The following is a 55,392-nucleotide window of genomic DNA, read 5'->3' as shown; positions in this document are numbered from 1 at the left end:
CTGCTCGTCCTCACCCAACACGAACAACACACCCGCGACACCGCCCAGCCCACCCCAGCCTGACAACTACCACACCCCGCCAACCCACCATGACCAGCACAAACCAGGATGAAAAACCCCCAATGTGGCATTGGTTGCGCTGAACGCACCCAATGTGGCATTGGTTGCATGCGACGCACCCAATGTGGCGTTCGTTGCATGCGATACCCGTCGGGGCACGAGGTGGCCCAGTGGCCTTCCCGCTCCGCAGAAGTCCGTGAGGGTCGCCTGGAGGGAATCAGATTCCCTCAAGGCGACCCTCACGGACCTCCGCGTCCGCGCCGGGGCGAGGGGCAGTCCGGTCGACAAGCGCGAGACGACCCCGCCTCGATGCGCCACGCCCCAGCCACATAGCGTGAACCCGTGGCCGAAGACGGTGGGGGAAAGCGAATCCTGGGCGCCCATTGGGCTTTCGCCGCGTTCTTCTTCGGAGTAGCCGGCTACTACCTCGTCACCCTCCTCACCGCCGCCGCGTTCAACCGGCACGTCGGCGACGACGACCCGGTCGAGGCGTACGCGGGACCGTTGCTGCTGCTGGCGTTCCTGCCGAACCTGGTCCTCGGCCTCGGCCCGGCGACCGCCTCGCTGCGGTACGGCTCCGGCCTCGAACGCGACTTCGGGCTCCGCACCCGGGGCCGCGACCTCCGCATCGGCCTCGCCTGCGGCCTGCTCGCGCTCGTCGTCGGCTTCGTGCTGAACGCCGCCGAAATCGCGGTCTTCGGCGGCGACGAGGTGTCCGACAGCCCGCTCACCGACCTGCCCGACGTGTCCGGCGGCAGCCCGGTCTGGCTGATCGCGACCGCGCTGGTCCTGGTGGTCGCCGTCCCGCTCACCGAGGAACTGCTGGTGCGCGGGGCGCTGTGGAACGCCCTGCTGCACTACCGGATCCCGCCGTGGGTGGTGCTCGTGCTCACCTCGTTGGTGTTCGCGCTGCTGCACGGCGAGACCACGCGCACGATCGCGCTGTTCGGCCAGGGTCTCGTCCTCGGGCTGGCGCGGCATTTTTCCGGCCGGACCTCGGCGAGCGTGCTCGCGCACGCGGCGAACAACCTGCCGCCCGCCGTCCTTCTCTTCACCGGGCATTGAGGGAAACCGGTGACCGGCCGAGTACTGTGCGAAACCATTTCGGCCGCTAGGCTCGACCGGTGAGCAGAGCGAGCACGGGGAGGCGGGCGTGACCACATCACAGCCCCGTGAACCTTTCTCCCGCGCGCTCTCCCCGGAGGACTTGGTGGCCGAACCGACCGCGTTCCCGGCGCATCGCTGGGGATTCGGGGCGTTCCTGCTGGTCGAGGCGGTGCTGCTGGCGTCGGCCGCGTTCATCGGCGCGCTGGCCGGCCCCACGGCTCCGGGCAAGCCGCTCCCGATCGGCACGGTGCTGCTCGGCACGATGCTGCCCACCATGATCGCCGCGGGCGTCGCGGTGCTGGTCACCGTCGTGCGCGGCAACGGCCCGAAGCTCGACCTGCGGCTCGAATGGCGCTGGGCGGACGTCTGGACCGGGCTCAAATTCGGCATGCTCGGCCTCGTGCTCACCTCGCTGAGCGCCTACGTGTGGACCCAGCTGGTCGGCGCCGCGGACGCGACGTCGGCGATCAGCGCGCTGGTCGACGACCGCAAGATGTCCGTGCCCGCCGCCGCGGTGATGTTCGGCTACCTGTGGCTGCTCGGGCCGATCTGCGAGGAGATCATCTACCGCGGCCTGCTCTGGGGCGCGGTCGAGCGGCTGCAGTGGCGCAGCGAGCGCTGGGGCCGGGTCGCCGCGTTCCTGCTGTCCACCGCGGTCTTCGCGGCCAGCCACCTGGAACCGCTGCGCACCACGCTGCTGCTGGTGATCTCCATCCCGATCGGGCTGGCCCGGCTGTCCACCGGACGGCTGGCGGGCAGCATCGTCGCGCACGCGGTCAACAACTTCCTGCCCGCCGTCGCGATCCTGCTCGGCGCGCTCGGCCTCGCGTCCTTCTGAGGCCCCTGCGCAGGCACAACGACGGCATCTGGCAGAATGTTCGCTTGCCCGCTTCCGCCGGACCCTCTCGCCGTGTGGAAGCTCCTGACCTCCGGGCGCCGCGAGCCTGTCCCCACGGGTTCTGCGCGCGCCCTGCACCACACAGCACTGAGGAGTACCCACACCCGTGGCCGTCAAGATCAAGCTGCAGCGCCTCGGCAAGATCCGTGCGCCGTACTACCGCATCATCATCGCCGACGCGCGCACCCGCCGGGACGGCAAGGCCATCGAGACGATCGGCAAGTACCACCCCAAGGAAGAGCCGAGCTTCATCGAGGTCGACACCGAGCGGGCGCAGTACTGGCTGGGCGTCGGCGCGCAGCCGACCGAGCCGGTCCAGCGCATCCTCGAGATCACCGGCGACTGGCAGAAGTTCAAGGGCCTGCCGGGAGCCGAGGGCACCCTGAAGGTGGCCGAGCCGAAGCCGTCCAAGCAGGACCTGTTCAACGCGGCGCTGGCCGCGGCGGGCGAGGAGCCCTCCACCGAGGCCGTCACGCCGAAGAAGAAGTCGGCCCCGAAGAAGGCCGAAGCCGACAAGGCCGAGGCTGCCGAGGGCGAGAAGTCCGAGTGAGCTTCCTCGCCGACTCCCTCGAGCACCTGGTGCGCGGGATCGTCGACAACCCGGACGAGGTCCGGGTCGAGCTGCTGACCACGCGTCGTGGCCGCACGCTCGAGGTGCACGTCCACCCCGACGATCTCGGCAAGGTGATCGGCCGGGGCGGGCGCACCGCGACCGCTCTGCGCACCGTGATGGGCGGCATCGGCGGCCGAGGCGTCCGCGTGGACGTCGTCGACACCGATCGCTGACCCGGATTCTCGGAAACGGTCAGGTATGGACGTCGTAGTCGGCCGTATCGCGAAGGCGCACGGCATCCGCGGCGAGCTCGCGGTCGACGTGCGCACGGATTCGCCGCAGGAGCGGTTCGCGATCGGTGCGGTCGTCACGACGAAGCTGCGCGACGGCAGCACGAGAGAACTCACCATCGCAGCCGCCCGCGAACACAGCGGGCGGCTGCTGGTGCGTTTCGAGGAAGTGCTCACGCGCGACGTCGCGGAAACCCTCCGCGGCGCCCTGCTGCTGGCGGACACCGCCACGCTGCCGCCCACCGGCGACCCGGACGAGTTCTACGACCACGAGCTGGCCGGGCTTCGCGCCGAACTTGCCGACGGGACGGCCGTGGGCAAGGTCGTCGAGGTGGTCCACTCGCCGGCCGGGGAATTGCTCGAACTCGATCATGACGGACGCTCGGTCTTGGTACCTTTCGTCCGCGCCATCGTTCCGGTGGTGGACGTCGCGGGGGGCCGGGTCGTGCTCGATCCGCCCGAAGGCCTCCTCGGCGCTGACTGAGGGGGAGTTCGTGAAGTTCTGGACGAAGGCTGTCTTCGCAGCCGTTTTGGCCACCGCTTTCGCCGCGCCGCCCGCGCAGGCCGCTTCGCCGGTGTACGGCGACTTCTCGATGATGTTCCAGCGCAGCGCCGGACAGTACGCGCCGCCGGGGGAGAAGGCGTTCCAGTGGGCGTGGTCGCCGCAGTCGGCCACCGAATCGCAGATCACCTGGGGCGACCCGGTCACGTGGCCGCCCGCGACCGCCGAGCACTTCGTCCGCTCGGGCGACTGGGTGCTGATCGACGGCTGGGACGGCAACGGCACGTACTACACGGAGCGCGTCACCGAAGAACTCGCGTGCACCGGTTCCACCTGCACGCCGATCCCGTCCGACGGCGGCCGCCAGCACTACGTGCGCTGGACGGTGCCATCCACCGACTACCGGCTCGTCGCGCGCGGCACGATCACCGAGAAGAGCTCGGGCAAGGTCGTCCACTTCGAGCACCTGCAGACGTGGGGCGCGCCCGCTCCGTGCTCGAACGCCCGCTTCGGGGCGCGCACCTGCGTCACGCAGACCGAGACGTGGTCGGACGACAACGGGCTGCCCGCCGGGTCGCCGATCCGCAAGACCCTGCACCGCAGCATCAAGATCGCGAAGGGGCTGGGCATGGCCTTCGCGATCGACCAGGACGTCCCGAGCCCGTGGCACGCCCAGGCCGCCGAGTACTGGAACTGGTAACCGCTTGCGCATCGACGTCGTCACCATTTTCCCCGAGTACCTCGACCCGCTGCGCGCGGCGCTGCTGGGCCGGGCGATCGACCGCGGCCTCATCGAGGTCGGCGTGCACGACCTGCGCGACTGGACCCACGACGTGCACCGCGCGGTGGACGACGCGCCGTACGGCGGCGGCCCCGGCATGGTCATGAAGCCGCAGATCTGGGGCCCCGCGCTGGACGACGTGTGCGGCGAGGGGACCCGGCTCGTGGTCCCGACCCCGGCGGGCAAGCCGTTCACCCAGGAGCTGGCGCATTCCTACGCCGAGGAAAAGCACCTGGTGTTCGCCTGCGGCCGCTACGAGGGCATCGACCAGCGGGTGGTCGACGACGCGGCCCGCCGGATGCCGGTGGACGAGGTCTCCATCGGCGACTACGTGCTGGTCGGCGGCGAGGCCGCGGTGCTGGTGATCGTCGAGGCCGTGGTCCGGCTGCTGCCGGGCGTGCTCGGCAACGCGCGCTCGGCGGCCGAGGACTCGTTCTCCGACGGCTTGCTCGAAGGCCCCAGCTACACCCGCCCGGAAGTATGGCGCGACCTGGCGGTTCCGGACGTGCTGCGCTCGGGCAACCACGCGCTCATCGACCGCTGGCGGCGCGACCAGGCGCTGGCTCGCACCGCCCAGCGGCGGCCGGATCTCCTGGACCGGCTGCCCGAGGGCAGCCTGGACAAGCGGGACCGCGAGGTCCTCGAAGGGCTGGACGACCAGCCCGGATAGGCCCCGTGCGAGGTCTCCGGGGGCCTCTGCCATAATGGATTAGTTGGCGTGACGCGTGGTGCTTCACATGCGCTCACAGCGGCTGTTCAGTCGCGATGCCAACCGTGAATGCCATCAGCCCCGGGCTAGTCGCAGTGATCCGCTGCGCGCTCGAGCTGTACGTAAGCCACACGAATACGAGGACGGACCACCGATGAACACCCTGGACGCGCTGGACGCGCAGTCACTGCGTTCCGACATCCCGGACTTCCGCCCCGGCGACACGCTCAAGGTGCACGTCCGCGTCATCGAGGGCAACCGCGAGCGCAACCAGGTCTTCCAGGGCGTCGTGATCCGCCGTCAGGGCGGCGGCATCCGGGAGACCTTCACCGTGCGCAAGGTTTCGTTCGGCGTGGGCGTCGAGCGCACCTTCCCGGTGCACTCGCCGAACCTGGCCGAGGTCGAGGTCTTCAAGCGCGGCGACGTCCGCCGGGCGAAGCTGTACTACCTGCGCGAGCTGCGCGGCAAGAAGGCCAAGATCAAGGAGCGCCGCGAGAACCGCGAGACCACCTCCGCCTCCTGAGTGACGAGCCGGTTACCGGTAGCCTGGCGACGTGGTCGAACCTGTGTCGCGGAACGCCGATGAGGACGGCCCCGAACGCCCGGAGGAGGACCAGGAACGGTCCGGCGGGCGTCGGGGGTCGCACCGGCGGGGCAAGTCCTCGAAAAAGCGGTCGTTCTGGAAGGAACTGCCGATCCTGATCGTGATCGCCCTGGTGCTCACGATCCTGATCCAGGCGTTCCTCGCCAAGGTCTACATGATCCCGTCGGGATCCATGGAGTCCACGCTGCACGGCTGCCCGAGCTGCACCGGCGACCGGATCCTGGTCGACCGCGTCACCTACGACTTCACCGACCCCTCCCCGGGGGACGTGATCGTGTTCAAGGGCCCGCCCGCGTGGACCGAGAACGAGATCGCGCCGCAGGAGTCGAGCAACATCGTCGTGCGCGCGCTGCGCGGTCTCGGTTCGCTGGTCGGCTTCGCGCCGCCGGACGAGCGGGACTTCGTCAAGCGCGTCATCGCCACCGGCGGCCAGACCGTCCAGTGCTGCGACGACCGCAACCGGGTGATCGTGGACGGCAAGGCCCTCGACGAGCCCTACATCCACTGGGAAGACGACAACCACCGCGTGCAGGAGTCGTTCGCCCCGGTGAAGGTCCCGCAGGGCGCGCTCTGGGTGATGGGCGACAACCGCAACAACTCCGCCGACTCGCGTTATCAGGGCGGCGGCGGGCCCAACGGCGCGGTTCCGGTCGACGACGTCATCGGCAAGGCCCGCATCATCGTGCTGCCGCCGAGCCGCTGGGGCGGGATCTCGGACCACAATCCGCAGCAGAACGCCCAGCCGGTCGCGCTCGGCGCGCCCGCGTGGCAGCAAGGGCTGCCGCTCGGCATCGGTTTCGCCACCGCGGTGCCGACGCTCTTCGTCGGACGCCGGTTGAAGGCACGCCTCCGCAAGGCGGCTGGCCGGAGACGCTGAGCGGTGCGCTCCGTCGTCCGCGACTCCCGGGTGGTGTTTCGGTGACTCTCCCTCCTCCCCGCACTCCGGCGGAACCGCTGCGCCCGCCCCGTGCCGTGGTGCGCGGCGAGCTGTTCTGGGGTCTGCAAGGCGCACTCGAACGACGCGGCCTAGGCCCGGTCGCCGGCGTGGACGAAGCCGGCGCCGGAGCCTGCGCGGGCCCGCTCGTGGTGGCTTCGTGCGTGCTCCGTCCCGGCGACGGCGCGCGCCTGCCCGAGCTGACCGATTCGAAGATGCTCACGGCGAAGGCCCGGGACCGGGTTTACGACCGGGTCCTGCAGCGCGCCCTCGACTACTCGGTGATCGTCATCCCCTCCGAGCAGGTGGACCTGCTCGGCATCCGGGTGATGAACCTGGAAGGCATGCGCCGCGCCGTCGCCGGACTGCGCACGCATCCCGGGTACGTCCTCACCGACGGCTTCCCGGTTCCCGGCATTCCCGCGCCGAATGTCGCGGTGATCAAGGGAGACCGCAGCGTCGCGAGCATCGCGGCGGCGTCGGTCCTGGCGAAGGTGACGAGGGACCGGATCATGGCCGGCCTGCACGAAGAGTTGCCGGCGTACGGCTTCGACGTGCACAAGGGCTACAGCACCTCGGACCATCTGGCTGCGCTGAGTGAGCACGGCCCGAGCCCGGCGCACCGCTGGTCCTACACGAATGTCGCCACTGTCGCCCTCGCACACGGACTCACTGCCCCGCATCCGGTCGTGCTCACCTACGCTGCACTGGAGAATGCCCTGGAAAAAGCGGGCGGGCCGGTCCGTGCCCCGGGCCGCTCGGTGGGTAAGAATGAACGCTCCGCCGCCGGAGCAGGACGAATGCGAGGAGGGGCGCGGATTTCATGAGCGCAGAGGATCTCGAGAAGTACGAGACCGAGATGGAGCTCTCGCTGTACCGCGAGTACCGCGACATAGTGGGCCAGTTCTCGTACGTGGTGGAGACCGAGCGGCGGTTCTACCTGGCCAACGCGGTGGACGTCCAGGTCCGCGACGGCGGGGGCGAGGTGTACTTCGAGGTGCGGATGTCGGACGCCTGGGTGTGGGACATGTACCGCCCCGCCCGGTTCGTGAAGCACGTCCGGGTCATCACCTTCAAGGACGTCAACGTCGAAGAACTGGACAAGCCCGACCTGCGGCTCCCCGAGGACGGCCCGTTCTCGGGCTGACCCCCGCTTTTCTCTCACCACGAGGCCACCCGGCACCTGCCCGGGTGGCCTTCGTCGTTCCCTGCCCTCACGCACACCGCACCGACAATCCGCCGGTTTTCTCGCCCGGAGACCAGCGCTTGATCCACAACCCCCGGCTTATCCACAGTTGCTCGGAATCCCCCTGGCGCTGCGTTTGATCACACTGCGATCGTGAAAGCACACGCACCGTGATCGACGGTGCTCACGCTGTCCGAGGGGGACACCATGAACGACGGCCCGCACCCCGGCGCTGCCTGGCGACGGACGTTCGGCCGCTGGGGCGAGGACCTCGCCGCCCGGCATCTGCAGGCCGCCGGCATGGTCCTGCTCAGCCGGAACTGGCACTGCCGCGAGGGCGAGCTGGATTTAGTCCTGTCCGAGGGCGACCGGGTGATCTTCTGCGAGGTCAAAACCCGCTCCAGCACCGAATACGGCACTCCCGCCGAATCCGTCACGCAGGACAAGATCGACCGCGTGCACCGCGCCGCGATGCGCTGGCTCAAGGAACATCGAGTCGGCTGGTGCCGCATCCGCTACGACGTCGTGACCGTCTACGCCCCCGACGGCGAAGAGCCGGTCGTGCGGCACCTGGTGGGTGCTTTCTGATGCCCCACGCCAAAACCTGGTCCGTCGCGTTGCTCGGCATCGAAGGCCGCGTAGTGGAAATCGAAGCCGATCTGGGCGGCGGCCTGAGCCGAGTCACCCTGGTCGGCCTGCCCGACGCCGGCCTCCGCGAGGCGAAAGACCGAGTCCGCTCCGCAGTCCGCAACTCCGGCGAATCCTGGCCCGACGGCAAGATCACGCTGGCCCTGTCTCCCGCCAACCTGCCCAAAATGGGCTCCGGCTACGACCTGGGCATCGCCGCCGCCGTCCTAGCCGCCATCGGTGCCGTCCCAGCCCGAAAGCTCCTGCACACAATCCTGCTGGGCGAACTGGCCTTGGACGGCCGAATCCGCCCCGTACGCGGCGTCCTCCCCGGCCTGCTCGCAGCCAAAGCCGCCGGCCACGAACGCGCCGTCGTGCCCACCGAGTCGTTGGTAGAAGCCGCCCTGGTAGACGGCCTGGAAGTCTCCGGAGTAACCCGCCTGGCAGAACTCATCGCCTGGCTCAAAGACGAAGCCGACCTGGAACCACCCGCCGCTCCCGCAGCCGCCGCCCCAGTAGAAGTCCCCGACCTGGCCGACGTAGTAGGCCAACCAGAAGCCAGATGGGCCCTGGAAGTCGCCGCAGCAGGCGGCCACCACCTCCTGCTCACCGGCCCGCCCGGCGTAGGCAAAAGCATGCTGGCCAGGCGTCTCCCAGGCCTGCTGCCCGACCTCTCCCCAGCCGAGTCCCTGGAAGTAACCGCCATCCACTCAGTAGACGGCTCCCTCTCCAAGTCATCGCCCCTGGTGACAGTCCCGCCCTTCGTCGCCCCACACCACTCGATCAGCCCACCAGCCCTAATCGGCGGCGGCACCGGCTTAGCAGCTCCCGGTGCCATCAGCCGAGCCCACCGAGGCGTGCTTTTCCTAGACGAGGCCTGCGAATTCGGCAACCAACGCCTCGACTCGCTCCGCACCGTCATGGAAGAAGGCGAAGTCCGCATTGCCCGCGCGAAAGGCGTCGTCCGCTACCCCGCCCAGTTCCAACTGGTGCTGGCCACCAACCCCTGCCCCTGCGCCCCACCGCGAGAAACCGACTGCACCTGCTCAGTACCCACCCGCCGCCGCTACCTGTCGCGCCTTTCGGGCCCTCTCCTGGACCGAGTAGACCTCCGCGTCCGCCTACGCCCCCTCACCGCGATCTCCGCCCACCAATCCACCACCCCAGAACCGTCCTCGACCGTCCGAGCCCGCGTCCTGGCCGCCCGCGAAAGAGCCAAACACCGCTGGCACGAACACGGCTGGCAGTCCAACACCGAAGTCCCGGGCCCGATCCTGCGTCGAGATTTCGCCCTGCCACCCCCCGCCACCGCAGTCCTGGATCGAGCCCTGGACCGAGGTTTGCTGACCGCCCGAGGAGCCGACAGATGCCTCCGCATCGCCTGGACGCTGGCCGACCTGGCCGCCTTGTCCCAACCCGACACCGACCACGTCACCGCGGCCCTGGACTTCCGAGAACGCAAAACCGGCTGATCCACCCCGCACACCGAGCCCGCCCGACGGCGAACGCCCCGAAATCAACCCCCGTACCCGCGCATCGATGTCCGGACCAGATGTCCCAACCCCCAGACCGGCAATTCTGTGTCCCAAGCCCAAGCCCAAGCCCAAGCCCAAGCCCAAGCCCAAGCCCAAGCCCAAGCCCAAGCCCAAGCCCAAGCCCAAGCCCAAGCCCAAGCCCAAGCCCAAGCCCAAGCCCAAGCCCAAGCCCAAGCCCAAGCCCAAGCCCAAGCCCAAGCCCAAGCCCAAGCCCAAGCCCAAGCCCAAGCCCAAGCCCAAGCCCAAGCCCAAGCCCAAGCCCAAGCCCAAGCCCAAGCCCAAGCCCAAGCCCAAGCCCAAGCCCAAGCCCAAGCCCAAGCCCAAGCCCAAGCCCAAGCCCAAGCCCAAGCCCAAGCCCAAGCCCAAGCCCAAGCCCAAGCCCAAGCCCCGAATCGGCAAACCCGCCGGTCCGGAATCCCAACGAAAGGAAAGCACCATGTCCCACCGAGCCATCCCCTCCTCGTCCCAGCGCACCCGGCACCGCAGGCCGAAGACGCCGCAGCACAAGATCGTCCGGCATCTGCATCCGGTCCGGCACCGGGAAGTCCGCCCCGAGCACGATCCGGTCCGGGTCCGAGAACGGTTAGCGCTGCACCGCCACCTCGCCGTCGTCCGCCCCGAAAACCCCGGCAGCCGAAGAGGTGCGGCGTGAGCATCGCCGTTGAGGACCAGACTGCGGCGACCGACTCCGAACGCCTCGCCCGCGCGTATCTGCTCGGCGTCGCGGAACCACCGGCACCGCATCTGCTGGAGTTCGTCGGCGAACAAGGGCCGGTCGCGGCCGCCGAGCGCGTCCGGGCCGGGGACTGTCCCGAGAAGGTTCTCCGCGAAACGGCCGCGCGGCGGGAATCCACGATCGCGGAACAAGATCTCGAGGCAGCCGCCAAAGCCGGTGCCCGGCTCGTGGTTCCCGAAGACCACGAATGGCCCGCGTGGCCACTGCTGTCGCTAGCGGTAGCAACCGGAAACGGTGTGAAGCACGTGGCGGCGCCGCTCGGGCTCTGGGTGCGCGGCGACGCGAGCCTGGCCGAAGTCGCGGACCGCGCGGTGGCGGTCGTCGGCGCTCGGATGGCCACGGACTACGGCCTGCACAACGCCGTCGAGATCGGCCACGCCTTGGCAACCCGCCAAGTACCGGTCTTCTCCGGTGCCGCCCTGGGCATCGACGCCGCCGCCCACCGAGGCGCGCTCAGCGGCGGCGGGGTCACGGTCGCGCTCCTCGGTTGCGCAGTCGACTATTCCTATCCGGTTGGGAACAGCGGCTTGTTGGACCGCATCGTCGCCGAGGGTGGCGCGATCGTCAGCGAGTACGCGCCGAAGACCCCGCCCGCACGCCATCGATTTCTGGTGCGAAATCGCCTTATCGCAGGTCTTACCGATGGAACAGTCGTTGTGGAGGCCGGAATCCGTAGCGGTGCGCGCAATACCGCCACCATCGCGGGTGCGCTCGGCAAGGTCGTGATGGCGTTGCCGGGATCAGTGCATTCGGGCAGTTCGGCCGGTTGCCACGCACTGATCCGGGACTGCAAGGCCACGTTGGTCACTTCGGTTGACGAGGTGCTCGAAACCGTGGGCAGGTTCGGCACCGCTGCTCCCGCGGCCGAGTCGAGTCGGCGGCCCACGGACAATCTCGGTCCGGAGGCGTCGCGGGTTTACGACGCGCTGCTTCCCCGGGCTGGCCGGGCTCCGGAGGAGGTCGCGGAAAGCGCTGGCGTGCCGGTTTCCCGAGTTCGCGCCTTGTTGCCCGCACTGGAAGTCGACGGCTTCGCGGTGCGCGGCGAGACCGGCTGGCGGCAGATAGTCCGAACGGCCAACCGATGATGGGCGTGGCGATGCTTGACCAATGGCGATGGTTCGCGCAGCGTAATCGTCATGCCGTCAGCGAGTGCACGCAAGGACGCGGTCCCGCGTCCCGGTGGACACCGGAAACGCCCGCCACGACCCGATCTTCGTGCACTTCGCGCCGAATTGCCGGAGTCCGCCGAATCGGTGGTGGCCGGTTACGAACGGCATCTGTCGCTGGAGCGCGGGCTGTCGCCGCACACCGTGCGCGCGTACGTCGGCGATGTCGTTTCGCTGCTGGCGTTCCTGACCGTGGGGGAGGGCGACCGTCCCGCGCGGCGCTTTGAGGACTTGGACGTCACGCAGCTGCGCGCGTGGCTCGCGGGGCAGCGCTCGGACGGCGCCGGGCGCACCACCCTTGCGCGCCGCGCCGCGGCCGCGCGCACCTTCACGGCTTGGGCGCACCGCACCGGTTTGCTGAAGTCGGACCCGGGCGGCCGGCTGGCCGCGCCGCGCACGCACCGGACCTTGCCGGGGGTACTCCGCGCCGAGCAAGCCGACGCGCTCATGGACGTCTCCGCGAAAGGGGCAGCCGAACGGGATCCGGTCGCTCTGCGTGACCGCGCGTTGGTCGAAATGCTGTACGCAACCGGCATTCGGGTGTCGGAGTTGTGCGGACTGGACGTCGGCAGCGTGGACTTTTCCCGCCGCGTGGTTTCGGTGGTGGGCAAGGGGGACAAGGAGCGGACGGTTCCGTTCGGCGTCCCGGCGGCTGAGGCGCTGACGGCGTGGCTGGAGGACGGACGGCCTGCGCTGGCTGGGGAAACGCCGCCAGCGGCGCTTTTCCTGGGCGTTCGCGGCAAGCGTCTCGACCCGCGCGCGGCGCGCCGGGTGGTGCACGAGGCGGTGGCCGCGGTGCCGGGCGCAACGGACATGGGGCCGCACGGGCTAAGGCATTCCGCCGCGACGCATCTGCTCGAAGGAGGTGCCGATCTCAGGAGCGTTCAGGAACTGCTTGGTCACGCTACGCTGGCCACGACCCAGCTCTACACTCATGTGACCGTCGATCGGCTGAAGGCGATCCATGACCGAGCACACCCGCGGGCCTGACGCGGCCGGCGGAGGCTCGGCCGGGGACGGCAGGGCCGAACCGTCGGCGCACGCGCATCCGCACGAGCACGGAGACAACACTGAGCAGCACGCCGAGAACGACCGTGCAATGACTTCCACATCGCAGGTCACGGAAGCCGGGGCGGCACGCCCCGGCGTGCAGGACGCCGTCAGCGGGGACGGTCGTCCTGGTCAGGACGTCGACGCGGGGATTCAGGCGCTGTGGCAGCAGTTCGCCGACAAACCGGACCAGACGTCGCGCGACCGGCTGGTGCTGCACTACGCACCGCTGGTGAAGTACGTCGCGGGCCGGGTCGGCACCGGTCTGCCGACGCACGTAGACGTCGGCGACCTTGTGCAGTCAGGCATTTTCGGTCTGGTCGACGCGATCGAGAAGTTCGACCCGGAACGCGGCCTGCGCTTCGAGACGTATGCGATGCAACGCATCCGCGGCGCCATCCTGGACGACCTGCGCTCCCAGGACTGGGTCCCTCGCGCGGTGCGCAGCAAGGCGAAGGAAACGGCCCGCGCCCTGGAACGCCTCGGCGCCCGCCTGCACCGAACCCCGACCGACGCCGAACTCGCCGGCGAAATGGGCATCAGCCTCGACGACCTGCGCGACTTCTACGGCCAGCTCCGCCTCACCAGCGTGGTGGCGCTGGAAGACCTTGTCGCCGCGGGGAAAGACGCCGGTTCGCTGGTCGACACCCTCCCCGACGACGGCGCGGTCGACCCGGTGGCCGTCCTCGTGGACCAGGACAACCGCCGCCAGCTCGCCGAAGCCATCGCGCAGCTGACCGACCGGGACAAGATCGTCGTCAGCCTCTACTACTTCGAAAGCCTGACCCTCGCGGAAATCGGCAAGGTCCTGGGAGTCACGGAATCGCGCGTGAGCCAGCTGCACACCCGCGCGGTGATGCGGCTGCGCGCCAAGCTGATGGAGCAGCCCAGCGGCTGACCTCCGGATCCGCAACCGGCGCAACGATTGCCTTGTTCGCAAGGCTTGTCCGATGCTCAGGCACGGTCGGTGCGGACCGCAGGCTGACCAGGCGGCGGACCACTGTCGACACGGCGGCGGACCACGGTCGATGTGTCGATGGTTTGAGCCTAGTGACCTCCTTCGGATCGATCGGCCGGTAGCGGCGGCTGCCTTGGCGTCACGGGCCTTCCGCCCACGGCTTGAGGCGTACCCGGCTGGGAGTGCCGACCAAGGCGAGCGGGTCGATGTATTCCGTGCCGCGGCGGGCTCCCCAGTGCAGGCAGGTGGCGGTCGGGCAACCGGGGTGGCCGGGGACGGCGGTTCCCAACGGCTGGCCGCGGTAGATCTGGTCTCCTGCGGCGACTGTCGGGGTGATCGGGAGGTAGGTCGTGTGGAGGCCGCCGTCGTGGTCGACGGCGACTACTCCTTGTCCCGCGACCTGACCGGCGAAGACCACCACTCCCATGTCCGCGGCCAGCACCTGTTGTCCGGTGGCGGCTTCCAGGTCTACGCCTCGGTGACCGGGGCCGAACGGGGTCGCGGGCGGTTCGAAGTTGCGGGTGACGTGCGGGCGGGGCGTCAGGGGCCAGGCCAGCCGTCCGGGTTCTTCCTGAATGGGCTGGAGGGGTGCGGCGTCGGCTCGGGAGTGGAGCAGGGCTGCTGAGCCCGCGGACAGGGTCAAGACCGTCGCGAGGATCAGCCACGTTCGGGTGACTTTGCGGCTGCGCGGGGCGAACATCGGGAGTTCGCCGCCTGCTCCGGCCAGACGCAGGGGTGGGTGACCCCAGCTGAAATCGCAGGGCAGGGAGATTCGGATGTTCGGCAAAAGGGCCGCGGGTCTTGGACGGGTAGGGCGGAGGAGCCTGCGGGAGGCGAAGAGGGCGTACCGGGTGACGGTGCTCGCGGCGGACCTCGCGCGGGTCCACGTGCGGCGGAGCGCGGTGCGGATTCTGGGCGGCTTGGCGGGCGGTCGTCGGTGGCGGCCGCCGCGCGGGAGCGGACCCGTTGAGGTCGGGGGCGGGATGGCGTCGTCCGGGCTCAGGAGGGCAGCACCTGCCGATGGGTGCTGAGTGAGCAGGGCCGCGGTTGCCAGGACCACCGGATGAGGCGAATCCGGCACCCTCGCTGCCGAGGCCGACACCGCTGGCTCCGACCCCAACCCGGCCGATTCCGATCCCTCTGATCCCGGCCCCGCCGACTCGGCCGCCACCGCAGTCGATGACGGCGACGACGGCAGTGGCACTGACGACGCTGGCGACGGCGTCGCAGGCGGCCGATCGAGCGGCGACGGATTCGGCGAGGGGCCGGATTGGCTGCTCGCTTCTCTGTCCGGACGAGGCACAGGGGAGGGCATTGACCTGGCCGCACGCGGTGTCGAGGGCGCACGCGACGGGGAAGCCGAGGAGGAGTTGGCGGGACAAGCAGGAGCGTCGGCCACAGAATTCGGTGCCGAGGGTTCACGCACGGGGGATGCCGTGCGGGGTTCAGCGGGGGCAGCGGCGGGATTGGGCAGAGAGCTCGACGTCGAGGGTGCAGGAACCGAGGGCGCAAGAACCGGGGAATCCTCAGGAGAATCGGCAGTGCGGGAAGCAACGGCGGCAACGGGAAAAGATCGCGTAGTGGTCATGTCCCCATCCTCGGGCGCCGGCCGACCGGAACCCGCTGTTCAGCGGGGGTTGTCCACAGGTGGGCGCGGTTGTGGACAACTCCGGGCCGGGCGAAGGCTGCCCGCAGGGGCGGGCCTGGTGGCAGGGGGTAGAATCAATTCCGCAGTCCACTCGCTGGGCTGACTTCGCGTGCACGTGCGCGCGTCCCCGGACGGGCCGCTTCTGGCGGGAACCCGGACGGAGGGGCGCACGGTGTCCGGCGGTCCCTGGGGTTTCGCACAGCCGAACCCACGGGTCCGGGCATCGGCTGCGGCACCAGGGCCCACGACCTCCCGGTCGGGGGCGACTAACCGGAACAGCGCCTCCGCGGGCGGAACGAACACCGGCAGCGGGAGCGCGCGACTACAGAAAAGGTGTGATTCCGGCAATGGCCGTCGTCACCATGAAGCAGCTGCTCGACAGCGGCGTGCACTTCGGGCACCAGACCCGTCGGTGGAACCCGAAGATGAAGCGCTACATCTTCACCGAGCGCAACGGCATCTACATCATCGACCTGCAGCAGACGCTGACGTACATCGACCGTGCGTTCGAGTTCATCAAGGAAACCGTCGCGCACGGCGGCACCATCATGTTCGTCGGCACGAAGAAGCAGGCTCAGGAAGCGATCGCCAACGAGGCCGCGCGCGTGGGCATGCCCTACGTGAACCAGCGCTGGCTCGGCGGCATGCTGACCAACTTCCAGACCGTCCACAAGCGCCTTCTCCGCCTGAAGGAGCTCGAGGCCCAGGAGCAGACCGGCGGTTTCACCGGCCTGACCAAGCGCGAGATCCTCACGCTGACCCGCGAGAAGGACAAGCTCGAGAAGACCCTGGGCGGCATCCGGGACATGGCCAAGGTGCCGTCCGCGGTGTGGATCGTCGACACCAAGAAGGAGCACATCGCCGTCGGCGAGGCTCGCAAGCTCAACATCCCGGTCGTCGCCATCCTCGACACCAACTGCGACCCGGACGAGGTCGACTACCCGATCCCGGGCAACGACGACGCGATCCGTTCCGCCGCGCTGCTGACGAAGGTCGTCGCCGAGGCCGCCGCGGCCGGGCTGATGGCCCGTTCCGGCCGCAACGGCGCCTCGGCCGACGCGAAGCCGGAGACCGGTGCTTCGGACGAGCCGCTGGCCGAGTGGGAGAAGGAGCTCCTCGCGGGCTCGGAGACCGCCGCCGCCGACGCGACCGAGGCCGCTGCCGCCACCGAGACGGCCGCCGCGACCGAGACCGCCGCGACCGAAACCGCGGAAGCGACCGGCGAGCAGGCTCCGGCCAACTCCTGATCCACCCCGTCCGGGCGGTCCGCGCAGGGCCGCCCGGACGGCGCTCACCGCACACGTACCTGAAACGGACGGATTCAACACGATGGCGAACTACACCGCCGCTGACGTGAAGCGCCTGCGCGAGATGACCGGCGCGGGCATGATGGACTGCAAGAAGGCCCTCGAGGAGAACGACGGCGACTTCGAGAAGGCTGTCGAGTTCCTGCGCATCAAGGGTGCCAAGGACGTCGGCAAGCGCGCCGAGCGCGCCACCGCCGAGGGCCTGGTCGCCGGCGACGGCGGCGTCATGATCGAGCTCGACTCCGAGACCGACTTCGTCGCCAAGAACGACGACTTCCAGCAGCTCGCGGCGAAGATCGTCGAGACCGCGAAGGCGCTGAAGTCCAGCGACGTCGAGGCACTGAAGGCCGCCGACCTGGACGGCAAGCCGGTCAACGAGGTCGTGCAGGAGCTGTCGGCCCGCATCGGCGAGAAGCTCGAGCTGCGCCGCGTGGTGTCGTTCGAGGGCAAGACCGCGACCTACCTGCACCGCCGCGGCTCCGACCTCCCGCCCGCCGTCGGCGTGCTGGTCGAGTTCACCGGTGACGACGTCGACGCCGCTCGCGGCGCCGCCATGCAGGTCGCCGCGCTGCGCGCGAAGTACCTGACCCGCGAGGAGGTGCCGGCCGAGATCATCGAGAACGAGCGCCGCATCGCCGAGCAGACCGCCCGCGAGGAAGGCAAGCCCGAGCAGGCGCTGCCGAAGATCATCGAGGGCAAGGTCAACGCGTACTACAAGGACAACGTGCTGCTCGAGCAGCCGTCGGTCAAGGACAACAAGAAGACCGTCAAGGCCCTGCTCGACGAGGCGGGCGTGACCCTGACCCGGTTCGCCCGGTTCGAGGTCGGCCAGGCCTGAGCGAGGCACTGGGACTAGGTTCTGGCACTGTGCCCCGTCTCCGCGCATCGGGGACGGGGCACAGTCGGGTCTACCGAGGGGCAGGAGGCGACAGACATGGGTGAGGACCGGGTCGAGGGCGGGTACCGCCGGGTGCTGCTGAAACTGGGCGGCGAGATGTTCGGCGGCGGCGCGGTGGGCGTCGACCCCGACGTCGTGCACTCCGTCGCCCAGCAGATCGCCGACGTCGCGCGCACCGGGGTGCAGATCGCGGTGGTGATCGGCGGCGGCAACTATTTCCGCGGCGCGGAGCTGTCGCAGCGCGGCATGGACCGCGACCGCGCCGACTACATGGCGATGCTCGGCACCGTGATGAACTGCCTCGCGCTGCAGGACTTCCTCGAAAAGGAAGGCCTCCCGACCCGCGTGCAGACCGCGATCACGATGGGCCAGGTCGCCGAGCCCTACATTCCGCGCCGCGCGGAACGGCATCTCGAGAAGGGCCGCGTCGTCATCTTCGGCGCCGGCGTCGGCATGCCGTACTTCTCCACCGACACCGCCGCCGCGCAGCGCGCGCTCGAACTCGGCTGCGAAGCCGTGCTGATGGCCAAGGCCGTGGACGGCGTCTACACCGCCGACCCGAAGACCGACCCGGACGCGAAGATGTTCACCGACATCACGCACCGCGAGGTGCTCGAGCGCGGTCTCAAGGTCGCCGACGCCACCGCGTTCAGCCTCTGCATGGACAACAAGATGCCGATCATCGTGTTCAACCTGCTCACCGAGGGCAACATCGCCCGCGCGGTGGGCGGTGAGAGGATCGGCACGCTGGTCTCGACCCCCGCCGACGAGGCGTCCGCCTAGACCTGCTGGGATCAAGCTCAGGTCCGACAACACAACACCGGGAGTAGCCGTGATCGACGAGACCCTCCTCGACGCCGAGGAGAAGATGGAAAAAGCGGTGTCCGTCGCGAAGGAAGACCTCACGTCGGTGCGCACCGGGCGGGCCCACCCGTCGATGTTCTCCCGCATCGTCGTCGAGTACTACGGTGCGCCGACCCCGCTGAACCAGCTGGCCAGCGTCAACGTGCCGGAGGCCCGGATGGCGTTGATCAAGCCTTACGACCAGACGCAGCTGAACGCCATCGAGAAGGCGATCCGCGAGTCCGACCTCGGCGTCAACCCGAGCAACGACGGCAACGTCATCCGCATCGTCATCCCGCAGCTCACCGAGGAGCGGCGCAAGGAGATGGTGAAGGTCGCGAAGGGCAAGGGCGAGGACGCCCGCGTCTCGATCCGCAGCGTCCGCCGCAAGGCCAAGGAAGAACTCGACCGCATCGCCAAGGACGGCGAAGCGGGCGAGGACGAGGTCGCGCGCGCGGAGAAGGAACTGCAGAACCTCACCGACACCTACGTGCACCAGGTCGACGAGCTGGTGAAACACAAGGAAGCCGAGCTGCTCGAGGTCTGATGAGCCAGGTGAGCGAGGAACGCGACGAGCGGGTGAGCGACACCCCGCCACTGGGCCCGGCCGCCGAGCCGGACCCGGTTTCGCGGCTGGAACCGGCTTCGGAAACCCCTGCTGGGCAGCGGAAATCGGATTCCGCGACGAATGCGCGCGCGGAATCCGGTGCTGCGGCGGGGAATCCCGGGGAATCCGGGGGCGAGTCGGCGAAGGGTGCGAAGGGCGTTCCCGCGGGTGGCCTGGCGAAGGGCGCGAAGGCTGCGCCCCAGGGCGGGTCGGCAAAGGGCTCGAAAGACACCACTGAGGGCGGGTTGGCCGAAGGCGCGAAAGCTGCGTTCAAGGGCGGATCAGCGAAAAGTGCGGCCGAAGGCGAGCCCGGGGGCAAACCGGAGCGCGGCGCGAAGACCGGCCCGGTGAACGGCGGGAAAGTCAGCGACGAAGCGAAGGCCGAACCGGAGAAGAAAGCCTCCCGGGCCGGGCGCAACCTTCCCGCGGCGATCGGCGTCGGGCTGCTGCTCGGGGCCGCGATCATCGTTTCCCTGGTCACCGTCCGGTTCATTTTCATCGGGGTCATCGCCGCCGCGATCGCGGTCGGCACGTTCGAGTTCTCCGGCGTGCTGCGCCGGGTCGCGGACACCAAGGTCGCGCTGATCCCGGTGCTCGTCGGCGGGCAGGCGATGATCTGGCTGGCCTGGCCGTTCGGCCGGGAAGGCGCGCTCACCGCGTTCGTGCTCACCGTGCTCGCGTGCCTGCTGTGGCGGTTGCCCGGCGGCGCGAAGGGCTATGTGCGCGACGTCAGCGCTTCCGTTTTCGCCGCCGCGTACCTGCCGTTGTTCGGCGCGTTCGCGGCCATGCTCGTCCCGCCGCACGACGGGGTCGGGCGCGTGCTCACGTTCCTGATCGGCGTCGTCGCCTCCGACACCGGCGGCTACATCGCCGGCGTGCTCGGCGGCAAGCATCCGATGGCGCCCACGATCAGCCCGAAGAAGTCCTGGGAGGGCTTCGCCGGTTCGATGATCGCGGGCATCGTCGCGGGCGTGCTCACGATCAGCCTGATGCTGGACGGCCACGCGTGGCAGGGCGTCATCTTCGGCGCGGCCATCGTGCTCACCGCGACGCTCGGCGACCTCGTCGAATCGCTCATCAAACGCGACCTCGGCATCAAGGACATGGGCACGCTGCTGCCCGGCCACGGCGGCATCATGGACCGCCTCGACTCGCTGCTGCCCTCGGCCGTCGTGTCGTGGCTGCTGCTGTCGGCCTTCGTCCCGGCCTGAGTCCCGCCTGAGTCCCCGTCTGAATCCTCAGTCGTCGTACGGGTCGTCGACCTCGGCGCGGCCCACGTCTTCCAGCACCCGCGAGTGGTCGATCACCGCGAACACCGCGCCGTCCGGATCGGCGAGGATCGCGGTGCGGCCGAACGGGGTGTCGTACGGTTCGATCACCACCGAACCGCCCAGCATCAGCGCCTCGCCCGCCGCCGCGTCCGCGCCGCGCGCGGGGTCGACCTCGAAGTACACGAGCCAGTGCGGGGGAGTGTCCCGGCGGTACTCGGGACCCATCACGTAGCGGTACAGCACCGCCGTGTGCTCAATGGAATATTCCGCATAGTCGACGCTTTCGCCGTCGCCGACCTGACGGCTCGAGTAGTTGAACAGCTTGGTGTAGAAGTGGTCCGCGGCCACGCCGTCGTGCGTGTTGAGGTCCGCGCCGCTGAACGTGTTGGGCACGCCGCCCGCGAACTGCCAGTCCGGCGGGGCTTCCCAGAACACCACCGGCGCGCCGCACGCGTCGATCGCGTGCACGATGCTGCCGCGCTCGGGGATCGCGATCGGCCCGAGCGTCACCTGCCCGCCGAGGTGCTCGACCCATTCGGCGGCGCTCGCCGTGTGCGGCACCGCGAGCTGCATCGTCCAGCCGGGTGCGCTGCGGGCGCCGGCTTCGTACAGGCCGCCGGCGGGAACCCCGTCGCACAGGGCGATGGAGTACCGGCCGGTCGGCGACGCGGGATCGCGCCGGGTTTCGTATTCCCAGCCGAAAAGCCGGGAGTAGAAGTCCTGGGTCCGGGCTTCGTCGCGGCACGCCACCTCGACCCAGCAGGGCAGGCCTGCCGGGAGCGTGCGGGCGAGTTGCCAGTCGGTCGACATCGCGTTCTCCTCCCCGAGAGGGTGAAGTCTATTCGGCGGAGCGGCGTTCTACGCTCTGAGCGGGAAAGCTGCCGCGCCCGTCGGAGCCCCTGGAGGCGGAGAGGAGTGCCGTGCGCTGGTTGTTCCGCGGCCCGGCGGCGTCGAAGGAAGTCGTTCCCAGTCCGAACATCTGGTACTACCAGGACGTTTACGACGTCGAGAACCGGGCGCAGGACGCGGACGGCGAGATCTGGCGCGTACTGCGCGAAGAGCACGACTGGACCGGCCTCGACGTGCTCGATCTCGGCTGCGGTGACGGGTACCACTTGCCGCTTTTCGCCGCGGACGCGCGTTCGGTGCTCGGAATCGAACCGCACCCGCCGCTCGCGCGGGACGCGGAGCGACGGGTGCGGGATCTGGAGAACGTGCGGGTCCGGGTGGGACGAGCGCAGCGGCTGCCGGCGGACGACGCCAGTGTGGACATCGTGCACGCGCGCACCGCGTATTTCTTCGGCCCTGGATGCGAACCCGGTTTGCGCGAAGCGGAACGGGTGCTGCGGCCCGGAGGATCGATCATGATCGTCGACCTCGACGTGACCAGCGAGCCCTACGGCGGGTGGATGCGGGCGGATTTGCCGCACTACGACCCGCCTGCGGTGGAACGGTTCTTCGCCGCGCACGGCTTCAACTGTCGGCGCGTACGCACGCGTTGGCGCTTCGCGGACTTCGCCGCGGCGGAATCAGTGTTGAAGATCGAGTTCAGCGCGAAGGTCGCGCAGCGGGCGATCGCTGACACGCGCCGCCTGAACCCGGGATCGGGAGAGGTGACGCTGCCGGTGGGTTATCGCGTGCACTGCCGCGTCAAACCCACCGGCCTCGTCCTGCCCGGTCACTCGGCTGCCTCTCCGGACTCGGCCGAGTCCTCCGATTCCTCGACCTCGCCGAGGATCGAGTAGATCGACCGGCGTGCCTCGTTGAGCACGTCCACCGCGCGGGCCTGCTGGTTCTCGCTGCCGGCGCGCATCACCTGCACGACCGCCGCGGCGAGCGTCGCGCCCGCCTTGCGCAGGTCGTGCTCGACCGGTTCGACGTCGTCGGTGAAGTGCTCCCACGGCGGCGTGCCGGTCTGCTGTTCGGCGGTGGTGCGGCCCTCGTCGGTGAGCTCGAAGAGCTTCTTGCCGCTCTCGTCGCGGCTCACGACCAGGCTCTCGTCGGCCAGCATCTGCAGGGTCGGGTAGATCGAGCCGGGGCTGGGCTTCCAGAGCCCGCCGCTGCGCTCGCCGATCTCGCGGATGATCTCGTACCCGTGCCGCGGCTGTTCCGCGAGCAGGGTGAGGATCGCCGCCCGCACGTCGCCGCGCCGGCCGCGCCGGGAGCCGCGGCGTGCGCCCGGACCGTGGCCGCGTCGTCCGCGCCCGCCGGGCCCGAAGCCGAACTCGCCGAATTCCCGGCCCCAGGGGCCGAACGAGGACCGGCCGTGCTGTTCGTGTTCTCCGTGTTCGTGATGTCCGCCGGGGAACGCGCGTCCGCCGGGGAAGGGGTGTCGTCGTCGGTTCATGGTCTTGAGTTCCTTTCTCGAACTGTTGCGACACGTTCACGATATATCGGAAAAGGTCGGTTCGCAACCGTACCGACCACCCGGGGACCTGGCCGACCGGGGAGGACGGCGGTCGGCGATACTCGAAGCACTAGCGAAAACACCCGAACGACCTGGGAGACCCGACCTCCGATGCTGGACCGTGCGGTCATCGACGCCCTGTTCCCCGCGGATCTGCCCGAGCCTGAGCACTGGGAACAGCGCTATCCGGCCCGGCAGCTGCCCGACGGCGCGAAGGTGACCCGGTTCGGCCCGTCGCCGACCGGCTTCGTGCACATCGGCGGCATCTATGTCGCGACGATCGACCAGGACGTCGCGCGCCGTTCCGAAGGCCGCTATCTGGTGCGCGTCGAGGACACCGACCAGTCGCGCGAGGTCGAGGGCGCCCTGGAGCAGTTCGAACGCGGCTTCGCGTACTTCGGGCTGCAGGCGGACGAGGACGCGGTGCGCGGCGGCGAGTACGGGCCGTACCGGCAGTCCGAGCGCGAGCAGATCTACCTCACCTACGTACGGCACCTTCTGCGCGAAGGCCGCGCGTACATCGACTTCGCGACGAAGGACGAGCTGGCGTCGATCACCGCGCGGCAGCAGGCCACGAAGCTCCCGACGGGCTACTACGGCTCGTGGGCGATCTGGCGCGACGCCGACCCGGCCGACGTGCAGGCGAAGCTCGACGCGGGCGAGCCGTGGGTGGTCCGCTTCCGCGCGCCCGACGACACCGGGCAGCGCGTGCGCTTCACCGACGCGATCCGCGGCACCATCGAGGCCGAGGCCAACCGCAACGACGTGGTGATCCTCAAGAGCTCCGACCAGAGCCCGCGGCTGCCGACCTACCACTTCGCGCACGCCGTCGACGACCACCTGATGCGGGTGAACCTCGTGATCCGCGGTGACGAGTGGATCTCGTCGGTGCCGACGCACCAGCAGCTCTTCGAAGCGCTCGGCTTCGAGCCGATCCAGTACGCGCACATCGCGCCGCTGATGAAGCAGGAGGGCGGCAGCAAGCGGAAGCTGTCCAAGCGCAAGGACCCGGAAGCCTCCGTCGACTTCTATCTCGAAGCCGGCTACCCGGTCCCGGCGGTGCTGTACTACCTGCGCGGCCTGGCGAACGGACGGCTCGCCGAGATGCCGCTCGCCGAAGCGCTGGACGCGCCGATCAACCTCGACGAGTGCGGCGTCGCCGGTCCGCTCGTGGACCTGGTGAAGCTGGACGACCTCGCCGCCGACTACGTCGCGACGCTGTCCGGCGAGGAGATCCTCGCGTCGGTGCTGGAGTGGGCTGAGCGGTTCGACCCGGAGCTCAAGGCGGTCCTGGAGTCCTCCCGCGAGCTGGCGTTGCGTGCGCTGGCGGTGGAGCGCGAGGGCGTCGAGAACCCGCGCAAGGACCTCAAGAAGTGGAGCGAGTTCCGCGCCGTCTACGGGTTCTTCTTCCCACAGCTGCACCAGGCGGCGACCGGTCCGGACGACGAGCGGATCGCGGCGCTGGGCGTTCCGGCGGACGTCGTGCGCGCGGTGGCGTCGGACTTCGTGTCCGCGTACCAGCAGCTCGACGACGGCCAGGAGTGGTTCCAGCAGATCCGCGAGGTCGCGGCGAAGCACGGGTTCGCCAAGAACGCGAAGGAATACAAGAAGGACCCGGACGCGTACCCCGGTTCGATCCGCGAGGCCTCGCAGATCATCCGGATCGCGATCACCGGGTCGACCCGCAGCCCGGACCTGCACTCGATCACGCAGGCGCTGGGCGCGGAGGAAACGTTGCGCCGCTTCGACAATCTGGTGAGCTGACCAGCTCGTGAGTGCTGAGGCCGGTGAGAACCGGCTTAAGCGCTCACGAGTTGAGGTAGGTCAGCACCGCCAGGACGCGCCGGTTGCCGGTGTCGTCGTCGGTGATGCCGAGTTTGCCGAACAGCGACGTCGTGTACTTGCTGATCGCGCTTTCGCTCAGGAACAGCCGCCGGGCGATCTCCGCGTTCGACAGGCCTTCCGCCATCAGCTCCAGCACCGAACGCTCGCGCTCGGTCAGCGAGCCGAGGCGCTGGTCCGGCGATCCGCTGGTGAGCAGTTTCGAGATCACCGCCGGGTCCATCGCCGTGCCGCCGGCCGCGACGCGTTCGAGCGCGTCGATGAACTGTTCGGCCTCGAAAACGCTGTCCTTCAACAGATATCCGACGCCGCTGGCCCCGTCGACCAGCAGTTCGCGGGCATAGAGCTGTTCGACGTGCTGCGACAGGATCAGCACCGGCAGCCCGGGCGTCTCGCGGCGCGCGGCGAGGACCGCACGGAGGCCTTCGTCGGTTTGCGTCGGCGGCATCCGGACGTCGACCACGGCGACGTCCGGCCGGTGTTCGCGCAGCACGGCGACGGTTTCCGGGCCGGTCGTCGCGGTCGCCACCACCTCGTGGCCGTAGGCATGGAGGAGCCGGACCAAACCGTCCCGCAGCAGGTAGAGGTCTTCGGCTACGACGATGCGCATGGCACCATCATCCACGCTCGGGTCGGCCCGCCCGCCGGGCTGGTGATCTCCACCGTGCCGTCGAAGACCGCGAGGCGGCGGCGCAGCCCGGCAAGCCCGCCGTCCGGGTGGATCCCGGCCCCGCCGCGGCCGTCGTCCTCGACCGCGGCGCACAGCCGATTCCCTTCCTGCACCAGCGAAACCTGCACGTGCGACGCGTGCGCGTGCTTGACCGTGTTGGCGAGCAGTTCGGCGATTCCGAAGTACAGCGCGGATTCGATCGGGGGATCGAGCGGCTGCGGCAGATCGGCTTCGACTGTCACGTCGAGCGGCAGGTCCATCGCCATCGCGCGGACCGCGTCGGCGAGCCCGCGTTCGTTCAGCACCGGCGGGCTGATGCCGCGGACCAGCTCGCGCAATTCGGTGAGCGACGTGGCGGCACCGGCCCGGGCGTCGCGCAGCAATTCCTTGGCCTGCTCGGGATCGGTCTCCATCAGCTTCTCCGCCGTCGCCAGCGCGAGGCCGAGCGCGACCAGCCGGGCTTGCGCGCCGTCGTGCAGATCCCGTTCGATGCGACGGATTTCCGCGGCTTGCGCGATGGTCGTGTCGGCGCGCAAAGCGGTCAGGGTGTCGACGCGGTCGGCCAGTTCCATCGTGGCGGACGCGCCCAGGAACCGCGTGGCCACCGGGATGACGCTGCGCCAGGCGTACGGCGCGGTCGCGATCGTGACCAGCAGACCGGCGAGGTACCCCTCCGGCAGGTTCACCAGCGTCAGAACCGCCGCGACGACCCCGAGCAGCGGCACGAGCGCGACCAAGCCGAACGAGACCGGCGCGATCAGCGCGAACCGCAGGTCCCGCCAGGTCGCCGGGTCGTAGCGCCAGTTCTTCAACCGCTGCTCGCGCCGGGCCTCTTCCTGGGTGCGCGAGTAGGAGTGGCCGTTCCACCAGTACCCGGTCGACAGCTGGGTGATCGGCGGGAGCTTCCGGTATCCGAGCGGGAGCACGATGCCGGTCCAGTTCGCGACCATGACCCGCGTCATCCGGCACACCGGACGCGCCAGCGCCAGCGTCCCGATCGCCGCCCAGATGAACGGCGCGATCCACGACCACGGGCTGCCGCCCCACAGCTGCCACAGGCCGACCGCGGCCGCCCACACGACCGGGATCAGCAGCGCCACGCCCGCCGCCTGGGCGGCGCGGACGAATCCCACCCCGCAGTCGTGCACCCAGGACCGTAGCTGTCGCATCGTTTCTTCCCCCCCTGTCCATCCGGCTTCGCGGTCCACTGTGCACCACGAAACGCCGGATTCCCGCCGTCGCGGGACAGGAGTGGGTCCAGCCCCACCCCCTTGTGCGGCCAGACCCATACCGGGCCGGGCCGCGGCTTCCTAGCGTTGCTGGCACAACGGGAAACCACAAGGGAGAACAGCGATGCAGACCATCGAACGCCCCGCCGGCCAAGACCGGTTCGGCTTGGCGAAGAAGTTCGTCGTGGCCTACGGAGCGATGGGCGCGGCCGTCTTCGGCACGATCGTCGCGCTGGCCGTCGTCGACGGGAGCGCGACCGGCTTCATGTGGACGCGCTCCGCGCTGGTGCCGGTCAGCGCCGCGATCATGTACTGGCTGGTCACGCTCGCGGCGAAGGGGTCGCGCCGAGCTTATGAGCGGGCCCGGTTCATCTCGATCATCGCTCCGGTCGCGCTCGTCGGCGTCGACCTGATCCCGGGTGCGTGCCCGGTCTGGTTCCTGCTGCTGCAGACCGCCTGTGCGGTCCTGCTGGCCGGCGCGGCGGTCCCGCTCGTCCGGATGCGGGCTAACTTCCCGAAGCGGACCTCGGAACCAGCCTGATCCGGGTGTCGAGGTTGCGTTCGACGGCCGAGCGGCTCGAGAGCAGGGGGAACGAGCCGCCGGACGCCCACAGGTCGTTCAGGTCGCGGTAGTGCGGACTGCGCGGGTCGCCGGACTGGCCGGGCGCGTTGATCGCCCGCGACGCGTCCCAGTCGCCGACGTCGAGCGCCATTTTGAAGGTCGCGCCGTTGAGCTGCTGGTAGGTGAACGGGTGGAAGAACGACGGGTGGACGGTCTGGTAGTCGCCGCCGACCGAGTTAGGGCCGACGTTCGGGCCGCCTGCCGGGTGCACGAATTCCTGGTGCTGCAGTGCGCCCCAGCGCCATTTCGCCGGGTCGCTGCCGAGTTTTCCGGCGACGTCGCGGAAAGCGAGCTGGAGAGTGTCGAGGATCAGCTTGTCGCGTTTGGCCGCGCCGCCCGGGCCGAACCACGCGTCCGGGTCGGCGAACGAAGCGAGCACCAGGCTGAAATCCGGATTGATGGTGCTGGCCAGGACATCTGCGGCGGCTTGCGGGAGCGTCGCGTGCGCCCAGCCGCCGTGGAGGTACTTCAGCAGCCAGGTTTCGTACAGCGGGGCCGGTGCGGAATCCACCGAGGCGACGCCGTCGAAACCGCGCAGCACTTCGAGCGCCTTCGCGGTGTCGGGATCAGTGGAGGAGAGGTTCCGCAGGAACGGCGCGAGCCGGGGTGCCAGCAAGGACTTTTCGTCGCGCTGGATGGCGAGCGAATCGGCGACGCGGGCGCGCGGCGTGGACTTGATCAGCTCGTCGATCCGCTCCTTGCGGTACGGCTGCTGCCATTCGTAGTTGGACACCACCGGGAAGCCCGGCGGGAGGTTGTAGTCGTTGGCGGAGGCGAAGAATCCGGCAGGCGGATTGTGCTGCCACGGGAGTTCGGAGTTGGCGTGGAAGCCGTTCCACTCGTAGCGGCCGTCGCCGGGGACGGGCAGCAGACCGTCGTAAGCGGTCCCGGTGCGGCGCGGGGTCAGCGCGCCGGGGACGTAGCCGATGTCGCCGTGGACGTCGGCGTAGACGAGGTTCGATCCGGGTGTGCCCCATTCGCGCATTCCGGCGGTGAATTCGGTGAAGTTGCGGGCCCGCTGGTAGTTCAGGCTGCCGAGGTAGGCCGCGCTGCCCGGTTCGGTCCAGACGGTGCGCACGGCGAATGCCCGGTGGGCTGCTTCGTCGACCTTCACGATCGGGCCGTGCCGGGTGAAGGACAGTTCGCGGGTCACCGGCTGTCCGCCGAGCACCGGGATGGTTTCGGTGAGCTTGGTGATCGGCTCCCAGCCGCCGCGGTACCGGTACCGGCTGTGGTCGGCGGGATCGAGGTCGTAGACGTAGAGGTCGGTCTGGTCGACCGGCAGGTTCGTCAGGCCGAACGCGACGGAATCGTTGTGCCCGATGGCGATGCCCGGGTTCCACGGCTCGCCCGCGCCGGTGAGGTTCAAGCCGGGCGCGGAAAGCTGGGCGACGTAACGGCCGGAGGGCAACGAGTCGGAGCGGCGGTGCGGGTCGCTGGCGAGGATCGGCCGTCCGGTGGCGGTGCGACCGGGGCCGATCGCCCACGAGTTGCTGCCGCTGGTGGCGTCGGCGATGTCCCGGTCCGAGGCGACGTCCTTCGGGAACGTGACGCCGGCGGTCGCCTTGTTGTACACGGAAAGCACGTCGCCGGGGATCGAACAGGGGTCGAGGCCCTCGGGCACCGCGGGCTCGTGGTCGGGGTGCAGGCTGCGGAGGTATTTGCTCGCGCCCGGCCCGGCGTGGCACACCATTTGCGCGCGGGCGACCTCCCAGGTGAGGTTCTCGCCGATCGCGTGCGAGCGGATGCGGACGATGTCCTCGGGCTGCCAGCGCGACGGCTGGTAGCCGAGCCTGGCGAACTCCGGCGGGGCGGCCTCGGGGTGCTTGGCGAGCCAGTCGAGGTAGGAGTTGATCCCCGCGGCGAACCGGGTGGCGGCGAGTTTGGCTTCGGGACCGTAGGAGGCCCATTCCTTTTGCATGTCGCCGCGGTACAGGAAAAGCCGGGCGGCGCCGTCTTGGTCCACATAGGACTCGCCGAGGACCTCGCTGAGCAACCCGAGCCCCCGGCGACGCCAGGTGTCGAGCTGAAAGAGCCGATCGCGGGCGACGGTGAATCCCTGTGCGTAGAACAGGTCCGCGGTGTTGGCGGCGTAGATGTGCGGGACGCCCCACTTGTCGACGAGCAGGTCGACCGGGCGGGAAAGACCGTCCAGCGCGACGGTGTTCCCGGCGTTCGCCGACGCGGCCGGGGCGGTGCCGAGCAGCGTCAGAACGAGTATCAGGACGGTAGCTTTGGACCGCATTTCCCCACCCCCGGCAGCAGCGTTGACCCCGCGCACGCTAATCGCGGCGGGCGCGGGGCCCCACCCCTGAACCGGGACGAGTAGGGGGAACCGGACGCCGGGGGCCGTACTGTGCCCGAACTCAGCCACGGAAGCGGTACCGCGCCCAAGACCGTCGGCCGCTGGTGCCAGGGCAGCGGCTACGGGGTCGTCCTCGCGGTGACGACCCGCGAGTTCGTGACCGTCGCCATGGACACCTGCGACCTCGCCAAGAAGGCGGCGGACGCCGTCGCGGGCCGCGTTCCGCGCTGAGCTACGAGACGTCCCCGATCGCCTCGTCCAGAATGGACAGTCCGAGGTCGATCTCGCTTTCAGCGGCGGTCAGCGGCGGCGCGATCCGGAACACCCCGCCCATCCCCGGCAACTGCACGATGTTCATGTGCAGCCCGAGTTCGAGGCAGCGCTGCGTCACGCGCGCGCCGAGCTTGTCCGCGTCCGGGCCGCCGCCGCTCAGTTCCAGTCCGGCGAGCAGTCCTCGACCGCGGATCTCGCCGACTGCCTCGTGCCGCGTCGCGATTTCGTCCAATCCGGTGCGCAGCCGGGTGCCGAGGTCACGGGCGCGTTCGTCGAGACGGTCGCGGATCAGGACGTCCAGCACTGTGTTCCCGACCGCGGCGGGAAGCGGGTCCGAGACGTGCGTGGTGAAGAAGAGGTACCCGCGTTCGTGGGCCTCCTGCTCGATTTCCGCGCTCGTCAGCACCGCGGCCAGCGGCAGTCCGGCACCGAGCGTTTTGGACACCGTGAGGATGTCCGGGACCACGCCGTCGTGCTCGAAGGCGTACCAGGTTCCGGTGCGGCACAACCCGGTCTGTGCTTCGTCGAGGATCAGCAGCATGCCGCGTTCCCGGCATTTCCGTTGCAGGGCCTGGAAATAGCCCGGCGGGGGAACGAGGATCCCGCCGGAGCTGAGGATCGGCTCCACGAGGCACGCGGCGAGGCTGCCGACGGACTGCGCGTCGATCAGGTCGAACGCGAGGTCCAGCTGGTGCTCCCAGTCCGCACCGGGTACTGGGATGGCGAAGTTGCCCGGCGCGCCGGGACCGTAGCCTTTGCGGCCGGCGCTGTAGGTGGCGCTTGCCGCGGCCTGCGTCATCCCGTGCCAGGACCGGGCGAACGAGACGATCTCGTGCTTGCCGGTCACCAGTTTGGCCATCCGCAGCGCGGCCTCGTTGGACTCGGCGCCGGTGGTGAGCAGCAGCGCCTTCTCCAGCGGGGCCGGCAGCGTTTCCGCGAGCCGCCGGGCGAGGTCGACCACCGGACGGCTCAGCATCCCGCTGAACAGGTGGTCGAGCTTCGCGGCCTGCTTCCGGACGGTCTCGACGATCTCCGGATGCGCGTGCCCGAGGATCGCGCTCATCTGCCCGGACGTGAAGTCGAGGATGCGCCGTCCGTCCTCGGTGAAGACGAAACTGCCCTCGGCGCGGTCGATGATTTCGCCGGTGAACGAGCCGGGGCCGGCGTAGCGGACGAGGTGCCGGTCTACGTCGGACCAGAAGGTGTCGGTGGCCATGGCTTCGACGGTAGGGCCGGACCGAGCGCCGCGTCCATCTCACAGTTTCCGCTTGCCTGTGCGATGGCATCGAACAACGATGGGGGCATGTTGAACCCGTGGCGGCTGCGGCTGCTGAGCCGGCTCGCCGTGCTGGGCACCGTTCGCGCGGTCGCGCAGGACGTGAATCTCAGCGCCTCCACGGTGTCGCATCAGCTCGCGCTGCTGGAGACCGAAACCCGCACCCGGCTGCTGGAACGCACCGGCCGCCGCGTCCGGCTGACGCCCGCCGGGGAGAAACTGGCCCGGCAGGCGCGGGCGATTCTCGATCATCTCGACGCGGTCGAGGCCGAACTGCGCGGCGACGAACCGGCCGGACTGGTGCGGATCGGCGCGTTCCAGAGCGCGATCCACACCTTCGCCGTGCCCGCCGCGACCCGTCTCGCGCAGGCTTATCCGCGGCTGGAAACCGAACTGGCGGAACGGGAACCGCACGAAAGCGTCCCGGCGCTGCGGGCGGGCGACAGCGACGTCATCATCACCACCACCGATTTCGTCGACCTGCCGCTCGGTCCCGACCTCGAGATCATCCGGCTGGCGACCGACCCGATCGTGCTGGTCACCTCGCTCGACCGGCCGGAACCGCCCGGGCCGGCGGTGCTTGCGGACTACGCGGGCGAACCGTGGGCGCTCGACATTCCCCAGTCCTACATGGCGACTCTGACGCTGCGGCTCTGCCGCGAATCGGGATTCGAGCCGCGCGCGGTGTGCCGGTTCAGCAACTACCTGATGACGTTGCAGCACGTCGAGGCCGGGCTGTCGATCGCGCTGCTGCCCGGGCTGGCGGTGGATCCGCGGTACCGGGTCGCGACGAAGGCGCTGTCGACGCCGGTGACGCGCACGATCGTCGCGGTCACCCGGCGCGGATCGCCGCGACGGGCGGCGGTGAACGCGGTGCTCGACGCGCTGCAGCAGCCGGTCGAGCTTCCGGCGGCGGTGGAACAGGTTTAGCCGACGAGGTCCGCCATGATTTGCGCGGCCGGAGCGACGTTTCGGACCAACCCCGCGGCTTGTCCGGCGTAGTGCGCCAAGGCTTCGAGGTCTCCGGTCATGCCTGGCACGGGAATCATGTCGTCGTAGCGCTGCCACGGGTTTCCGGCCGCATCCGTTGCTACGACGTCGCCTTCGCCGGGGCGGTCCGCGCGCGGTTGGCCTGCTGCTTCCCATTGCGTGAGCGTCGAATTGCGCAACACGCGGTGCGGCGCGTCGGGCCATCCGCCGTCGAAGCAGCGGGTGTGGACGGCGTCCTCGAGTTCCGCGGCGAGCACGGCTTCGCGGTAGGAATCGTGGGTCGCCGCTTCGGTCGCGGTCAGAAATCGGGTGCCCAGCCAGCCGCCTTGCGCGCCGAGGGCGAGTACTGCGGCGAGCCCGCGACGGTCGGCGATTCCGCCTGCCGCGAGCACGGGGATCGGGCCGACCGCGTCCACGACGGCGGGTACCAGCACGAGGGTCGACGCTTGGCCGCGGACGTGTCCGCCCGCTTCCCAGCCTTGCGCGACCACGACGTCGACGCCTGCTTCCGCCGCCTGTCGTGCTTCGGCGACCGAGCCCACGGTGTGGATCAGCCGCGTGTCCTTCGCGCGGGCGGCGACCTTGGCGGGGTCGCCCCAGAACGTCGAGATGATCGGGACATCTTCGGCGAGGCAGGCGTCGAGGACGTCGTCGATCGGGAAGTCGAGCACGAGGTTGACCGCGAACGGACGGTCGGTGCGGCGACGCACCTCGCGGATCCGGCGGACCGCCTCGTCCGGGTCGGTCCAGGTGAGCGCGAGGGTCCCCAGGCCGCCCGCGTTCGAGACCGCCGCGGCGAGCGCCGGGGTCGAAGCGGAGCCGATCGGGGCCTGCGCGATCGGCACGTCGATGCCGAGCGCGGCGCAGACCTGCTTCGGAAATCGAATCATGGCGGCCGATGTTAGTGTTTCGGAAATCGAAGCACAAGGAGATTCGGATGGTGACGCCGAAGCCGGGACAGCCGGTCCGGGGCTCCACGACCGGCCGTCCGCTGATGGCCGCGCTCGACCTCTTCGGGCGGCGGTGGTGCCTGCGGATCGTGTGGGAGCTGCAGGTCGGCACGCTCGGGTTTCGCGCGTTGCAGCAACGGTGCGACGGGATGTCTTCGAGCGTCTTGCGGCAACGCCTGGTCGAACTCGGCGAGGCCGGCTTGGTGCACCAGACCGGCGAATCGCATTACGCGCTGACGACGCTGGGCCGCGAGGCGTTCGACGCGCTGCGGCCGCTCGTGTCGTGGGCGGATCGGTGGGCCGCGTCGCTCGACGGCGGCGAGTGATCGGCGGCAGGGGCGGACCCCTGCCGCCGACGGATCACTTGCTGTGCTGGGAACGGCGGCGCAGGAGGAACGCGCCGCCCGCGGCTGCCGCGGCCGCCCCGCCGACGGCGAGCGCGGTGGCCGGGCTTCCGTCCCCGCCGGTGTTCGGGGCGGTGACGGCATAACCGCCGCCCGCGCCGGTCTTGTCATACGTCGAGCCGGGCAGCTTGTCGCCGTACCGTTTCTGCAGTTCGGCCCGGTAGCCCGCCAAGGTGACGCGGGTGCCTGCCGGGACGCCGGAGACCGCGCCGTCGAGGACGGTCACGGTGTCGCCGTTGACCGAGTACCAGGCGTTGACCTGCGGTTCGTGCAGCAGGTAGCCGCCGTGCGCGGCCGCCGCGTGGACCTGTTCGTCGTTGCCGGAAGCGACGTTGATGACCTGCCATCCGGCCTTGCTCGGCTGCGCCCACACGGTCGCCGCGCGCCCGTCGGCGAGGTGGGCCGGAGACGCGACGTACGCGAGGGCGGCAGGGACGTCGGATTCGCCGTTGATGAACGCCGCGGTCGGTTCGTAGACCGGGATCTGGGTGTTGGCGTCAGCCGCGGCCCGAGTGGCGTGCGCGGCCGCCGGGGCCGCGCCGGGGAACTTGGTGTGCGCGAGGCGGGCGGCGGTGTCCGGGCTGGCGAGCAGACCGGAGATCGCCGCGGTGTCCGAGGAGGACGGCCCGGTCGGCGACTGCGCGGCGGACGCCGGGTTCGCGGCGAACACGGCGGCAGCGATGGCTCCCGATGCGACAGCGGTGCGGAGGATGGTTCGCAGCATGAGTCAGCCCACCATTCCGTAGACGGTGTGGGTCCAGGCGAATTGGTTGTTGGAGACGTAGGAGCTGTAGTTCATCGAGTTGTAGCGGTTGTTCGACGGCCACGGGTCGCCGTATTCGACGATGCTGCGGCCGTTGGAGTCGTCGTAGCCGTAGAGGACGTGCATGTGGCCACCGCCGGACGTCCAGCCGATCCGGGTGCCGATGGGCTGCCCGGCGTCGATCTGGTTCTTGATGCCGGAGAAGGAGAGCCGGTAGCCGTTGGAATTGTAGGAGCCGACGCTGCGGAACCCGAGGTAGCGGAAAACTCTTTGCTGGTCGCTGAGATAGCCCTGGTTGTTCGCGCAGTCGCTGCCGGACTCGTTGTGCGCGATCTGGCAGAACCGGGTCTGGGTAAGGGAATAGCCCCAGTACGCGGCGATCGTGTTGCCGCTGGCGTCCCAGCACCACTGGTCTTTCTGCTGGGCCTGCATCGAGATGTTCGTTTCGCCCGCGTCCGCGGCGGCGGGAACGGCGAGCGCGGCGGCCGCGGCGGTCGCGACCGCCGCTATTGCGCGCAGAATCGAAGAACGCACTTTCACGGGATCCTCCAACGGGGAAGCCCGGCCGGTCCGGGGAATTCCGGACCGGTGGGGAAGGGGAGATGCGCCGCGAACGGTACGCGCGCGAAGTTTGCGGCGACTACCGACTAACGGGGGTATTCCGTTGCCGAAGTGCCGCGCCGGATATTTCTACGCCGGTCGATTATTTGTGTGCCCGGCGTCGACTATAAGGGAATTCATCCCGGAAAGCATTCGGCAATCCGACTTTCGTAGGGTGTTTTTCCGTTGAATCCCGCCCGTCCTTCGTCGGCCGCCGTTCCGGCGACCCGGCGGCCGGATCGCGCCGAGGCCGCCCGCTGACCCGGTTCGCCCGCCGCCCGCGAGGGGGCGGAGCGCCGGATTCGCGCGTATGAGACACTTGATCGGTCATGACTGCCCTCCCTCTTGTTTTCGACGCGCCCAAGCGCGGCCTGCCGCCGCGCCATCTCGCCGACCTCACGGTGGCCGAGCGAGCCGAGGCGGTCGTCGAACTGGGGGAGAAGGCGTTCCGCGCCAAGCAGTTGTCGAACCACTACTTTTCGCGGCTCACCGTCGACCCGGCGGAGATGACCGACATCCCGGCCGCCTCGCGCGAGAAGCTGGTCGCCGACCTGATGCCGCCGCTGCTCACCGAGGTCCGCGCACTGGCCGCGGACGGCGGCGCGACCCGCAAGACCCTGTGGCGCGCGCACGACGGGACGCTGCTGGAAAGCGTGCTCATGCGCTACCCGGACCGCGCCACGCTGTGCATCTCGAGCCAGGCCGGCTGCGGCATGGCGTGCCCGTTCTGCGCGACCGGCCAGGGCGGCCTCGACCGTAACCTCTCGACCGCGGAAATCGTGGACCAGGTCCGCGACGCCGCCGCGGTCATGCGAGACGGCTCGATGCCCGGCGGCCCGGGGCGGCTGTCGAACATCGTCTTCATGGGCATGGGCGAGCCGCTGGCGAACTACAAGCGTGTGGTGGCTGCGGTGCGTCGGATCACGGATCCCGCGCCGGGTGGTCTGGGTATTGGGCAGCGTTCGGTGACGGTGTCGACGGTGGGGCTTGCTCCGGCGATTCGGAAGCTGGCGGACGAGCGGATGCAGGTGCGTCTCGCGGTGTCGCTGCACACGCCAGACGATGAGCTGCGGGACACGTTGGTGCCGGTGAACAATCGTTGGTCGGTGGACGAGGTGCTGTCTGCTGCCCGGTATTACGCCGATACGTCGGGTCGGCGGGTGTCGATCGAGTATGCGTTGATCCGGGATATCAATGATCAGCCGTGGCGGGCGGAGTTGCTGGCGAAGCGGTTGCGGAAGCATTTGGGTCAGTTGGTGCATGTGAACGTGATTCCGTTGAACCCGACGCCGGGCAGCAAGTGGGATGCGTCGCCGAAGCCGGTGGAGCGCGAGTTCGTGCGGCTGGTGAACGCGGGCGGCGTGGCGTGCACGGTGCGGGACACCCGGGGCCAGGACATCGCGGCGGCCTGCGGGCAGCTTGCCGCCGAAGGTTGAGCGAACAGTTCAGAGTGGAGTAGTTGTCTTGTTGTGTGCGCCGAGCCTGCTCGATCCGGCGGCTGAGGAACTGAAGCTGGCTGACGTGAACGGCCCCCACACCGCAGTGGACGTGGCCCGGACGGCTCGTACCCTGCTGGGCGAGCGGTTCGACTCGGGCAGCTTCATGTACGTCCTGATGCGTGCCTTCGAGGTCGACTACCACGCGGCCCGCGAGGCGTCGCGGTGGCACGAATTCCATGGCGGAGCGGCGGCGCTGTCGGACGATGCGCTGGAGAAGCTGCTCGCACCGTGGCTGGGTCGCTGATTTAGACACTGCACGACGGGCGACCACGCTCCTGAACCGGCTATCGGTGTCTTAGTCGAAGTACCGCTCGATCCATGGGCCGAGCAGTTGTATGCAGTCGCCCCGCAAACGGGTAGTGAATTCGTCGATCGCGGCGTCTGAAGGCGTCCGGATCGCCGTCCAGCGCAGTGAGGTCGGCTTCCCACATTGACGAACACTTCCGTTCGCGAACGGCCGTCCAGGTCCGGGGCGGCCAATCCGGAAAACGACAGCTTTAAGTTCTTCACCTCGTTTTGCATCGGAAAGGCCGCGCAGGCGCTCACGACATTGCCGATGCGTGACTCCAGCGTCAAATGCCGATGTGTGTGGGCGATTTGCCGCATCCATGAAGCTTCAGTGGCGACTGTGAGCGTCTTCGGCACGTGGGGCCTAGGCGCGCCGTGCCAACGGATTTCGCTTTCTTGCTCAGTTCGCGCTACCCGCGGATTCGTGCACCCGATAGAGGCGGTCGCCGACTACCGCGTAGACAGTGATCGGTCCGGTGCCGGGTTGTGCGGTGGCTTGCCAGGCGTTTCCGTCGGGGATGCCGGGGGCCGGGGAGGGCAGGTTGGTGATGCCGCCGCCCGTGACGGTGCCGGTGGCGTTGGTGGTGAGGATGCAGTCGGGGTGCAGGTCGGTCCATCCGGTGATGAGGGTGCCGGGCTGTGGGGTGGTGATGGCGCCGTGGGCGGCGGGCAGGTCGGTGGCGGTGGCCGGGTTGAGGGTGGTGCCGAGTTCGGGGCCGTGGCAGCCGAGGGTGAAGTGGGGGTTGAAGGGGTAGGCGCCGAGGGCTTTCGCGGCGGGGATGACTTGGCTTTGGATGTGGAGTTGGTCCAGGACGCCGGTGGCTTCGGTGCGCAGGGCGATGGGGGCAAGGGAGAGCGGGGCGTAGCCGCGGCGGGTGAGGTCTGCTTTGGCACCGCCGAGGGCGTGGGTGGTCAGGGAGATCGTGCAGATCCCGATGACAACGGCGGTGAGCGGCCATTGTGGACGGACGAACGTCGCGAGCGCGAGGAGCGCGACGGTAGCTAGAGCACTGGCGATGGCGTAGCGGCTGATGAGGCCGATGTTCCCACCAGGGGCGAGTGCGCTGGTGCGGCCGAGGGCGACGAGAACGGCGAGGGCGGCGGCGTATCCGGCGATGCCGATCCATCCGGCGGCGTGCGGGTCGTTCTTCGCTGAAATCCCGCAGGCAGCCAGGAGCGCGGCGGTGAGGGCTCCGGCGAGGACGGCGGTGACGGCGTGGTCTCCGGACCAGAGGCTGCCGAGCGCGGCGGCGGCGACGGAGAGGCGGCCGTCGGGGTCGAGTGCGGTGGTGGCCAGCGATTGGGTGCCGGCGGGTTTGGTGAGCAGCCAGCCTGCGAGGACGACGACTCCGGCGGCGGCCATGGCGATGGTTTTGGCGCGGTGTTCCCGGCGGAGCAGGAAGATCGCGGCGACGATCAAGAACGCGGGGAGTCCGGCGCCGAAGCTGAGGCTGGCGAGCAGCGCAGCGGTCGCGGCGGTCCACAGGCGACCGCGGTGGGCTTGGGCGGCGGCGAGGACGGTGAAGAAGACCGCGGGGATCCAGCTGATTCCGTTGGTGCCTTGCAGCCAGATCTCAGCCAGGTGCGAGGTGAACAGCAGCCACGACATCCCGGCGGCGAGTGCCGCTTTCCGGTGCAGGGACATGGACGCAGGCAGCATCGAGTACAGGCAGGCACCGATCCCGGCGACGAGGGCGACGGTGAGGACGGTGAGGACGCGGTTGTCGCCGCCGAACCAGGCGGCGTCGGCGTAGAAGAGCAGCGAGGGGATCACGAAGGGCTGGTCGAGGTGGTAGGTGAGCACCTGGCCCAGCACGAGGTTTCCGCGGTCGTCGGTGATTTTCGCGAGGACGTGCCAGTAGTCGAGCAGGACGTGTGCGCGCGGGGCGTGCAGGGCGGTCCACAACGCCAGCGCGGCGGGGAGGGCGGCGAAGGCTGCCAGGGCGGCGATTCCGACGCGGGGTCTTCGGGCGGCGGGCAGCACGGCGGCGGGGGAAGCGAGCGCGGTCAAGACCTCTCCTAGTGATCTGGAGTCACCCGGTCGGCGGCCTGCCGGACGTGCCCGCTGCGTGCGGCGGATTTTTCGGTGTGACCTGCTGCTTTTACCGTGTCCGGGGCGGTCTGGACAAGAGTGTTGCTGATCTCTGTCCCGGAGGTAACGCCGCGATCAGCTCACGGCGTACCGGGCGGCGATGGTGCGGACGGCCTCGTCGACTACCTGCGCGACGCGTTCGGCGCTCACTTCCCAGCCTGGCACCAGGAGCGTCGGCCAGAAGACGTAGTTCGAGATCATGCCCAGGAACTGGGTGGCCGCGAGGTCCGCGTCCTCGATCCGCACCGTGCCCGCCTCGTGTTCGGCCAGGAGGTAGCTGCGCACGGACTCGAAGTAGGGCATCTTTCCCTGCGAGAACTGCGCATGCGCCAGCTCGGGGAACCGCGGCAGTTCGGCGATGACGATCCGGAACAGGTCGGTCATCTGGGCGCGGCCGAGCAGTTCGGCGTAACGGCGGCCGATGATGCCGAGTCCGTCGACAACGTTGCCCGGCGGCGGGGGATCCGCCTCGTCAGCGGTGGACCAGGACTCGGTCACGATGGCGTCGAACAGCGCGGCTTTGCTCGGGAACTGCTTGAACAAAGTGGCCCGCGAAACGCCCGAGCGCTCCGCGATCCGCGCCAGCGACGTCCGGTCGTAGCCCAACTCGAGAAACAGGGCGGTCGCGGCCGTCACGATCAGCGCGCGCTTCTCCTGGGCGACGCGCTGGTGATACGTCGGCACGACCTTGCTCATGGGCCGAGCATACGAGGTGAGTAGCTTGACTCGCCACTGCCGCCGACCTAGCCTCGGAGAGGTGAGTCAACCGGCTCACCATCGGCTGTCGCTCATCGAAGCCGGTCATTCCCCTCGTATCGAAGGAACCTCTGATGCCCCGCTTCGAAAATCAAACCGTGCTCGTGACCGGCGGGACCGGCGGCCAGGGCTCGAACCACGTGCGCGCTTTTCATGCGGAGGGAGCGAACGTGGTGATCGGCGGCCTCAATGCGGAACGCGGCGCCGCTCTCGTCGACGAGCTCGGGACGCGCGCACGCTTTGTCCGTCTTGACGTTGCCGACGAGAGCTCGTGGTCCGCCGCTGTGCTGGCCGCGGAGAACGCTTTCGGTGCGCTGAACGTCCTCGTCAACAACGCGGGCGTGCAGAATCCGCCTGCGACAATCGAAAACACGGATCAGGCCACGTGGTCGCGCATCCTCGACATCAACCTCACCGGGACCTTCCTCGGCATCAGGGCCGCAGCCCCCGCTCTGCGCCGCGCGGCTGGGGGAGCCATCATCAACATCGCCTCGGTGATGGGCCTGGGCGGCACAGCGCACTACGCGCCGTACGTCGCCAGCAAGTGGGCCGTGCGAGGTCTCACCCAGACGGCCGCGCTCGAGCTTGGCCGCGACGGCATCCGCGTGAACACCATCCATCCCGGCGTGATCTCGACTCCGTTCATCCACGAACCGGCAGCCGGTGCCGCGGCGGCGATCGCTGATTTCTACTCGCCCGAGCCGTTCGCTGTCCCACGGCTCGGGGAACCTGCCGACGTCAGCCGTCTTCTGCTGTTCCTCGCGTCGTCGGACGCGTCGTTCGTCACGGGGTCGGAGTACGTCGTCGACGGCGGGCTCCTCCTTGGTCCCGCCCTGCAGGCCGAGGCGGCGTGAGCATTCCGGACAAGACCGGGTCGGGCGACTCCCTGGCTTGCCCGCTGACCGTTTCGTGCCTCAACGGCCGTAGTCGCTCCGTCGGGTGGTGCCGGGTGCACTGCCCGGCTCGAATCGGGGTGCGGAGTGTCGTACCCAAGGGCGAACGCGATGGCGACAGTGAGTCCTCACGTTCGACCGACAAGGACACTCAGATGCCCACTCAACGACGAGTGCGTGGTGCTGCCGCCGCAGGCGTGGTCGCGGTCGCCACCGTTTTGATCGGAAGCAATGCCCGCAGGCGTGACGAGTCGTTCGGTCTGCAGGCGCGGCCTCGCAAGGCCCGGGTCGTGCGCAAGATCCCCCAGGCGTTGCCGCAGGTGAAGAGCCGGTGGTCGGTTTTTCTCGCCTACGGGTTGCTCGCCGCCGCGAGTCAGGCGCTTTTCGTGAACTACGCGCCGGTGACCGCGGATGCCGCGCGGCATTTCGGGGTTTCCGTCGGGGAAATCGGGTGGCTGTCCCAGGTTTTCCCGTTGATCTACGTCGTTCTCGCCATCCCGGCCGGGATCGCGCTCGACCGGTTTCTCCGGCCGGCGCTGATCGCGGGTGCGGTCCTCACTGCGTGCGGGGCCTTCCTGAGACTGGTCAACGACGACTTCACCTGGGCCTTCGCCGGACAGGTCGTCGCCGCGGTGGGGCAGCCGCTCATTCTCAACGCCATCCCGGGGCTCGCGGTCGGTTACCTGGCCGCGAAGGATCGCGCGACGGGAATCGCCGCCGCGTCGTCGGCCACCTTCGGCGGCATGGTCCTGGGGTATCTGCTCGGCGCGTTCCTGCCCGGCGAGAGCAACATCCGCACCCTCACGCTCATCACCGCGCTGATCGCGTTGGACGCCGGGCTGTGCGTCATCGGAGCGTTGCGCTTGCCGCCGGCGCAGGCGAACCCCAGCGGCGGTCTGCGGGCCTTCCGCGCGGCGTTCGGGAATCGGTACGTCCGCCGGTTGTGCGCGGTGGTCGCCATTCCGATGGGCACGTTCATCGCTCTCGCGACGTTCGCGCAACCGTTGCTGGCTCCGGCCGGAATTCCGGAGTCCACCGCGGGGCTCATTCTCGCCTTCACCATGATCGCCGGCGTGCTCGGCTGTGCGGTCGTGCCGGTGTGGGCGGATCGGCGGGGCCGCGAGGTCGGGCTCATGGGCGCGGGGATCGCGTTCACCGCCGTGGCGTGCCTGCACCTGGCGTTGGTGCCGAGTGTCCCGATGGCCTACCTCGCGTTGCTGGGAACCGGTTTCGTGCTGCTGCCCGCACTGCCCATCGTGCTCTCGCTGAGCGAACGGCACGCCCTCGACGCGGAGAGCACCGCGGCCGGGCTCATCTGGATGGCGGGCAATCTGGGCGGGGTGCTGCTGGCGACGGTCGTCGGCTTCCTCGTCGCCAGCCCGGCCATCGCGTTCGCGGCGCTGGCCGGGGCGACCCTGCTCGCGCTTCCGGCACTGCACTGGTTCCGGAAGCTGGAGCAGTAACAAGCTCAGTCGGAACCGTCGGCCATGACTTCCGGCGCGATGTCCAGCACCAGCAGCGCGGCCGCGACATGCGTGGGGTTGTTCTCGACCTTGACGACCGAAAGTTCGTTGGCGCGCGAGACTCGCCGCTCCACGGTGTTGCGGTGTGCGTAGAGGTTGGCGGCCGCCCGAGTGGTGTTGAAGCCGCACTGCACATAGGTGAGGAGTGCCTGTCGTAGCGCCGGGTCGGCTTCGGCCAGCGGGCCGAGAGTGTTGACGACGAACCGGCGTGCGCTGTCGCGATCCTTCGTGAGCGCGTCGATCAGTTCGACGTCCGCGTAGGCCGTGAACCGGCGGTCGGAGCCGAGCCGGACGATCAGCGCCTGCGCCGAGAGCGCGTCTTGGTGGCTGGACCGGAACCCGTCGAGCCCGCGTCCTGGCCGTCCCGCTGAGACGCGGACCTCGTTGTCTGCCAAGATCTTCTCCGCCGGGTGCAGGTCCGGGACGTCCGCTCCGGACAGCCAGATCCAGCGCGAGGTGGTGCTGGCACGGGCGACCAGCGTGCTCCGGCTCGCGTCGGGGGAGCGCAGGGCGGCGGTCGCTTCCTCCAGGCAGTCCTGCTGGCCGGGATCGTCGACCCACAACACGAGACCCACGTGCCACCGCCCCATTCGGTAGCGCAACCGCCGCTCGGCCAGATCCTCCGACACCGGCGTGCCGCTGGCGATCATCTGGATCAGGGCGATCGCCTCGGCGTCCGCGTTGCCCATCGCGGCGGCGAGGCTGGTCTCGTGCAGGGTCGCGACCGAGTCGAGCGCGTACTGCATCAGCGACTTCGCCGACACGTCCAGAACGTCCACGAGCAGGTCCCGGTCCGCACAGTGCGCCGCGCATTCCTCCAGCCAGCGGCGCCAGCCGAGCCCCAGCGCCGCGCGCCAGCCCTCGGCGAAGTCGGGTGCGATGCCGCGGGCGACGAGATCGCCGATGTACGCGGCGATCCTCGGCCCGACGTAGGGCTCCACCCGCTGTCCCGGACGCTGGATGTTCGAGGTCAGCCACTGCACGAGGTCCGAGCGGTTGAGCTCGTGGTCTTCCTCGCCCAGCGACGCGTCCGTGAGCGCCACCGGGTTGTACTGCACCCGGCGGGTGGACGCGGAGACGGCGTCGGCCAGCGCTTCGGCGTCCGCCAGGAGCCGCTGGCACACGGCCCGGATCGCTTCGGCGGCCTCGGCGGTGGGCGGGGGCCACAGCTCTTCCATCCCCGAAGTGTGCCTCGGCTCCGGCGAATCGGCACGGCACGCGCCGGGGGAGTGCATCGTGCACACGCTCCCGGCGAAGCCGGTGCCCGCTGTCGTTGTGACCGGCGTCGCGGCTCGCGACAGTGAAGCCCACATCAGCAGCCGGCTCAACGAGGAGAGGCAGACATGACAGATGAGGTGTCGGACGCGATCGAGGAGTTCGACGTCGTCGTCATCGGTGCGGGAATCTCCGGGATCGGCGCGGCCGCGTATTTCAGCCGGGAGCTTCCCGGCAAATCGCTCGTCGTGCTGGAGGGCCGCGACAACATCGGCGGCACCTGGGATCTTTTCCGCTACCCGGGCATCCGGTCGGACTCGGACCTGCACACGTTCGGCTACGAGTTCAAGCCGTGGCGCCACGAGGCCGCGATCGCGGACGCCCCGCTGATCCGGGAGTACCTCCAGGAAACGGTGGCGGAGAACGACCTGGGGCGGCTGATCAGGCTGCGCCACCGGGTCGTCCGGGCGGAATGGTCCACAGTGGACTCGCGGTGGACGCTGCGCGTCGAGGCGGCGGACCCGGCCACCGGGTCGGTCACGACGAAGACGATCCGGGCGGGCTGGGTGTTCGCCGCGACCGGTTATTACCGCTACGACAAGGGATTCACCCCGGAGTTCCCCGGCCGCGAAGACTTCGGGGGGACGATCGTCCACCCGCAGCACTGGCCGGAGAACCTCGACTACAGCGGCAAGAAGGTCGTCGTCATCGGCAGCGGCGCGACCGCGGTGACGCTCGTGCCCGCGATGGCGGGAACTGCCCAGCACGTCACGATGCTGCAGCGCACGCCCACTTACATCATGTCGCTGGCCCGCGTCGACCGGCTCGCTTTGACTCTCACGAAGCTGCTGGGAGAAAAGCGCGGGTACGCCGCGACCAGGTTCAAGAACATCTGGATCGAACACGGGATCGTCAAGGGCCTGCGCGCGTTCCCGAAGATCGGGCGCGCACTGATCCGGCGGGAGAACCTCAAGCGGCTGCCCAAAGGGTTCGACGTCGACAAGCACTTCAACCCGCCGTACGACCCGTGGGACCAGCGGCTGTGCCTGGCCCCGGACGGCGATTTCTTCGACGCTATCTCGGCCGGTACCGCCTCGCTCGTCACCGACTCCATCACGAGGTTCAGCAAGCGCGGCATCGTCCTGAAATCGGGCGAGGAGCTCGAAGCCGACATCATCGTCACCGCGACCGGGTTGAACATGCGGCTCTTCGGCGGGATGCCGATCGTGGTCGACGGGCGCGAAATCGACATCGCGGACTCGGTCTCCTACCGCGGGATGCTGCTGAGCGGGATTCCCAACTGGGCGATGGCGCTCGGCTACACGACCTCGTCCTGGACCCTCAAGGTGAGCCTCATGTGCCGCTACTTCATCGACCTGGTCCGGCACATGGACGCACACGGCCACGACCGGGTGGTCCCGGTCGCGGTGCCGGGGATGCCGCGCAAGCCGGTGATGGACCTGAAGGCCGGGTACGCCAAACGGGCCGAGAAGACCCTGCCCAAACAAGGACACGCCGCGCCTTGGCGGATGGCGATGTCCTTCCCCGAGGACGCCAAGGCGCTGCGCGGCCCGGTCGCCGACGAGAACCTCGAGTTCGGCAGCGCCCGCGTGGTCGCGCTGCCCGGCGAGAGGCGGTCGGCCCATGTCTGAGGAATCCATCGACCAGTACGCGGCCCTGCCGTCCGGCACGACGATCTGCTTCCGCGACCACGGTGACCAGGCCGATCCCGCGATCCTGCTGATCGCCGGTCTGGGCGAAGACCTCACCTTCTGGCCGGGCTCGTTCGTCAGTTCGCTGGTGGACCGGGGTTTCCGTGTCGTCACGCTGGACAACCGCGACGTCGGCCAGTCCACGTTCGCGGCCACCCCGCCGCCCGCGCTGTGGCGGCAGCTGCTCGCCAGCCCCCGCGCGGACGCCTACTCGCTGGCGGACATGGCCGCCGACGCTGCCGGCGTCCTCGACCACCTCGGGATCGGGCAGGTGCACCTCGCCGGCCGGTCCATGGGCGGGATGATCGCGCAGACGGTCGCCGCGGCCGAACCCGCGCGAGTCCTGTCCCTGACCTCGATCTTCTCGACCACGGGCGCGAAGAAGATCGGTCAGCCGGCTTGGTCGACGATGCGGCTGCTCGCGGCCCCGCCGGCGCGGACCCGGACCGCGGCGGTGCGTGCCCACCTGCGGATCACCAGTCACATCGCCGGAACCGGATACCCCATCGACGACGCGGCCGAGGCAGCCGTCGCGGCGGGCGGCTGGGACCGTGCCGCGGGGGACCTGGCCGCGGGCTCGGCCCGGCAGATCCAGGCGATCCAGGCCTCCGGGGACCGGACCGCCCAGCTGAGCCGGATCACCGCTCCCACCCTGGTGATCAACGGCGACCGGGACCTGCTGGTCGCCCCCAGCGGCGGCGCGGCGACGGTGCGGGCGATCCGCTCCGCGCAACACGTGGTCATTCCCGGCATGGGGCACCACATTCCCGAGGCACTGGTCGAGCCCATCACGCAGTACATCGCGGAACACGCCAAGCGGGTGACCGAAGGCGGGAACCATGCCCGGATCTCCTGAGGGCGACATCTGCCCGTACGCCGGGTCGCTGATCGCGACCTGATCGCGGACGGTTCGCGGCACGAGGATTTTTGACGGGATTTGGGCGGAGAAGCCGAAATTCCCTCCCTTGGCGACGGCCAGCCCGCGCGGTCCGCGGTTACTGGCCTCACCCGCACTACATCTCGCTGCACGCATCTGCGTGGGCAAAGGAGGAAATCATGTCGAGTTCCCGGAATACCCGCCCCAAGGCCGTCTCGGTCGATGTCGTGGTCGTCGGCGCCGGATTCGCCGGGCTGAGCGCCGCCGACCGTCTGGTGAGCATGGGCAAGTCCGTCCTCGTCCTGGAAGGCCGCGACCGCGTCGGCGGCCGGTCGTTCTCCGGCGAGGTGGCCGGGGTGCGGGTCGACCTCGGCGCGACCTGGGTTTCCCGCAGGCACACGGCGATCCGCGACCTCGCGAGCCGGGCGGGCTGCACCCTGACCGGCCAGTTCGCCGAAGGCCGCAACGTGCTGTGGATGGCCGGACGGCGCCGTACCTACCAGGGCACGATTCCGAAGGTCTCGCCCGCGGCGCTGGTCGACATGGCGCGCGTGCAGCTGGCGCTGAACAAACTGGTCGCGAGCATCGACGTCGAAGCGGCCTGGAATTCGCCTCAGGCAAGCGAATTCGACGCGATCTCGTTCGGCGAATGGCTCGACCGGAAGCACGCGGCTCCGGCCACCCGCGCCCTGATGACCGTCGTCAGCAAGGTGCAGTGGGGCTGCAGCCCAGGAGACGTTTCGCTGCTGCACGCCTTGCGCTACATCCGCGCGGCGGGCGGAGTCGACCACATGCTCGACGTGGAAGGCGGCCAGCAACAGGAACGGTACGTCGAAACCACCCAGGAGATCGCAAAGCGCGTCGCGGAGCAACTGGGCGACCGCGTTGTTCTCGGGACGCCGGTTCGCCGGATCTCGCAAGACGAAAACGGCGTCACAGTGAGCACCGATTCGGAAGAAATCACGGCGAAGTACGCGATTGTCACGGTCGCGACGCCACAGCGTGCCGAGATCGAATTCAGCCCCGCCCTGCCCGAGCAGGCGGCTGGGCTCGCGAAAAACTGGCGCATGGGCATCCTGAGCAAGGCGTTCGTCGCGTACGAAAAGCCGTTCTGGCGGGCCAACGGACTTTCCGGCGAGGGGCTGACCGACACCGGGACCGTGTTCATCACCTTCGACGTTTCGCCCGACGCCAACGGGCCGGGCATTCTGATGACGTTCTGCGACCCCCGGGTGTTCGACGGGTTCAGCCCCGAACGGCGCCGCAGCATGGTCCTCGAGCAGCTCGTCCAGTTGTACGGCACGCAAGCGGGCGCGCCGATCGACTATCTGGACCACTGCTGGGGAGAGGAGCCGTTCGCGCCGGGCGGCCCGAACCCGGCTGTCGGTCCTTACGCGACCACGACTTACGGTCCCGCTCTCACCGAACCGCACGGGCGCGTCCACTGGGCGGGCACCGAAACCGCGGGCGAGTGGGCGGGCTGCATGAACGGCGCAGTCCTGACCGGGCAGCGCGCGGCCGAGCGCGTCGCGGCCGCGGTGGCGCGCGAATCCCAGGAGGTGCTGGCGCGATGAAGGACATCCTTTTCCTGCTCGCCGATGTGTGGATGATTTTCGTCGGCTACTTCTTCGGCTGGAAATTCATCCGCCGTTACGGCAATTACCTGCTCGGTCTCGAATGGATGGTCGTCGCGACTTCGGGCAGCAACTTTCTCGTCTGGTCGCTGCTCGGCGCCAACCCGGGCAGCGTCCTTTACGACGTCGCGTATTTCTTGGACGCTTTCTCGCGGTCGACCGGCATCACGCTCATCCTCGTGATGGGTCTGATGAAGGTGACCCGCGACTACAAGCCGAGCGTCGCCGTCGACGTCGGCGTGTTCGCGCTCGCCACCGCGGCCGGGCTGTTCCTCCGGCAATTCCACGGCGTAGACCCCCGCGTCGACCACGGTGCGTTCGCTGTCGCCGCGTTCTACGTCGCGGTCAACCTCGCCACGGCGGTCTTCCTGGCGTACTTCGTCAAGTGGCTTTGGAACGCCGGCGCGAAATGGCCGGCGATCTGGACCGGGCTGGTGACCGCTGCCGCAACGACCATCGCGATCACCTACGACTTCTTCCCCTTCCCGTTCGACGACGCGAACCGCACGTTCTTCTACACCGCGGCACTGGCGACGTGGGGTACTCAGGGATTCGTCTACTTCTTCGCTTACCGCGCGCTGCATAACCACAAAGCGGCCTCGGGCGTGAAGACGGTGCAGGAAGCGGGTGCGTCGTCATGAGCAAGCAGGTGTACGCCGTGGTCAACCCGGCTACTGGCGAGTTGGAGCAGGAGTATCCGGCCGCGACTGACGCGGCCGTGAATCAGGCCCTCGAAGCGGCTGCGAACGCGTACCGGCAGTGGTCGCAAGAGACGACCCTGGCTGAGCGCGCCGAGGTGCTGAACGCCGTCGCTGCGTTGCACAACGAGCGCAGTGGCGAACTTGCCCGCATCGCACAACGGGAAATGGGCAAGCCGCTGGAAGAAGCCGCCGCTGAGGTCGAGTTCAGCGCGTCGATCTACGCGTACTACGCCGCGAACGCACACAAGTTCCTCGCCGACGAGCCCGTCGAGTTGCTCGAGGGGGAGGGCACGGCGTTCGTCCGTCGCCAGCCGATCGGCACGTTGCTCGGCATCATGCCCTGGAACTACCCGTACTACCAGGTCGCCCGGTTCGCCGCGCCGAATCTCGTGCTGGGCAACACCATCGTGCTCAAGCCCGCGCCGCAATGTCCGGAATCCTCCGCGGCCCTGCAGCGGATCTTCGCCGACGCGGGCTGTCCTGAGGGCGGCTACGTCAACGTCTACGCGACCAACGACCAGACCGCCGATGCCATCGCCGACCCCAGGGTGCGCGGCGTCTCCTTCACCGGTTCCGAACGGGCTGGCGCGGAAATCGCCGAAAAGGCGGGCCGCAACCTCAAAAAGGTAGTGCTCGAACTGGGCGGCTCGGATCCGTTCCTCGTGCTGTCTTCCGCCGACCTGGACGCGACGGCCCAGGCCGCGGTGGACACGCGATTCGAGAACGCCGGACAAGCCTGCAACGCGGGCAAGCGGGTCATCGTCGCCGCCGAACTCTACGACGAATTCCTAGACATATTCACGAAAAAGGTGCTCGCCACAGCCGACGGACTGGCTCCGCTGTCCTCGGTGGCGGCCGCCGAGCGTCTCGAAGCACAGGTGCAGCGGGCTGTCGACGACGGCGCGACCCTGGTCTGCGAAGGACGGCGCGAGGGCGCGTTCTTCCCGCCGGGCGTCCTGACCGGGGTGTCGCCGAATTCGCCGTCGGCCGCCGAGGAATTGTTCGGCCCGGTCGCGACCGTCTATCGCGCGGCATCCGAAACCGAGGCCGTCGAACTGGCCAACAGCACTCCGTACGGACTGGGCTCGTACGTTTTCACCACGGATCCCGAGCAGGCGATGCGGGTCGCCGACCGGATCGAGGCGGGCATGGTTTTCGTCAACGGCGTCGGCCTCGAAGGCGCGGAATTGCCGTTCGGCGGGGTCAAACGGTCCGGATTCGGCCGGGAACTCGGCCGGGCGGGGATCGACGAGTTCGCCAACAAGAAGCTCATCCGCACGGCTCGGGCGTGAACCCGGAGGGAATCTCTGATGACTGTTGAATTCGACGCCGCCGTCTTCACCTCGCCGGACGCGCCGCTGACCGTCGAGCGTGTTTCGCTTCCCAGCACGCCGCCGCCGGGCGAGGTGCTGGTGCGGCTCAAAGCGAGCGGGGTGTGCCACAGCGACTTCCACGTCCTCGTCGGCGAATGGGAGACGCCTGCGCCGATGATTCTCGGCCACGAAGGCGCCGGAATCGTCGAGAGCGTCGGCGAAGGAGTCACGACCCTGGCGAAGGGCGACCACGTCGTCCTGTCCTGGACGCCTTCGTGCCGGCGATGCCGCTACTGCGTCAGCGGCCGGCCCGTCCTCTGCGACATGGTCAGCCAGCACTCGGCCAACCACCTGTCGTTCGACGGCCGGACCCGCGTCACGTCGACGGACGAACGGGACGTCTACAGCTTCGCGGGCCTCGGAACGTTCGGCCAGTACACGCTCGTGCCCGAATCGGCCGCGATCGCGATCCGGAACGACGCGCCGTTCGAGCAGGCCGCCCTGGTCGGATGCGCCGTGACGACCGGCGTCGGGGCGGCGGTCAACACCGCGCAGATCCGGCCGAGCGACACCGTCCTGGTGCTGGGTTGCGGCGGGGTTGGCTTGAACGCGATCCAGGGTGCTCGCCTGGTCGGTGCGCGGAAGATCATCGCCGCGGACCTTTCCGACGAGAAGCTCGAGCAGGCCCGCGTTTTCGGGGCGACCGACCTGGTCAACAGCGGGCGGGAGAACCTCGCGGACCGGGTGCGCCAGCTCACCGACGGACGCGGGGTGGAGGTCGCCATCGAGGCGATCGGGTTGCCGCGCACCATCGAGGCGGTTTACGAGGTGCTCGCGCGAGGCGGAAAAGCCGTGGTGGCCGGGCAGGTGGCGGACGGCGTGCGGATCTCGATCGACCCGTTTGTCATGTCCGATCAGGAGCTTTCGCTCGTCGGCTCCAACTACGGCTCGAGCAAGCCGGACGTCGATTTCCCGCTGCTGGTCGACCACTACATGAACCACCGCCTCGACCTCGACTCGCTGGTGACGCGCGTGATCGACCTGGCGGAGGTCAACGAGGCGTTCGACGAAATGAAGCGCGGCATCGGCATCCGCTCGGTGATCAAGTACTGAAGCCCTGCTGAAGAAAGGCACGGATTCGCCGCATGGCTCTGGAATCTTCGCGGATCGCCTACGAACGGACCCGGCGCAGCGTCGGCGGCGGGGTGGGGTCAGGCCTGCGCGCCGCGATGCTTCCCCATCCGCTTTTCGTGCGGGAGGCCCGAGGCGCGCATGTCTGGGACCTGGACGGAGATCGTTATGTCGACTACGTGATGGCCTGGGGCCCACTGGTACTCGGACACGGCGACCCGCGCGTGCTGGACGCCGTGTCCGAGGCCGCGAAGAAGATGCAGGTAGTCGGCACCGGTCACGCCCTCGAGTACCTCGCCGCGGAGGCGGTCCTCGAAGCCGTGCCCCACGGCGAGCGTCTGCTGTGGAGCAACACCGGAACCGAAGCGGTGCAAGTCGCCCTGCGCCTAGCCCGAGCCGCGACGGGCCGGCGTCGGATCCTCAAGTTCGCGAAGAGCTACCACGGTTGGCATGACACCGTTTACGCCGGGATGTCCGACGGCGACCGTTCTGCGGAGCCAGCAAGCAAGGGGCAGTCGCCGAGCGTTCTGGACGACCTGGTGGTGGCGCGTTTCAACGACGTCGCGCTGGCTTCGCGGCTTCTGAACGAGTCTGTCGAACGCGACATCGCCGCGGTGCTTGTCGATCCGGTGATGAGCAATGCCGGTGTCGAGGCGCCTTCGCCGGAGTTCCTGTCCACGCTGCGAACTTTGTGCGATCGGCATGGCGTTGTCCTCATCTTCGACGAGGTGATCGCCGGGTTCCGCATTGCGCGTGGTGGCGCGGCGGAGAAGTACGGGGTGCTTCCGGACTTGTCCGTCTACGGAAAGGCGATGGCCGGTGGGTTCACGCAGAGCGCCGTCGTCGGCCGGGCGGAGTTGGTCGATCAGGTGACGGATGGCGTGACTCATGCCGGGACTTTCAATGCCAACCCGATCGCGCTCGCCGCCGTCGAAGCGACGATGCGTGTGCTGGCTGATCCGGCTGTCTACGAGACGCTGGAGAAGACCTCGGCTGAGTTCGAATCCCTGGTCGGCGGGGTTCTCGGTTCGGTTCCTGGCAGCGGGAGCTTCAACCGGGTCGGGTCGCTGCTGCAGTACGTACCTGCGGGTGGGGCGACGGGTCTGCACGGCACGGGCGGGCTGTGGACGGTGCTGCTGGAGGGGATGGTGCGGGAGGGGGTGCTGTTGATGCCGTCGGGGAAGGTTTTTCTCAGCACGGCGCATGCAGGGTCGGATATTGAGGCGACGGGGGAGGCGCTTGAGAGGGTGCTGCGCCGGTTGTGATCTCGGAGCGGCTTCTGGCGGAGCCGCTGTTCCGATGCTCGCTCGCGAAGCTTCGCGAAGACGGCTGTGTGCAGATGTGTGCAGATGTGTTACATTTCGCTATGACCATCGGGCTGTGGTGGGAGGAAGCTGGTGGTGAGTACATCCGCACACGATCGGCTCGATATCCCGGTGCCAGTGACATCGAGCCGGCCTGGACGTTGGAGGCGGCAGCCGATCCTCATCGGATCACCCGCGATCCAGACCCGAAGAGTCATTGGGGGGACATTCGCGTGATCGGCTACTCGTCCGCAGCGGGATTCGTGATCACGGTGATCATCGATCACGTGGATCACTCGGGTGTCAACGCCTGGAAGACCAGCGGCGCTGACCTGCGTGCGTACCGAGCGGCACTGGGAGGAGAGGACGATGCATCATGACTGAGCCCATGAGCCGTGAACAGGTGCTGGCCGGGATTCAGGGAGAGATCGCCGAGCAGGAAGCCGCGGCGCGGCAGGAAGCCGATCCGGTCAAGCGCGAGCGCATGCTTCGGCACGCACGGTCCCGGCACGACTACGTCGAGGAAGAAGCGGACGCGGTCGCTGATGACATCGCCGAGAACGAGCAGTCCGCGCTGTCTCTGCGAGTGCCCGCGGCGCTCGCGGCCGAACTGAAGGCTCGCGCCGCGGCCGAGCACATTCCTACCTCTGCCTTGGTGCGGCGGATCCTCACCCAAGCAGTGCAGCGATCGGACGCGCCGGTGCTCACCGTCGAACAAGTCGAGCAGATCGCCCGACGGGTGTACCGCGAATCCGTCTGAGTTCGGCGGATCTGAACGAAACCTCGGCGGACAAGCCGCAGACGGCCCGGCTCGGGTGAGTGAGCGGGTCGACGCGGTGGCAGCGGGTCAGTCCGCGTGCCAGCCAGGGTTCCGACCCATCAAGGCCAACAACCGCTCCTGCCGAGACACCGACCCGCTGACCACCCCCGGCGCGGCGAAGAATCGATGCGTCGTCTCAGCCGCGACGGGGGATTCCGCCAACCCGGCGTAAATCTCCCCAAGCCTGTCGCTGATCCAAGCGACCAGGTCAGCATCAAGCCCGTCATCCACCCCCAGCGCTCGGGCGAGATCCCAGGCGTGAATGGCCGAATCCGTAGCACGCACGGCCAGCGCCTGGCACCCAGTCACCTTCCCCAACGGGTAGTCGAGCACCTGATCCAGCGCGCCCGGACGGCCGAAGGCGTCGGCGACCAGCCGCACCGACGCGGCATAAGCAGCGAGCGGGTCGTCGCCGAGGGCGTCGGCGTCGCGCATGCGCACGAAGTCCTCCCGGCTGCTCCCGGCCAGCAGATCGACGTAGTTGAGATTCCCCCGCACCATGTGGTTGACCAGCTGGCGCACGTTCCATTCCGCACAGGGCGTCGGGGCCGTCCACTGGTCGGGGCGGACGGACGGCAAGCGCTGGCCGAATTCGGTGCTGGCGGCGAGGAATCGGTCGAGAACGTCGATCATGCCCGCCAGTCTTCCGCCGCGAGGACGTCATGCGCTGGCGCAAATCCGACGTCGCACTAGCGCTCGATGAACTCGGTCAACGCGGCCACGACGGCATCGGGCTGTTCGTCCGGGATGAAGTGTCCGGAATCCGGGATGACGACGCCGGTCGTGTTGTCCGCCCAGGGGCTGAGGGAAGCGGCCATGTCGGGGATCGAGCCGTGGGAGGCGGAGATGCCCAGGACCGGGACGGTCAGACGCCGTTGCTCCAGGGTGGCGCGGTTCTTGCACGCTGACTCGGCCGCATCGCGGTAGTAGGCGAGCGAAGCCCGGAGACCGCCCTCGGCGGCGATGGCGGCGGCGTAATGGTCGGTTTCGGCACTGTCGAAAGTATCCGGGGACAGGGTTTTGGCTTTCAGAAACCAGTCGACGTACTCGCGTTCACGACCGGCGAGCAGGGTCTCGGGAAGGTCGGGCACCAGGTGGAACGCGAAGTGCCAGGTCTTCCAAGCCCGCTCGGGATCTGTCGGGATGGACTCGGGGAGGGTGACTCCGGGGATGCCGGCGTCGAGCAGCGCGACCCCGTGCAGGTGCGCTTCGTGCTGAAGGGCCAGCGAGAAAGCGACCCAGGCGCCGACGTCATGGGCGGCCAGCCAGTACTTCGGCACGTCGAGTGCCGTCACCGCGGCCTGGACCTGCGCGGCCACGGTGTGGGTGTCGTAGCTGTCGTGCGGGCGGTCGGAGTGCCCTTGCCCGGGCAGGTCGATCGCGACGACGCGGAATCGCTCGGCGAGGCCCGGCATCGCTTTGCGCCAGGCCCACCAGGTTTGCGGAAATCCGGCGAGCAGGACGAGGGCGGGGCCGGTCGGCTGACCGCCTTCCACGGTATGCAACTGGACGCCGTCCGCATCGACCCAGCGGTGCGTGAAGCCGGGTAGGTCGGGCAGCGGCAGTGCGGAAATCGGGTTCGCGGCGGCAGTCATGACTTCAGCGTAGCGCATCTTGAACCGATCAGTTCAAGATGCGCTACGCTGGGCAGATGGCCGGGAAGAAGCAGTTCGATGTGGACGTCGCGCTCGACGCGGCGATGGCCCTGTTCTGGCGAGCCGGATACGCCGACACCTCGCTCGACGACCTCTCAAAGGCGACCGGGCTGAACCGCAGTTCCATCTACTCCTCGCTCGGCGACAAGGACGCGCTGTACCTGCGCTGCCTGGACCGGTACGCGACGCGCTACGGGGACAGGTACGACCAAGCTCTGGCGAAGGCGGCTGAGGAACCGCTGGGGGCGATACGGGAGTTCTTCGATGTCACGCTGAACCGCATCGCTGACCCCGAAGTGCCGGACGGATGTCTCGTCGCCCAGACGGCGATGGCGATTCCGGTGCTGAGCCCGGGCATCGCGGCGCGCGCGACCGAAGTGCTGGGCCGTCAGCACACGCGGCTGCGGACCGCGTTGCGTGCCGGGAAGGTGCCTGACGCGGATGACTTCGCCGTGCACCTCGCGGCGGTCAACCAGTCGTTGGCGGTGATGAGCCGGGCCGGGGCGAGCCAGAAGCAGCTTCGCGCGATCGTCGACATCAGCTTGGGTGCGCTTTCGCGGGCTCTGGGCTAGCCGTCTTTGGTGATCTCGCACAGCGAAGCGCGCAGTGGCGAGCTGCCGCTGGTCGGGTCGCTCGGGCCTTGGCTCAGCACAAGATTGAGGTTCGCGCTGTCGTCGCCGAACGGCGGGTAGCCGGGCTGGCCGAGTCCGTCGGCGGGCTGCCACCAGCCGTGCTGTCCGCACACGACGTCGGGGCGCAGGTTGCCGTTGAACTTCGCCTTCGCGCGGATTCTCCCCAACGGCGTCTCCAACCGCACCCAGTCCCCGGCGGAGATTCCCCGGTCCGCGGCGGTTTCAGGATGGAGCTCGACGACGGGATCGGGTGCGGATTTGCGCAGGCTGGTGATTTCCCGATGCTGGGTTTCGCAGAAGAACAGCGACTTCGCGCAGGTGAGGATCAACGGGTAGCGCGTCGCCAGATCCGGCCGAGACCGCGGGCTGATCGACGGTTCGGCGAAGGTCGGCAGCGGCGGATATCCGTGTGCCCGCAACGGTTCTGAGTACAATTCGACCAGCCCGGACGGCGTCTGGAAGCCGCTTCGTTCGTACTTGCGGTAGACCGTCCGCAACGGCAGGCGGATTCCTTTCGGGGCGGCGCGCAGCTGCTCGAGGGTGAGGCCGCTGGGCTCGAGCTGGTGTCGCCAGGCCGCCTCGATGTCGCCGTGGAAAAACTGATGGCCCACTCCGAGCGCGACGGCGAGGTCGAAGATGATCCGCAGATCCGGCCGAGCCTCGCCGCGCGCGGCGACCAGCGGCTGTCGCAATTGGACAGTCGACTGCGCGGCCTGGCTTGTCTCGAAACCGATCCGCAGCGCTTC

59 protein-coding genes (2 of these 59 cut by a window edge) are annotated in these 55,392 nt (G+C 69.0%); 43 read left to right on the top strand and 16 right to left on the bottom strand.

The window, feature by feature from the left end:
• The 18 genes from DMP23_RS24325 to DMP23_RS24240 form a co-directional block, all read left to right on the top strand.
• Positions 1–63, top strand: partial view of a transposase family protein gene (locus DMP23_RS24325; RefSeq protein WP_337822615.1) — the 3' end only. It extends 771 nt beyond the left edge of the window; the window shows 63 of its 834 coding nt (coding positions 772–834); its start codon lies off the left edge, out of view; its stop codon occupies positions 61–63.
• A 339-nt stretch (positions 64–402) separates the two neighbouring features.
• Complete coding sequence (locus DMP23_RS24320; RefSeq protein WP_037810266.1) at positions 403–1,125, top strand: CPBP family glutamic-type intramembrane protease; 723 nt, start codon at positions 403–405, stop codon at positions 1,123–1,125.
• A gap of 88 nt (positions 1,126–1,213) precedes the next feature.
• A complete protein-coding gene (locus DMP23_RS24315; RefSeq protein ID WP_337822614.1) occupies positions 1,214–2,005 on the top strand; it encodes a CPBP family intramembrane glutamic endopeptidase in 792 nt (263 codons plus the stop codon).
• A 166-nt stretch (positions 2,006–2,171) separates the two neighbouring features.
• Positions 2,172–2,615 (top strand): 30S ribosomal protein S16, encoded by a 444-nt coding sequence (gene rpsP / locus DMP23_RS24310; protein WP_037810269.1) that lies wholly within the window; start codon positions 2,172–2,174, stop codon positions 2,613–2,615.
• A complete protein-coding gene (locus DMP23_RS24305; protein WP_003103110.1) occupies positions 2,612–2,851 on the top strand; it encodes an RNA-binding protein in 240 nt (79 codons plus the stop codon). Before rpsP ends, DMP23_RS24305 begins: the two co-directional genes overlap by 4 nt.
• A 25-nt stretch (positions 2,852–2,876) precedes the next feature.
• Positions 2,877–3,392, top strand: a complete 516-nt coding sequence (gene rimM / locus DMP23_RS24300; protein WP_337822613.1) for a ribosome maturation factor RimM — start codon at positions 2,877–2,879, stop codon at positions 3,390–3,392.
• A 10-nt stretch (positions 3,393–3,402) separates the two neighbouring features.
• Entirely contained in the window at positions 3,403–4,110 is a 708-nt protein-coding gene (locus DMP23_RS24295) for a hypothetical protein (RefSeq protein WP_337822612.1), read from the top strand.
• A 4-nt stretch (positions 4,111–4,114) separates the two neighbouring features.
• On the top strand, positions 4,115–4,861 hold the full coding sequence (gene trmD, locus DMP23_RS24290) for a tRNA (guanosine(37)-N1)-methyltransferase TrmD (RefSeq protein ID WP_238607818.1): 747 nt from the start codon (positions 4,115–4,117) through the stop codon (positions 4,859–4,861).
• 193 nt (positions 4,862–5,054) lie between these two features.
• Positions 5,055–5,423 (top strand): 50S ribosomal protein L19, encoded by a 369-nt coding sequence (rplS, locus tag DMP23_RS24285; protein WP_009074470.1) that lies wholly within the window; start codon positions 5,055–5,057, stop codon positions 5,421–5,423.
• 31 nt (positions 5,424–5,454) lie between these two features.
• Positions 5,455–6,381: a signal peptidase I gene (gene lepB / locus DMP23_RS24280; protein WP_337822611.1), complete on the top strand. Its 927-nt coding sequence runs from the start codon at positions 5,455–5,457 to the stop codon at positions 6,379–6,381.
• A gap of 95 nt (positions 6,382–6,476) precedes the next feature.
• The gene (locus tag DMP23_RS24275) at positions 6,477–7,265 is read left to right on the top strand and encodes a ribonuclease HII (RefSeq protein ID WP_051171578.1); all 789 of its coding nucleotides are present in this window, start codon (positions 6,477–6,479) and stop codon (positions 7,263–7,265) included.
• On the top strand, positions 7,262–7,585 hold the full coding sequence (locus DMP23_RS24270; RefSeq protein ID WP_003096226.1) for a DUF2469 domain-containing protein: 324 nt from the start codon (positions 7,262–7,264) through the stop codon (positions 7,583–7,585). Before DMP23_RS24275 ends, DMP23_RS24270 begins: the two co-directional genes overlap by 4 nt.
• A gap of 246 nt (positions 7,586–7,831) precedes the next feature.
• Positions 7,832–8,212: a YraN family protein gene (locus tag DMP23_RS24265; RefSeq protein WP_037810446.1), complete on the top strand. Its 381-nt coding sequence runs from the start codon at positions 7,832–7,834 to the stop codon at positions 8,210–8,212.
• Positions 8,212–9,723 carry a YifB family Mg chelatase-like AAA ATPase gene (locus DMP23_RS24260; RefSeq protein ID WP_337822610.1) on the top strand — a complete coding sequence of 504 codons (1,512 nt, stop codon included), beginning with the start codon at positions 8,212–8,214 and terminating at the stop codon, positions 9,721–9,723. The genes DMP23_RS24265 and DMP23_RS24260 overlap by 1 nt, the downstream gene beginning before the upstream one ends.
• Positions 9,724–9,790: 67 nt before the next feature.
• Entirely contained in the window at positions 9,791–10,438 is a 648-nt protein-coding gene (locus DMP23_RS24255) for a hypothetical protein (protein WP_337822609.1), read from the top strand.
• A complete protein-coding gene (dprA, locus tag DMP23_RS24250; RefSeq protein WP_275294311.1) occupies positions 10,435–11,607 on the top strand; it encodes a DNA-processing protein DprA in 1,173 nt (390 codons plus the stop codon). Before DMP23_RS24255 ends, dprA begins: the two co-directional genes overlap by 4 nt.
• 51 nt (positions 11,608–11,658) lie before the next feature.
• Positions 11,659–12,678, top strand: a complete 1,020-nt coding sequence (locus DMP23_RS24245) for a tyrosine recombinase XerC (RefSeq protein ID WP_337822608.1) — start codon at positions 11,659–11,661, stop codon at positions 12,676–12,678.
• Positions 12,653–13,636 carry a FliA/WhiG family RNA polymerase sigma factor gene (locus DMP23_RS24240; RefSeq protein WP_238607796.1) on the top strand — a complete coding sequence of 328 codons (984 nt, stop codon included), beginning with the start codon at positions 12,653–12,655 and terminating at the stop codon, positions 13,634–13,636. The genes DMP23_RS24245 and DMP23_RS24240 overlap by 26 nt, the downstream gene beginning before the upstream one ends.
• A gap of 199 nt (positions 13,637–13,835) precedes the next feature.
• Here DMP23_RS24240 and DMP23_RS24235 read toward each other — a convergent pair whose 3' ends face one another.
• A complete protein-coding gene (locus DMP23_RS24235; protein WP_337822607.1) occupies positions 13,836–14,396 on the bottom strand; it encodes a murein hydrolase activator EnvC family protein in 561 nt (186 codons plus the stop codon).
• A gap of 1,295 nt (positions 14,397–15,691) precedes the next feature.
• Between DMP23_RS24235 and rpsB the strand changes: the two genes are divergently transcribed.
• From rpsB to DMP23_RS24210, 5 genes are all read left to right on the top strand, one after another.
• Positions 15,692–16,591, top strand: coding sequence for a 30S ribosomal protein S2 (gene rpsB / locus DMP23_RS24230; RefSeq protein ID WP_037810313.1), 900 nt, complete (start codon positions 15,692–15,694; stop codon positions 16,589–16,591).
• A gap of 82 nt (positions 16,592–16,673) precedes the next feature.
• Entirely contained in the window at positions 16,674–17,489 is an 816-nt protein-coding gene (tsf, locus tag DMP23_RS24225; RefSeq protein ID WP_037810315.1) for a translation elongation factor Ts, read from the top strand.
• 96 nt (positions 17,490–17,585) lie between these two features.
• A complete protein-coding gene (gene pyrH, locus DMP23_RS24220; protein WP_037810316.1) occupies positions 17,586–18,332 on the top strand; it encodes a UMP kinase in 747 nt (248 codons plus the stop codon).
• Positions 18,333–18,381: 49 nt separating this feature from the next.
• Positions 18,382–18,939, top strand: a complete 558-nt coding sequence (gene frr / locus DMP23_RS24215; RefSeq protein WP_037810317.1) for a ribosome recycling factor — start codon at positions 18,382–18,384, stop codon at positions 18,937–18,939.
• 407 nt (positions 18,940–19,346) lie between these two features.
• Positions 19,347–20,210: a phosphatidate cytidylyltransferase gene (locus tag DMP23_RS24210; protein ID WP_337824443.1), complete on the top strand. Its 864-nt coding sequence runs from the start codon at positions 19,347–19,349 to the stop codon at positions 20,208–20,210.
• A 27-nt stretch (positions 20,211–20,237) separates the two neighbouring features.
• On the opposite strand, the gene DMP23_RS24205 is transcribed toward DMP23_RS24210, so the two are convergent.
• A complete protein-coding gene (locus DMP23_RS24205) occupies positions 20,238–21,080 on the bottom strand; it encodes a VOC family protein (RefSeq protein ID WP_037810319.1) in 843 nt (280 codons plus the stop codon).
• A gap of 110 nt (positions 21,081–21,190) precedes the next feature.
• On the opposite strand from DMP23_RS24205, the gene DMP23_RS24200 reads away from it, so the two are divergent.
• Complete coding sequence (locus tag DMP23_RS24200; protein WP_167756656.1) at positions 21,191–22,015, top strand: class I SAM-dependent methyltransferase; 825 nt, start codon at positions 21,191–21,193, stop codon at positions 22,013–22,015.
• Here the strand turns inward: DMP23_RS24200 and DMP23_RS24195 are convergent.
• On the bottom strand, positions 21,949–22,617 hold the full coding sequence (locus tag DMP23_RS24195; protein WP_337822606.1) for a PadR family transcriptional regulator: 669 nt from the start codon (positions 22,615–22,617) through the stop codon (positions 21,949–21,951). The genes DMP23_RS24200 and DMP23_RS24195 overlap by 67 nt on opposite strands.
• Before the next feature lie 171 nt (positions 22,618–22,788).
• Here DMP23_RS24195 and DMP23_RS24190 point away from each other — a divergent pair, with 171 nt between their 5' ends.
• Positions 22,789–24,441, top strand: coding sequence for a glutamate--tRNA ligase (locus DMP23_RS24190; protein WP_037810321.1), 1,653 nt, complete (start codon positions 22,789–22,791; stop codon positions 24,439–24,441).
• Between the two features lie 43 nt (positions 24,442–24,484).
• On the opposite strand, the gene DMP23_RS24185 is transcribed toward DMP23_RS24190, so the two are convergent.
• Both DMP23_RS24185 and DMP23_RS24180 read right to left on the bottom strand, forming a co-directional pair.
• Complete coding sequence (locus tag DMP23_RS24185) at positions 24,485–25,129, bottom strand: response regulator (RefSeq protein WP_043827761.1); 645 nt, start codon at positions 25,127–25,129, stop codon at positions 24,485–24,487.
• A complete protein-coding gene (locus DMP23_RS24180) occupies positions 25,114–26,358 on the bottom strand; it encodes a sensor histidine kinase (protein WP_337822605.1) in 1,245 nt (414 codons plus the stop codon). Before DMP23_RS24180 ends, DMP23_RS24185 begins: the two co-directional genes overlap by 16 nt.
• 184 nt (positions 26,359–26,542) lie before the next feature.
• On the opposite strand from DMP23_RS24180, the gene DMP23_RS24175 reads away from it, so the two are divergent.
• Positions 26,543–26,959 (top strand): hypothetical protein, encoded by a 417-nt coding sequence (locus tag DMP23_RS24175; RefSeq protein ID WP_134668068.1) that lies wholly within the window; start codon positions 26,543–26,545, stop codon positions 26,957–26,959.
• Here the strand turns inward: DMP23_RS24175 and DMP23_RS24170 are convergent.
• Complete coding sequence (locus DMP23_RS24170; protein WP_337822604.1) at positions 26,925–29,285, bottom strand: penicillin acylase family protein; 2,361 nt, start codon at positions 29,283–29,285, stop codon at positions 26,925–26,927. The genes DMP23_RS24175 and DMP23_RS24170 overlap by 35 nt on opposite strands.
• A 111-nt stretch (positions 29,286–29,396) precedes the next feature.
• Here DMP23_RS24170 and DMP23_RS24165 point away from each other — a divergent pair, with 111 nt between their 5' ends.
• Positions 29,397–29,576 carry a hypothetical protein gene (locus DMP23_RS24165; RefSeq protein ID WP_337822603.1) on the top strand — a complete coding sequence of 60 codons (180 nt, stop codon included), beginning with the start codon at positions 29,397–29,399 and terminating at the stop codon, positions 29,574–29,576.
• A gap of 1 nt (position 29,577) precedes the next feature.
• Here DMP23_RS24165 and DMP23_RS24160 read toward each other — a convergent pair whose 3' ends face one another.
• Complete coding sequence (locus tag DMP23_RS24160; protein WP_337822602.1) at positions 29,578–30,834, bottom strand: aspartate aminotransferase family protein; 1,257 nt, start codon at positions 30,832–30,834, stop codon at positions 29,578–29,580.
• Between the two features lie 87 nt (positions 30,835–30,921).
• Between DMP23_RS24160 and DMP23_RS24155 the strand changes: the two genes are divergently transcribed.
• Positions 30,922–31,824, top strand: coding sequence for a LysR family transcriptional regulator (locus tag DMP23_RS24155; RefSeq protein ID WP_337822601.1), 903 nt, complete (start codon positions 30,922–30,924; stop codon positions 31,822–31,824).
• On the opposite strand, the gene DMP23_RS24150 is transcribed toward DMP23_RS24155, so the two are convergent.
• Positions 31,821–32,774, bottom strand: coding sequence for an NAD(P)H-dependent flavin oxidoreductase (locus tag DMP23_RS24150; RefSeq protein WP_337822600.1), 954 nt, complete (start codon positions 32,772–32,774; stop codon positions 31,821–31,823). The genes DMP23_RS24155 and DMP23_RS24150 overlap by 4 nt on opposite strands.
• 47 nt (positions 32,775–32,821) lie before the next feature.
• Here DMP23_RS24150 and DMP23_RS24145 point away from each other — a divergent pair, with 47 nt between their 5' ends.
• Positions 32,822–33,160 carry a winged helix-turn-helix transcriptional regulator gene (locus DMP23_RS24145; RefSeq protein WP_337822599.1) on the top strand — a complete coding sequence of 113 codons (339 nt, stop codon included), beginning with the start codon at positions 32,822–32,824 and terminating at the stop codon, positions 33,158–33,160.
• A 34-nt stretch (positions 33,161–33,194) separates the two neighbouring features.
• Here the strand turns inward: DMP23_RS24145 and DMP23_RS24140 are convergent, their stop codons facing one another.
• Entirely contained in the window at positions 33,195–33,962 is a 768-nt protein-coding gene (locus tag DMP23_RS24140) for an LPXTG cell wall anchor domain-containing protein (protein WP_238607785.1), read from the bottom strand.
• 3 nt (positions 33,963–33,965) lie between these two features.
• The gene (locus DMP23_RS24135; protein ID WP_439098632.1) at positions 33,966–34,535 is read right to left on the bottom strand and encodes a papain-like cysteine protease family protein; all 570 of its coding nucleotides are present in this window, start codon (positions 34,533–34,535) and stop codon (positions 33,966–33,968) included.
• A gap of 395 nt (positions 34,536–34,930) precedes the next feature.
• Between DMP23_RS24135 and rlmN the strand changes: the two genes are divergently transcribed.
• Positions 34,931–36,037: a 23S rRNA (adenine(2503)-C(2))-methyltransferase RlmN gene (rlmN, locus tag DMP23_RS24130; protein WP_134733182.1), complete on the top strand. Its 1,107-nt coding sequence runs from the start codon at positions 34,931–34,933 to the stop codon at positions 36,035–36,037.
• A gap of 28 nt (positions 36,038–36,065) precedes the next feature.
• Positions 36,066–36,344 (top strand): hypothetical protein, encoded by a 279-nt coding sequence (locus DMP23_RS24125; RefSeq protein WP_238607784.1) that lies wholly within the window; start codon positions 36,066–36,068, stop codon positions 36,342–36,344.
• A 444-nt stretch (positions 36,345–36,788) separates the two neighbouring features.
• On the opposite strand, the gene DMP23_RS24120 is transcribed toward DMP23_RS24125, so the two are convergent.
• Both DMP23_RS24120 and DMP23_RS24115 read right to left on the bottom strand, forming a co-directional pair.
• Complete coding sequence (locus DMP23_RS24120; RefSeq protein ID WP_337822598.1) at positions 36,789–38,399, bottom strand: DUF2079 domain-containing protein; 1,611 nt, start codon at positions 38,397–38,399, stop codon at positions 36,789–36,791.
• Between the two features lie 156 nt (positions 38,400–38,555).
• Positions 38,556–39,176, bottom strand: a complete 621-nt coding sequence (locus DMP23_RS24115; RefSeq protein ID WP_337822597.1) for a TetR/AcrR family transcriptional regulator — start codon at positions 39,174–39,176, stop codon at positions 38,556–38,558.
• A 134-nt stretch (positions 39,177–39,310) separates the two neighbouring features.
• On the opposite strand from DMP23_RS24115, the gene DMP23_RS24110 reads away from it, so the two are divergent.
• A complete protein-coding gene (locus tag DMP23_RS24110; RefSeq protein WP_337822596.1) occupies positions 39,311–40,090 on the top strand; it encodes a glucose 1-dehydrogenase in 780 nt (259 codons plus the stop codon).
• A 194-nt stretch (positions 40,091–40,284) separates the two neighbouring features.
• Complete coding sequence (locus DMP23_RS24105) at positions 40,285–41,592, top strand: MFS transporter (RefSeq protein WP_337822595.1); 1,308 nt, start codon at positions 40,285–40,287, stop codon at positions 41,590–41,592.
• Between the two features lie 5 nt (positions 41,593–41,597).
• On the opposite strand, the gene DMP23_RS24100 is transcribed toward DMP23_RS24105, so the two are convergent.
• Positions 41,598–42,830: a helix-turn-helix domain-containing protein gene (locus DMP23_RS24100; protein ID WP_337822594.1), complete on the bottom strand. Its 1,233-nt coding sequence runs from the start codon at positions 42,828–42,830 to the stop codon at positions 41,598–41,600.
• Positions 42,831–42,995: 165 nt separating this feature from the next.
• Between DMP23_RS24100 and DMP23_RS24095 the strand changes: the two genes are divergently transcribed.
• The 9 genes from DMP23_RS24095 to DMP23_RS24055 all read left to right on the top strand — a co-directional run bounded on the left by DMP23_RS24095 (position 42,996) and on the right by DMP23_RS24055 (position 52,299).
• Positions 42,996–44,519: a flavin-containing monooxygenase gene (locus tag DMP23_RS24095; protein WP_337822593.1), complete on the top strand. Its 1,524-nt coding sequence runs from the start codon at positions 42,996–42,998 to the stop codon at positions 44,517–44,519.
• Positions 44,512–45,435, top strand: coding sequence for an alpha/beta fold hydrolase (locus DMP23_RS24090; protein ID WP_337822592.1), 924 nt, complete (start codon positions 44,512–44,514; stop codon positions 45,433–45,435). Before DMP23_RS24095 ends, DMP23_RS24090 begins: the two co-directional genes overlap by 8 nt.
• Before the next feature lie 200 nt (positions 45,436–45,635).
• Positions 45,636–47,030, top strand: coding sequence for a flavin monoamine oxidase family protein (locus DMP23_RS24085; protein ID WP_337822591.1), 1,395 nt, complete (start codon positions 45,636–45,638; stop codon positions 47,028–47,030).
• Positions 47,027–47,731, top strand: coding sequence for a transporter (locus DMP23_RS24080; protein ID WP_337822590.1), 705 nt, complete (start codon positions 47,027–47,029; stop codon positions 47,729–47,731). Before DMP23_RS24085 ends, DMP23_RS24080 begins: the two co-directional genes overlap by 4 nt.
• Entirely contained in the window at positions 47,728–49,083 is a 1,356-nt protein-coding gene (locus DMP23_RS24075) for an NAD-dependent succinate-semialdehyde dehydrogenase (protein WP_337822589.1), read from the top strand. The genes DMP23_RS24080 and DMP23_RS24075 overlap by 4 nt, the downstream gene beginning before the upstream one ends.
• Positions 49,084–49,101: 18 nt before the next feature.
• Positions 49,102–50,217, top strand: a complete 1,116-nt coding sequence (locus DMP23_RS24070; RefSeq protein ID WP_134733213.1) for a Zn-dependent alcohol dehydrogenase — start codon at positions 49,102–49,104, stop codon at positions 50,215–50,217.
• Positions 50,218–50,249: 32 nt separating this feature from the next.
• Positions 50,250–51,500, top strand: coding sequence for an aspartate aminotransferase family protein (locus DMP23_RS24065; RefSeq protein ID WP_337822588.1), 1,251 nt, complete (start codon positions 50,250–50,252; stop codon positions 51,498–51,500).
• Entirely contained in the window at positions 51,497–51,919 is a 423-nt protein-coding gene (locus DMP23_RS24060) for a hypothetical protein (protein ID WP_337822587.1), read from the top strand. Before DMP23_RS24065 ends, DMP23_RS24060 begins: the two co-directional genes overlap by 4 nt.
• A complete protein-coding gene (locus DMP23_RS24055; RefSeq protein WP_205673393.1) occupies positions 51,916–52,299 on the top strand; it encodes a ribbon-helix-helix protein, CopG family in 384 nt (127 codons plus the stop codon). Before DMP23_RS24060 ends, DMP23_RS24055 begins: the two co-directional genes overlap by 4 nt.
• An 87-nt stretch (positions 52,300–52,386) precedes the next feature.
• On the opposite strand, the gene DMP23_RS24050 is transcribed toward DMP23_RS24055, so the two are convergent.
• Both DMP23_RS24050 and DMP23_RS24045 read right to left on the bottom strand, forming a co-directional pair.
• Positions 52,387–52,992: a TIGR03086 family metal-binding protein gene (locus tag DMP23_RS24050; RefSeq protein ID WP_337822586.1), complete on the bottom strand. Its 606-nt coding sequence runs from the start codon at positions 52,990–52,992 to the stop codon at positions 52,387–52,389.
• Between the two features lie 56 nt (positions 52,993–53,048).
• Positions 53,049–53,954 carry an alpha/beta hydrolase gene (locus DMP23_RS24045; RefSeq protein ID WP_337822585.1) on the bottom strand — a complete coding sequence of 302 codons (906 nt, stop codon included), beginning with the start codon at positions 53,952–53,954 and terminating at the stop codon, positions 53,049–53,051.
• A 56-nt stretch (positions 53,955–54,010) separates the two neighbouring features.
• Here DMP23_RS24045 and DMP23_RS24040 point away from each other — a divergent pair, with 56 nt between their 5' ends.
• On the top strand, positions 54,011–54,586 hold the full coding sequence (locus DMP23_RS24040; RefSeq protein WP_337822584.1) for a TetR/AcrR family transcriptional regulator: 576 nt from the start codon (positions 54,011–54,013) through the stop codon (positions 54,584–54,586).
• On the opposite strand, the gene DMP23_RS24035 is transcribed toward DMP23_RS24040, so the two are convergent.
• Positions 54,583–55,392: the 3' end of a molybdopterin-containing oxidoreductase family protein gene (locus DMP23_RS24035; RefSeq protein WP_337822583.1), read on the bottom strand. It continues 1,362 nt past the right edge of the window; 810 of the gene's 2,172 nt are visible here — the last part of the coding sequence; its start codon lies beyond the right edge, outside the window — the gene reads right to left on this strand; the stop codon is at positions 54,583–54,585. The two genes, DMP23_RS24040 and DMP23_RS24035, sit on opposite strands and share 4 nt — an antisense overlap.

The organism is Amycolatopsis sp. A1MSW2902 (genome assembly GCF_017312175.1).
GTDB lineage: Bacteria > Actinomycetota > Actinomycetes > Mycobacteriales > Pseudonocardiaceae > Amycolatopsis > Amycolatopsis nivea.
This window is presented reverse-complemented; position numbering and strand designations above follow the sequence as displayed.

Excerpts from the sequence above, each read along its gene's own strand:
- rimM (WP_337822613.1), top strand. The coding sequence starts at position 2,877 with ATGGACGTCGTAGTCGGCCGTATCGCGAAGGCGCACGGCATCCGCGGC.
- rplS (WP_009074470.1), top strand. The coding sequence starts at position 5,055 with ATGAACACCCTGGACGCGCTGGACGCGCAGTCACTGCGTTCCGACATC.
- DMP23_RS24270 (WP_003096226.1), top strand. The coding sequence starts at position 7,262 with ATGAGCGCAGAGGATCTCGAGAAGTACGAGACCGAGATGGAGCTCTCG.
- DMP23_RS24265 (WP_037810446.1), top strand. The coding sequence starts at position 7,832 with ATGAACGACGGCCCGCACCCCGGCGCTGCCTGGCGACGGACGTTCGGC.
- DMP23_RS24260 (WP_337822610.1), top strand. The coding sequence starts at position 8,212 with ATGCCCCACGCCAAAACCTGGTCCGTCGCGTTGCTCGGCATCGAAGGC.
- DMP23_RS24255 (WP_337822609.1), top strand. The coding sequence starts at position 9,791 with ATGTCCGGACCAGATGTCCCAACCCCCAGACCGGCAATTCTGTGTCCC.
- DMP23_RS24245 (WP_337822608.1), top strand. The coding sequence starts at position 11,659 with ATGCCGTCAGCGAGTGCACGCAAGGACGCGGTCCCGCGTCCCGGTGGA.
- DMP23_RS24240 (WP_238607796.1), top strand. The coding sequence starts at position 12,653 with ATGACCGAGCACACCCGCGGGCCTGACGCGGCCGGCGGAGGCTCGGCC.
- DMP23_RS24235 (WP_337822607.1), bottom strand. The coding sequence starts at position 14,396 with ATGTTCGCCCCGCGCAGCCGCAAAGTCACCCGAACGTGGCTGATCCTC.
- rpsB (WP_037810313.1), top strand. The coding sequence starts at position 15,692 with ATGGCCGTCGTCACCATGAAGCAGCTGCTCGACAGCGGCGTGCACTTC.
- tsf (WP_037810315.1), top strand. The coding sequence starts at position 16,674 with ATGGCGAACTACACCGCCGCTGACGTGAAGCGCCTGCGCGAGATGACC.
- pyrH (WP_037810316.1), top strand. The coding sequence starts at position 17,586 with ATGGGTGAGGACCGGGTCGAGGGCGGGTACCGCCGGGTGCTGCTGAAA.
- DMP23_RS24205 (WP_037810319.1), bottom strand. The coding sequence starts at position 21,080 with ATGTCGACCGACTGGCAACTCGCCCGCACGCTCCCGGCAGGCCTGCCC.
- DMP23_RS24195 (WP_337822606.1), bottom strand. The coding sequence starts at position 22,617 with ATGAACCGACGACGACACCCCTTCCCCGGCGGACGCGCGTTCCCCGGC.
- DMP23_RS24190 (WP_037810321.1), top strand. The coding sequence starts at position 22,789 with ATGCTGGACCGTGCGGTCATCGACGCCCTGTTCCCCGCGGATCTGCCC.
- DMP23_RS24185 (WP_043827761.1), bottom strand. The coding sequence starts at position 25,129 with ATGCGCATCGTCGTAGCCGAAGACCTCTACCTGCTGCGGGACGGTTTG.
- DMP23_RS24180 (WP_337822605.1), bottom strand. The coding sequence starts at position 26,358 with ATGCGACAGCTACGGTCCTGGGTGCACGACTGCGGGGTGGGATTCGTC.
- DMP23_RS24175 (WP_134668068.1), top strand. The coding sequence starts at position 26,543 with ATGCAGACCATCGAACGCCCCGCCGGCCAAGACCGGTTCGGCTTGGCG.
- DMP23_RS24170 (WP_337822604.1), bottom strand. The coding sequence starts at position 29,285 with ATGCGGTCCAAAGCTACCGTCCTGATACTCGTTCTGACGCTGCTCGGC.
- DMP23_RS24160 (WP_337822602.1), bottom strand. The coding sequence starts at position 30,834 with ATGGCCACCGACACCTTCTGGTCCGACGTAGACCGGCACCTCGTCCGC.
- DMP23_RS24155 (WP_337822601.1), top strand. The coding sequence starts at position 30,922 with ATGTTGAACCCGTGGCGGCTGCGGCTGCTGAGCCGGCTCGCCGTGCTG.
- DMP23_RS24150 (WP_337822600.1), bottom strand. The coding sequence starts at position 32,774 with ATGATTCGATTTCCGAAGCAGGTCTGCGCCGCGCTCGGCATCGACGTG.
- DMP23_RS24145 (WP_337822599.1), top strand. The coding sequence starts at position 32,822 with ATGGTGACGCCGAAGCCGGGACAGCCGGTCCGGGGCTCCACGACCGGC.
- DMP23_RS24140 (WP_238607785.1), bottom strand. The coding sequence starts at position 33,962 with ATGCTGCGAACCATCCTCCGCACCGCTGTCGCATCGGGAGCCATCGCT.
- rlmN (WP_134733182.1), top strand. The coding sequence starts at position 34,931 with ATGACTGCCCTCCCTCTTGTTTTCGACGCGCCCAAGCGCGGCCTGCCG.
- DMP23_RS24115 (WP_337822597.1), bottom strand. The coding sequence starts at position 39,176 with ATGAGCAAGGTCGTGCCGACGTATCACCAGCGCGTCGCCCAGGAGAAG.
- DMP23_RS24110 (WP_337822596.1), top strand. The coding sequence starts at position 39,311 with ATGCCCCGCTTCGAAAATCAAACCGTGCTCGTGACCGGCGGGACCGGC.
- DMP23_RS24105 (WP_337822595.1), top strand. The coding sequence starts at position 40,285 with ATGCCCACTCAACGACGAGTGCGTGGTGCTGCCGCCGCAGGCGTGGTC.
- DMP23_RS24100 (WP_337822594.1), bottom strand. The coding sequence starts at position 42,830 with ATGGAAGAGCTGTGGCCCCCGCCCACCGCCGAGGCCGCCGAAGCGATC.
- DMP23_RS24095 (WP_337822593.1), top strand. The coding sequence starts at position 42,996 with ATGACAGATGAGGTGTCGGACGCGATCGAGGAGTTCGACGTCGTCGTC.
- DMP23_RS24090 (WP_337822592.1), top strand. The coding sequence starts at position 44,512 with ATGTCTGAGGAATCCATCGACCAGTACGCGGCCCTGCCGTCCGGCACG.
- DMP23_RS24085 (WP_337822591.1), top strand. The coding sequence starts at position 45,636 with ATGTCGAGTTCCCGGAATACCCGCCCCAAGGCCGTCTCGGTCGATGTC.
- DMP23_RS24080 (WP_337822590.1), top strand. The coding sequence starts at position 47,027 with ATGAAGGACATCCTTTTCCTGCTCGCCGATGTGTGGATGATTTTCGTC.
- DMP23_RS24075 (WP_337822589.1), top strand. The coding sequence starts at position 47,728 with ATGAGCAAGCAGGTGTACGCCGTGGTCAACCCGGCTACTGGCGAGTTG.
- DMP23_RS24070 (WP_134733213.1), top strand. The coding sequence starts at position 49,102 with ATGACTGTTGAATTCGACGCCGCCGTCTTCACCTCGCCGGACGCGCCG.
- DMP23_RS24065 (WP_337822588.1), top strand. The coding sequence starts at position 50,250 with ATGGCTCTGGAATCTTCGCGGATCGCCTACGAACGGACCCGGCGCAGC.
- DMP23_RS24055 (WP_205673393.1), top strand. The coding sequence starts at position 51,916 with ATGACTGAGCCCATGAGCCGTGAACAGGTGCTGGCCGGGATTCAGGGA.
- DMP23_RS24050 (WP_337822586.1), bottom strand. The coding sequence starts at position 52,992 with ATGATCGACGTTCTCGACCGATTCCTCGCCGCCAGCACCGAATTCGGC.
- DMP23_RS24045 (WP_337822585.1), bottom strand. The coding sequence starts at position 53,954 with ATGACTGCCGCCGCGAACCCGATTTCCGCACTGCCGCTGCCCGACCTA.
- DMP23_RS24040 (WP_337822584.1), top strand. The coding sequence starts at position 54,011 with ATGGCCGGGAAGAAGCAGTTCGATGTGGACGTCGCGCTCGACGCGGCG.